This window comes from Clostridia bacterium (genome assembly GCA_035628995.1).
In the GTDB taxonomy this organism is placed as follows: domain Bacteria; phylum Bacillota; class Clostridia; order Lutisporales; family Lutisporaceae; genus BRH-c25.
Genome location: DASPIR010000033.1, coordinates 1 through 57,671 on the forward strand (window position 1 = coordinate 1; position 57,671 = coordinate 57,671).

The 57,671-nt window shown below is 38.5% G+C and carries 62 protein-coding genes and 1 riboswitch (1 of these 63 running past the window's edge); of the genes, 16 read left to right on the forward strand and 46 right to left on the reverse strand.

The features are described 5' to 3' along the window. The 10 genes from VEB00_14300 to VEB00_14345 all read right to left on the reverse strand — a co-directional run. Positions 1 to 2,914 (reverse strand): S-layer homology domain-containing protein (locus tag VEB00_14300; GenBank protein HYF84187.1); only part of this gene is annotated, 2,914 nt, incomplete at its 3' end. Positions 2,915 to 3,222: 308 nt separating this feature from the next. After that, positions 3,223 to 4,041, reverse strand: a complete 819-nt coding sequence (gene nudC / locus VEB00_14305; protein ID HYF84188.1) for an NAD(+) diphosphatase — start codon at positions 4,039 to 4,041, stop codon at positions 3,223 to 3,225. 131 nt (positions 4,042 to 4,172) lie between these two features. Next, positions 4,173 to 5,264: a hypothetical protein gene (locus VEB00_14310; protein HYF84189.1), complete on the reverse strand. Its 1,092-nt coding sequence runs from the start codon at positions 5,262 to 5,264 to the stop codon at positions 4,173 to 4,175. Positions 5,265 to 5,567: 303 nt separating this feature from the next. After that, positions 5,568 to 6,521, reverse strand: a complete 954-nt coding sequence (locus VEB00_14315; protein HYF84190.1) for a dipeptidase — start codon at positions 6,519 to 6,521, stop codon at positions 5,568 to 5,570. Positions 6,522 to 6,673: 152 nt separating this feature from the next. Next, positions 6,674 to 8,032 (reverse strand): amidohydrolase family protein, encoded by a 1,359-nt coding sequence (locus VEB00_14320; GenBank protein ID HYF84191.1) that lies wholly within the window; start codon positions 8,030 to 8,032, stop codon positions 6,674 to 6,676. 57 nt (positions 8,033 to 8,089) lie between these two features. Further along, entirely contained in the window at positions 8,090 to 9,085 is a 996-nt protein-coding gene (locus VEB00_14325) for an ABC transporter ATP-binding protein (GenBank protein HYF84192.1), read from the reverse strand. Further along, positions 9,086 to 10,048: an ABC transporter ATP-binding protein gene (locus VEB00_14330; protein HYF84193.1), complete on the reverse strand. Its 963-nt coding sequence runs from the start codon at positions 10,046 to 10,048 to the stop codon at positions 9,086 to 9,088. Between the two features lie 11 nt (positions 10,049 to 10,059). Continuing rightward, complete coding sequence (locus tag VEB00_14335; GenBank protein HYF84194.1) at positions 10,060 to 10,893, reverse strand: ABC transporter permease; 834 nt, start codon at positions 10,891 to 10,893, stop codon at positions 10,060 to 10,062. A 2-nt stretch (positions 10,894 to 10,895) separates the two neighbouring features. After that, positions 10,896 to 11,828 (reverse strand): ABC transporter permease, encoded by a 933-nt coding sequence (locus VEB00_14340; protein ID HYF84195.1) that lies wholly within the window; start codon positions 11,826 to 11,828, stop codon positions 10,896 to 10,898. Positions 11,829 to 12,012: 184 nt separating this feature from the next. After that, positions 12,013 to 13,617: an ABC transporter substrate-binding protein gene (locus VEB00_14345; GenBank protein HYF84196.1), complete on the reverse strand. Its 1,605-nt coding sequence runs from the start codon at positions 13,615 to 13,617 to the stop codon at positions 12,013 to 12,015. Between the two features lie 863 nt (positions 13,618 to 14,480). On the opposite strand from VEB00_14345, the gene VEB00_14350 reads away from it, so the two are divergent. Together VEB00_14350 and VEB00_14355 are read left to right on the forward strand one after the other, a co-directional pair. Continuing rightward, on the forward strand, positions 14,481 to 16,097 hold the full coding sequence (locus tag VEB00_14350) for a D-aminoacylase (protein ID HYF84197.1): 1,617 nt from the start codon (positions 14,481 to 14,483) through the stop codon (positions 16,095 to 16,097). A gap of 44 nt (positions 16,098 to 16,141) precedes the next feature. Beyond that, a complete protein-coding gene (locus tag VEB00_14355) occupies positions 16,142 to 17,506 on the forward strand; it encodes a sigma-54 dependent transcriptional regulator (protein ID HYF84198.1) in 1,365 nt (454 codons plus the stop codon). 133 nt (positions 17,507 to 17,639) lie between these two features. Here VEB00_14355 and VEB00_14360 read toward each other — a convergent pair whose 3' ends face one another. Beyond that, positions 17,640 to 17,789 carry a hypothetical protein gene (locus VEB00_14360; GenBank protein ID HYF84199.1) on the reverse strand — a complete coding sequence of 50 codons (150 nt, stop codon included), beginning with the start codon at positions 17,787 to 17,789 and terminating at the stop codon, positions 17,640 to 17,642. Positions 17,790 to 17,959: 170 nt separating this feature from the next. Between VEB00_14360 and VEB00_14365 the strand changes: the two genes are divergently transcribed. From VEB00_14365 to VEB00_14375, 3 genes are all read left to right on the forward strand, one after another. After that, positions 17,960 to 18,580 (forward strand): LysE family transporter, encoded by a 621-nt coding sequence (locus VEB00_14365; protein HYF84200.1) that lies wholly within the window; start codon positions 17,960 to 17,962, stop codon positions 18,578 to 18,580. A 135-nt stretch (positions 18,581 to 18,715) separates the two neighbouring features. After that, positions 18,716 to 19,306, forward strand: coding sequence for an ECF transporter S component (locus tag VEB00_14370; protein HYF84201.1), 591 nt, complete (start codon positions 18,716 to 18,718; stop codon positions 19,304 to 19,306). A gap of 124 nt (positions 19,307 to 19,430) precedes the next feature. Next, complete coding sequence (locus VEB00_14375) at positions 19,431 to 19,940, forward strand: hypothetical protein (protein ID HYF84202.1); 510 nt, start codon at positions 19,431 to 19,433, stop codon at positions 19,938 to 19,940. Here the strand turns inward: VEB00_14375 and VEB00_14380 are convergent. The 6 genes from VEB00_14380 to VEB00_14405 form a co-directional block, all read right to left on the reverse strand. Further along, the gene (locus tag VEB00_14380; protein HYF84203.1) at positions 19,937 to 20,899 is read right to left on the reverse strand and encodes a M23 family metallopeptidase; all 963 of its coding nucleotides are present in this window, start codon (positions 20,897 to 20,899) and stop codon (positions 19,937 to 19,939) included. The two genes, VEB00_14375 and VEB00_14380, sit on opposite strands and share 4 nt — an antisense overlap. Before the next feature lie 128 nt (positions 20,900 to 21,027). Further along, entirely contained in the window at positions 21,028 to 21,456 is a 429-nt protein-coding gene (locus VEB00_14385; protein HYF84204.1) for a chemotaxis protein CheW, read from the reverse strand. A 210-nt stretch (positions 21,457 to 21,666) separates the two neighbouring features. Then, the gene (locus VEB00_14390; GenBank protein ID HYF84205.1) at positions 21,667 to 22,029 is read right to left on the reverse strand and encodes a response regulator; all 363 of its coding nucleotides are present in this window, start codon (positions 22,027 to 22,029) and stop codon (positions 21,667 to 21,669) included. Positions 22,030 to 22,159: 130 nt separating this feature from the next. Then, complete coding sequence (locus VEB00_14395; protein HYF84206.1) at positions 22,160 to 22,339, reverse strand: DUF1540 domain-containing protein; 180 nt, start codon at positions 22,337 to 22,339, stop codon at positions 22,160 to 22,162. A gap of 86 nt (positions 22,340 to 22,425) precedes the next feature. Continuing rightward, complete coding sequence (thiI, locus tag VEB00_14400; GenBank protein HYF84207.1) at positions 22,426 to 23,577, reverse strand: tRNA uracil 4-sulfurtransferase ThiI; 1,152 nt, start codon at positions 23,575 to 23,577, stop codon at positions 22,426 to 22,428. Beyond that, complete coding sequence (locus VEB00_14405) at positions 23,574 to 24,719, reverse strand: cysteine desulfurase family protein (GenBank protein ID HYF84208.1); 1,146 nt, start codon at positions 24,717 to 24,719, stop codon at positions 23,574 to 23,576. Before VEB00_14405 ends, thiI begins: the two co-directional genes overlap by 4 nt. 254 nt (positions 24,720 to 24,973) lie before the next feature. On the opposite strand from VEB00_14405, the gene VEB00_14410 reads away from it, so the two are divergent. Beyond that, a complete protein-coding gene (locus VEB00_14410; GenBank protein HYF84209.1) occupies positions 24,974 to 25,216 on the forward strand; it encodes a DUF2933 domain-containing protein in 243 nt (80 codons plus the stop codon). Between the two features lie 37 nt (positions 25,217 to 25,253). Here the strand turns inward: VEB00_14410 and VEB00_14415 are convergent, their stop codons facing one another. The 6 genes from VEB00_14415 to VEB00_14440 all read right to left on the reverse strand — a co-directional run bounded on the left by VEB00_14415 (position 25,254) and on the right by VEB00_14440 (position 30,426). Further along, complete coding sequence (locus VEB00_14415) at positions 25,254 to 26,642, reverse strand: ATP-binding protein (GenBank protein HYF84210.1); 1,389 nt, start codon at positions 26,640 to 26,642, stop codon at positions 25,254 to 25,256. A 3-nt stretch (positions 26,643 to 26,645) separates the two neighbouring features. Then, positions 26,646 to 27,347: a response regulator transcription factor gene (locus VEB00_14420; GenBank protein HYF84211.1), complete on the reverse strand. Its 702-nt coding sequence runs from the start codon at positions 27,345 to 27,347 to the stop codon at positions 26,646 to 26,648. A gap of 67 nt (positions 27,348 to 27,414) precedes the next feature. Continuing rightward, a complete protein-coding gene (locus VEB00_14425) occupies positions 27,415 to 28,839 on the reverse strand; it encodes a sulfite exporter TauE/SafE family protein (GenBank protein HYF84212.1) in 1,425 nt (474 codons plus the stop codon). A gap of 124 nt (positions 28,840 to 28,963) precedes the next feature. Continuing rightward, positions 28,964 to 29,185 (reverse strand): DUF1450 domain-containing protein, encoded by a 222-nt coding sequence (locus VEB00_14430; protein ID HYF84213.1) that lies wholly within the window; start codon positions 29,183 to 29,185, stop codon positions 28,964 to 28,966. Between the two features lie 81 nt (positions 29,186 to 29,266). Beyond that, a complete protein-coding gene (locus VEB00_14435) occupies positions 29,267 to 29,878 on the reverse strand; it encodes a manganese efflux pump MntP family protein (protein ID HYF84214.1) in 612 nt (203 codons plus the stop codon). A gap of 317 nt (positions 29,879 to 30,195) precedes the next feature. Next, complete coding sequence (locus VEB00_14440) at positions 30,196 to 30,426, reverse strand: hypothetical protein (GenBank protein HYF84215.1); 231 nt, start codon at positions 30,424 to 30,426, stop codon at positions 30,196 to 30,198. 159 nt (positions 30,427 to 30,585) lie between these two features. Between VEB00_14440 and VEB00_14445 the strand changes: the two genes are divergently transcribed. From VEB00_14445 to VEB00_14455, 3 genes are all read left to right on the forward strand, one after another. Next, positions 30,586 to 30,834 (forward strand): hypothetical protein, encoded by a 249-nt coding sequence (locus VEB00_14445; GenBank protein ID HYF84216.1) that lies wholly within the window; start codon positions 30,586 to 30,588, stop codon positions 30,832 to 30,834. A 46-nt stretch (positions 30,835 to 30,880) separates the two neighbouring features. Further along, positions 30,881 to 31,018 carry a hypothetical protein gene (locus tag VEB00_14450; protein ID HYF84217.1) on the forward strand — a complete coding sequence of 46 codons (138 nt, stop codon included), beginning with the start codon at positions 30,881 to 30,883 and terminating at the stop codon, positions 31,016 to 31,018. A 130-nt stretch (positions 31,019 to 31,148) separates the two neighbouring features. Further along, complete coding sequence (locus tag VEB00_14455; GenBank protein HYF84218.1) at positions 31,149 to 31,400, forward strand: hypothetical protein; 252 nt, start codon at positions 31,149 to 31,151, stop codon at positions 31,398 to 31,400. Between the two features lie 192 nt (positions 31,401 to 31,592). On the opposite strand, the gene VEB00_14460 is transcribed toward VEB00_14455, so the two are convergent. From VEB00_14460 to VEB00_14475, 4 genes are all read right to left on the reverse strand, one after another. After that, positions 31,593 to 31,976, reverse strand: coding sequence for a hypothetical protein (locus tag VEB00_14460; protein ID HYF84219.1), 384 nt, complete (start codon positions 31,974 to 31,976; stop codon positions 31,593 to 31,595). 117 nt (positions 31,977 to 32,093) lie between these two features. Further along, positions 32,094 to 34,160: a heavy metal translocating P-type ATPase gene (locus VEB00_14465; GenBank protein HYF84220.1), complete on the reverse strand. Its 2,067-nt coding sequence runs from the start codon at positions 34,158 to 34,160 to the stop codon at positions 32,094 to 32,096. 131 nt (positions 34,161 to 34,291) lie between these two features. Next, positions 34,292 to 34,660: a metalloregulator ArsR/SmtB family transcription factor gene (locus tag VEB00_14470; GenBank protein HYF84221.1), complete on the reverse strand. Its 369-nt coding sequence runs from the start codon at positions 34,658 to 34,660 to the stop codon at positions 34,292 to 34,294. Positions 34,661 to 34,814: 154 nt separating this feature from the next. Continuing rightward, entirely contained in the window at positions 34,815 to 35,894 is a 1,080-nt protein-coding gene (locus VEB00_14475; protein HYF84222.1) for a Gfo/Idh/MocA family oxidoreductase, read from the reverse strand. 153 nt (positions 35,895 to 36,047) lie between these two features. On the opposite strand from VEB00_14475, the gene VEB00_14480 reads away from it, so the two are divergent. Next, complete coding sequence (locus VEB00_14480) at positions 36,048 to 36,269, forward strand: hypothetical protein (GenBank protein HYF84223.1); 222 nt, start codon at positions 36,048 to 36,050, stop codon at positions 36,267 to 36,269. Between the two features lie 44 nt (positions 36,270 to 36,313). On the opposite strand, the gene VEB00_14485 is transcribed toward VEB00_14480, so the two are convergent. From VEB00_14485 to VEB00_14495, 3 genes are all read right to left on the reverse strand, one after another. Continuing rightward, complete coding sequence (locus VEB00_14485; protein ID HYF84224.1) at positions 36,314 to 36,982, reverse strand: VOC family protein; 669 nt, start codon at positions 36,980 to 36,982, stop codon at positions 36,314 to 36,316. Between the two features lie 198 nt (positions 36,983 to 37,180). Beyond that, positions 37,181 to 39,094 carry an anaerobic carbon-monoxide dehydrogenase catalytic subunit gene (gene cooS / locus VEB00_14490; GenBank protein HYF84225.1) on the reverse strand — a complete coding sequence of 638 codons (1,914 nt, stop codon included), beginning with the start codon at positions 39,092 to 39,094 and terminating at the stop codon, positions 37,181 to 37,183. A gap of 137 nt (positions 39,095 to 39,231) precedes the next feature. Next, a complete protein-coding gene (locus VEB00_14495; GenBank protein HYF84226.1) occupies positions 39,232 to 39,810 on the reverse strand; it encodes an HDIG domain-containing protein in 579 nt (192 codons plus the stop codon). Between the two features lie 210 nt (positions 39,811 to 40,020). Here VEB00_14495 and VEB00_14500 point away from each other — a divergent pair, with 210 nt between their 5' ends. Further along, positions 40,021 to 40,167 (forward strand): hypothetical protein, encoded by a 147-nt coding sequence (locus VEB00_14500; GenBank protein ID HYF84227.1) that lies wholly within the window; start codon positions 40,021 to 40,023, stop codon positions 40,165 to 40,167. Positions 40,168 to 40,211: 44 nt separating this feature from the next. On the opposite strand, the gene VEB00_14505 is transcribed toward VEB00_14500, so the two are convergent. Further along, a complete protein-coding gene (locus VEB00_14505) occupies positions 40,212 to 40,811 on the reverse strand; it encodes a nitroreductase family protein (GenBank protein HYF84228.1) in 600 nt (199 codons plus the stop codon). Between the two features lie 159 nt (positions 40,812 to 40,970). On the opposite strand from VEB00_14505, the gene VEB00_14510 reads away from it, so the two are divergent. Beyond that, positions 40,971 to 41,471 (forward strand): peroxiredoxin, encoded by a 501-nt coding sequence (locus VEB00_14510; protein ID HYF84229.1) that lies wholly within the window; start codon positions 40,971 to 40,973, stop codon positions 41,469 to 41,471. Here VEB00_14510 and VEB00_14515 read toward each other — a convergent pair. The 5 genes from VEB00_14515 to VEB00_14535 form a co-directional block, all read right to left on the reverse strand. After that, entirely contained in the window at positions 41,468 to 41,953 is a 486-nt protein-coding gene (locus tag VEB00_14515; GenBank protein ID HYF84230.1) for a nucleoside recognition domain-containing protein, read from the reverse strand. The two genes, VEB00_14510 and VEB00_14515, sit on opposite strands and share 4 nt — an antisense overlap. Positions 41,954 to 41,956: 3 nt before the next feature. Then, entirely contained in the window at positions 41,957 to 42,382 is a 426-nt protein-coding gene (locus VEB00_14520) for a nucleoside recognition domain-containing protein (GenBank protein ID HYF84231.1), read from the reverse strand. A 20-nt stretch (positions 42,383 to 42,402) separates the two neighbouring features. After that, positions 42,403 to 43,779, reverse strand: coding sequence for an MATE family efflux transporter (locus VEB00_14525; GenBank protein HYF84232.1), 1,377 nt, complete (start codon positions 43,777 to 43,779; stop codon positions 42,403 to 42,405). Positions 43,780 to 43,856: 77 nt separating this feature from the next. Next, complete coding sequence (locus tag VEB00_14530) at positions 43,857 to 44,393, reverse strand: GNAT family protein (GenBank protein ID HYF84233.1); 537 nt, start codon at positions 44,391 to 44,393, stop codon at positions 43,857 to 43,859. Between the two features lie 231 nt (positions 44,394 to 44,624). Then, on the reverse strand, positions 44,625 to 45,707 hold the full coding sequence (locus VEB00_14535) for an HD-GYP domain-containing protein (protein ID HYF84234.1): 1,083 nt from the start codon (positions 45,705 to 45,707) through the stop codon (positions 44,625 to 44,627). A 106-nt stretch (positions 45,708 to 45,813) separates the two neighbouring features. Continuing rightward, positions 45,814 to 45,897: riboswitch (cyclic di-GMP riboswitch) on the reverse strand. 265 nt (positions 45,898 to 46,162) lie between these two features. Here VEB00_14535 and VEB00_14540 point away from each other — a divergent pair. After that, on the forward strand, positions 46,163 to 47,833 hold the full coding sequence (locus VEB00_14540) for a M20/M25/M40 family metallo-hydrolase (protein ID HYF84235.1): 1,671 nt from the start codon (positions 46,163 to 46,165) through the stop codon (positions 47,831 to 47,833). Here the strand turns inward: VEB00_14540 and VEB00_14545 are convergent. Together VEB00_14545 and VEB00_14550 are read right to left on the reverse strand one after the other, a co-directional pair. Then, positions 47,802 to 48,596 carry an NAD(P)H-dependent oxidoreductase gene (locus VEB00_14545; GenBank protein ID HYF84236.1) on the reverse strand — a complete coding sequence of 265 codons (795 nt, stop codon included), beginning with the start codon at positions 48,594 to 48,596 and terminating at the stop codon, positions 47,802 to 47,804. The genes VEB00_14540 and VEB00_14545 overlap by 32 nt on opposite strands. Positions 48,597 to 48,653: 57 nt before the next feature. Beyond that, the gene (locus tag VEB00_14550; GenBank protein HYF84237.1) at positions 48,654 to 49,436 is read right to left on the reverse strand and encodes an NAD(P)H-dependent oxidoreductase; all 783 of its coding nucleotides are present in this window, start codon (positions 49,434 to 49,436) and stop codon (positions 48,654 to 48,656) included. Positions 49,437 to 49,611: 175 nt separating this feature from the next. Between VEB00_14550 and VEB00_14555 the strand changes: the two genes are divergently transcribed. Beyond that, positions 49,612 to 50,256 carry a TetR/AcrR family transcriptional regulator gene (locus VEB00_14555; protein HYF84238.1) on the forward strand — a complete coding sequence of 215 codons (645 nt, stop codon included), beginning with the start codon at positions 49,612 to 49,614 and terminating at the stop codon, positions 50,254 to 50,256. A gap of 38 nt (positions 50,257 to 50,294) precedes the next feature. Here the strand turns inward: VEB00_14555 and VEB00_14560 are convergent, their stop codons facing one another. The 4 genes from VEB00_14560 to VEB00_14575 form a co-directional block, all read right to left on the reverse strand. Next, positions 50,295 to 50,903, reverse strand: a complete 609-nt coding sequence (locus VEB00_14560; protein ID HYF84239.1) for an MBL fold metallo-hydrolase — start codon at positions 50,901 to 50,903, stop codon at positions 50,295 to 50,297. A gap of 74 nt (positions 50,904 to 50,977) precedes the next feature. Beyond that, positions 50,978 to 51,223, reverse strand: coding sequence for a hypothetical protein (locus VEB00_14565; protein ID HYF84240.1), 246 nt, complete (start codon positions 51,221 to 51,223; stop codon positions 50,978 to 50,980). Next, positions 51,193 to 51,546: a class I SAM-dependent methyltransferase gene (locus VEB00_14570; protein ID HYF84241.1), complete on the reverse strand. Its 354-nt coding sequence runs from the start codon at positions 51,544 to 51,546 to the stop codon at positions 51,193 to 51,195. The genes VEB00_14565 and VEB00_14570 overlap by 31 nt, the downstream gene beginning before the upstream one ends. A 181-nt stretch (positions 51,547 to 51,727) precedes the next feature. Next, on the reverse strand, positions 51,728 to 52,471 hold the full coding sequence (locus VEB00_14575) for an EFR1 family ferrodoxin (protein HYF84242.1): 744 nt from the start codon (positions 52,469 to 52,471) through the stop codon (positions 51,728 to 51,730). A 147-nt stretch (positions 52,472 to 52,618) separates the two neighbouring features. Here VEB00_14575 and VEB00_14580 point away from each other — a divergent pair, with 147 nt between their 5' ends. Next, the gene (locus VEB00_14580; GenBank protein HYF84243.1) at positions 52,619 to 53,212 is read left to right on the forward strand and encodes a TetR/AcrR family transcriptional regulator; all 594 of its coding nucleotides are present in this window, start codon (positions 52,619 to 52,621) and stop codon (positions 53,210 to 53,212) included. Positions 53,213 to 53,392: 180 nt separating this feature from the next. After that, entirely contained in the window at positions 53,393 to 53,587 is a 195-nt protein-coding gene (locus tag VEB00_14585) for a hypothetical protein (GenBank protein HYF84244.1), read from the forward strand. Positions 53,588 to 53,684: 97 nt separating this feature from the next. Here VEB00_14585 and VEB00_14590 read toward each other — a convergent pair whose 3' ends face one another. The 4 genes from VEB00_14590 to VEB00_14605 form a co-directional block, all read right to left on the reverse strand. Continuing rightward, on the reverse strand, positions 53,685 to 54,098 hold the full coding sequence (locus VEB00_14590; GenBank protein ID HYF84245.1) for a CBS domain-containing protein: 414 nt from the start codon (positions 54,096 to 54,098) through the stop codon (positions 53,685 to 53,687). 81 nt (positions 54,099 to 54,179) lie between these two features. Continuing rightward, complete coding sequence (locus VEB00_14595; GenBank protein ID HYF84246.1) at positions 54,180 to 55,115, reverse strand: M15 family metallopeptidase; 936 nt, start codon at positions 55,113 to 55,115, stop codon at positions 54,180 to 54,182. A gap of 70 nt (positions 55,116 to 55,185) precedes the next feature. After that, a complete protein-coding gene (locus VEB00_14600; GenBank protein HYF84247.1) occupies positions 55,186 to 56,256 on the reverse strand; it encodes a hypothetical protein in 1,071 nt (356 codons plus the stop codon). A gap of 125 nt (positions 56,257 to 56,381) precedes the next feature. Then, positions 56,382 to 57,671, reverse strand: partial view of a glycoside hydrolase family 30 protein gene (locus tag VEB00_14605; GenBank protein HYF84248.1) — the 3' portion only. 54 nt of this gene lie beyond the right edge of the window; the window shows 1,290 of its 1,344 coding nt (coding positions 55-1,344); its start codon lies off the right edge, out of view; it ends in the stop codon at positions 56,382 to 56,384.

The following is a 57,671-nucleotide window of genomic DNA, read 5'->3' on the forward strand; positions in this document are numbered from 1 at the left end:
AAGCATTTACTAATGTTTGTGCTTTTGTCAAAGCCGTAACTGCATCTGCTGCCTCCACCTGTGTTGCAGTGTAAGTTGCAGCTTCAATATTAGTTTTTGCTGTTGCAATATCTGCATTGTCTTGTGCTGTTGAGTCTTCTGTTTGCGCTACATTTACATTAACTGTTAGTTCTACACTAATTGGGGCTGTTACATCAGCATAACCTGCTGGCACCGTCCATACTGCTGTTAATGTTTTTGCTCCTGTTGCTATTCCGTCAAATGTTCCTGTCCAATCAGTAATAGTTGCAACAGTAGGAGTTGTTCCGTCTGTTACTGTTACTGTGGTAGGAAGTTTTGAAGCTCCTTTTAATGCTGCTAAGTCTACCAGGTTCTCATCAGCAGATAAAGTTACATCTGTTAAAGATGTAAAGCCTGTGATCTCTTTTAGAGCTGCTGCTGTAGCTGGGAATATTGCTGTTACAGCTCCTGAACCAGCGGTATTCGTTGCTGCTGCTCCAGCCACTGTAAAGAAGTTCTCAGCCACACCTGTTAATGTATAACCTGCTTTTGGTGTAATTGTAATTGTTGCTGTATATACTGTATTTCCAGCAAATGCTGCTGGACTTCCGTTCCATGCTACTGTTCCTGTGTATTGCGTTGTTTCTGTTATCGTTGTTACAGGGGTTGCACCTGTTGCCGGTGCTGTTACTCCAGTGATTGCTGCTGTTGATATTGTTGCTGCTGCTACCGCCGCAGTCGCCACACTTGTTACTGTTCCAGTGTAGTTGCCTATACCAGTTGCTATCACTTTAATGTACTTGCCTGCATCGCTTGCTACTGGTGTGTATTTGTTTGCTGTTGCTCCAACAATGTTTGTATACGTACCATCTATTGTGTCACATTTTTTCCACTGATAAGTTACCGTTGCATCTGCTGGTATAAGTGTTCCTGCTGTTAATTCAACACCAACTTTTGGTGTTCCACTTATTGCGTTAATAGCACTTATGGGAACTTTTACTGTCACTGTAAAGCTTGTTGTCCCATTGTTATATCCAGATTTTGTGGCCGTTACAGCTATAGTTGCTGTACCAGGCGTACTACCTGCTGTTATATTGATCGTATGCCCAGTAGTAACACTCACCGCTGCAACTGCCGTATTATTAGAAGTAGCTGCTAAAGCTGCATCTGCAGGTGTTGTTGTTGCTGTCATGGTTGTTGTTCCGCCTGTTGTCAGTGTCGTATTAGTGATTGTACTTATTGTGACTCTTGGTGTACTCGATCCTCCGCCGCCACCACCGCCACCGCCACCGCCGCCGCCTGAACTTCCGCCACCACTTTTAGGTGCAGTAGTCGGTGCTGGTGTCGGTACTGGCGTTGGTGCCGGAGTCGGTGCTGGTATTGGCACTGGAGCTGTGAGTGCTGTAGTTATTGTCGTACCGGTATCTGTTGCAGTTATACCCGCAGAGGTTGTAACAGTTGTGCTGGGTACCCCTAGGACTACATTCACCGCTTTTATTTCAGCCGTCCCTACTGTACCTGCCCCAGTTATAACAGCCTTTGCTTCCACCACTAGTTGTGCCACTTTAACACCGGCTCCCAGACTGACTTGAGCATTTTCCCCTGTCACATTCAGCCTGCCGATTTGGGAATTTCCGGTTACAGAAAAGGTTGTGCTTCCTGCACTTACTGTTGCAGTATCTATTTTCCCTGCTCCGGATATCGTTATAGGAGCCGCTGCAGCAAGGTTTCCTACCTTGACTGCTGTTGCTATATTGATGCTTGAATTAGCTGCAGAGCTTGCCACATCGATCTTCCCTACACTGCCAGTACTAATATCAAGCTTTACCTTATCTGCTTGAACTTGAACTGATTCAAAATTGCCCTTTAAGGATACAGACACATTGGGATTAACTCTTTCAGCTACTGTAACTAACCCAAAGCCATTACCTGCCGTACCCTGCTCCTCAAGTTTTCCTCCAGATAGCATGTCCACTTTGTCAACAACTGTAGTTCCTGTGGAAAGCACTCTTACCTGGTTATCTGCTTTAAAAACTACGATTCTTGCAAACCTTGAGTTTTCTATAACTACTGTGTTCAGGCCTCCGCCTCTGATAACGGTATTCCCTGTGACGGTGACATTTTTCAGCTTTACATTTCCATTTCCCACTGCCTCGCCGATTATTAGGTTACCATTAATTATTGTATTCTCAAGAGTAACATTCGGGACTTCAATGGCCACATTGCCATTTATGATTTTTGCAACATATGTACCTGCCTTTTTATAAGCTACCTTCACATTCCCATACGCTGTAATAATGTTATCCTCCAGGCAGATTTCAAGCACCGCTACTGCTTGCGCTCTTGTGATTAGTCCTGCTGGATTAAAGGTTCCGTCTGTATTGCCGCTCATATATCCGCGCTGCACTATTGCATCTATTGAATTTCGGCTCCAAACCGCTATTTTATCATTATCTTTAAAAATCACTTTATTAGGTATTGCTTTTTTTATATCGATTTTTAATAATCTAGCAAGTACAACCGCAAATTCCTGACGGCTCATATTAGTGTTCGGCTGAATATAACCTCCAGGGAGAGGCGAAAAATAGCCCGCCTTTCTTGCAATTGACATATCCTTATAAAAAGAATCCTTCGGCTTCACATCCTTGAAGTTGACCTTATCCACTAAGGTCAATCCAAAAACCTTGTTTGCAACTGCCGCAAACTCTGCTCTTGTAATTGGATTATTAGGCTTAAAGCTTCCATCCTTATTAACGCTGACAAACCCCTTCTCCAAAAAACCCTTAATTTGCTTCCCTGCCCAATGATTACTGTAGTCATCGATGGTTGGCTGAGCGAAAGCTGACATTGGTAAAATAAGAATAAAACATATTACTAAGCTAATGATTCTTGTAAAACTCCTTCTCATGTACATAATCCCCTCCTTGTTATAGTGATTTATAATTAATTTAAAAATAAATGTATCCCTCCATTTCAAACATACTATTAATCAACTAATATCAATTCTTACATCAATAATGAATTATTTCGACATAGTGCACCAAATTCCTCCATTTTTTCCATCCATTCTTCCTATCGACATAATATAAGCAACTATTTATAAAAAACTATTGTTAAAACCTTAGTTTAATTGTTTGTTTTTGGGAATTTACAACGAAAAAATGAGCTGGCAATAATACTTTATAGCCAGCTCGTTTATATAAATGTCATGGGACTTCATACTTATTTCTGATACTTTTCTAAAAACCAATCTATCAATTTTCTTGAGATGCTAAGCTTTCCAGGAATATTCGGAATTTCATCCGCACTGAACCATCTTGCATCTACAATTTCATCTTCACCTATCTGTATCTCGCCGCTTTCATGCTCCGCTGTAAATCCAAGCATATATGAATTAGGAAAGGGCCAAGACTGGCTGCCAAAATATTTTATATTTTTTACCTCTATGCCTGCCTCTTCTCTTATTTCTCGCTTTACACACTCCTCCAAAGTTTCTCCGGCTTCAACAAAGCCTGCCAGTACGCTGTAAAGTCCCGAGACAAAGTTCTTATTTCTTGCAAGAAGCAGCCTATCACCTTTTGTAACAGCTACGATAACCGCAGGGGATAAACGAGGATAGGAAATATGTCCACATTTCGGGCATACCTTTGCATGCTCATCAGCCTTCTTTATTGTAGCTTCACCGCATGCGCCGCAGAATCTATGTGTCTCGTCCCACGCTACTATCTGAACAGCACGAAATGCCGCCTGCAGCATGCTATTATCGATTTGTTCATGGAGCTGCCTAAGTCCCAAGAATTCCAGTCCATCAGGCAGTACCATACCCTCCGGATACCTCGCTGTATAACAGGAATGGTCATCTAAGCTCCCAATATATAGTTTGTTCACATTCTTATATTCCAAATATGATAAATCATCAGCTGTAGGTATTGTATATACCTTCTCCAGCTTTTTCACAAGCAGATTGCTTTGCTGAAAAAGAAATTGAAATGATATTTTGTCTTCCCTTTCAGTAGGAATGCTTCCAAGCATAAAACTCATAATTAGCACCTTAGCTTTCTATATATGATTGCAAATATTATTGCTTCATATATTATACAATAAAGAAGGTTTAGGCGCCAGATGCATAAGACCTCCGAATTATTACATCGGAGGTCCTATATTCAAATGCTCTATTTGTTTTTCAACAGAACCTTTATCCTCTCAATTGTCTTGCTTCTAAGCTCAGTAACTGCAGCAAAATCCATACTGCCCACATAGCTTTTCTCCATATCGTCATGGAGCAGCTTCGCCAGCTTTATCCTCTTGACCCCTTCCTCCATCATCTTGCCGTATACTTCCCTATCCTTTACAAGGAGCTCTGCCTTATCCCCATACTTACTTGCATCAATGACAGTATCAAGGTCTATTATCTTATATGCCCTGGACTCCATCTTAGGATTTACAGTTACTGCTATCTTCAAGCCTTCAATCACCAAAGTCTGCAGTCTATCGGGATTTAATGGCTGATGATACAGTTCAGCAGCATAGCCCTTCATATTATATTCCTTTGCGAGATAAGATAATATCTCTGTGGAAATTGTGCCAACCCCGGCCTTCAGATAGTAGCATATATAGTTGCCTAAGATGATGGTATCGATGTAATCCACCAAACCATCAGGAGTTATTGCGCTGTCAAAAAGGTGTCTCGTGCCGGCATTCTTATCGACTGTATCGACGCCATCAACCAGCTCATTTCTAAGTGATATCTTAAGCTTATTCAGCTTTTCCCCGACAACTCCCTCACCGATGATAACTTCAATATCATCCTGCATTTCCTTTGCAGACATCAAATACCTGTATGCACTGAAAAACCTCATTCTTACCTGCTTATTGTAATTGATGATGTCATATTTATCCTTTACAAGCCCTGATTCGCTCCAATACTCTCCAAGATTCAGTATCTCATCAACTGCACCGGGATTTTTGGGGTCAACTACATGAGGCGCTGTTCCATCTATAAGAGCCACATTTGCCTTTTTTATCACCAGTCCGTCCAATGATCTGTTGTCTGAGGAGCAGTAATGGAGTTCAATATCATACCCCTGGTTTACAAACTCCTCTCCTATAGTCCTCATGAAGCTTGACTTTCCTACCCCAGGCCCACCTTTAAGAACAAATATCCTTTCTGCGTCCTCAGGTATGATTTGGTCATAGAATGAGTGGAACCCTTTGCTAGTATTGCCTCCTGGAAAAACCTTTTTGACGTTGCCCTTCTGAGTCATGCTAATACCTCCAAAATAAAAATCAAATTACTACATGATATGCAAAACCCCGCTTTAATGCCATACTCATTAATATATAAAAACCAGTAGGCATTAATCCTTCAGGTTTGTGAAACTTTATTTTTCTACTATCACTTTACAAAATCACCACAACATTATTAAAGCAAATATAATCGTATCTCATGTTTCAATTTTATATTGTTAGCCAACTATTTTGTAGATAAATGGAGAAATAAAAGCTTTCCGATATTTTACCGGAAAGCTAATGCTGTATAGTATTATAATTCATTATTTAAGCATAATTTAATTTAGTACTGTATTTAAAACTCTCAGAAAATTTCCGCCAAGTATTTTATAGATAGTCTCTTCTTTATATCCCCTTTTACAAAGTTCATCTGTAATTGAAGGAATTTTACTTGCGTCTTCAATACCGGGAACATTAATATCTCCAAGATAGCCATTAAAATCTAGACCAAGTCCAACATGATCCTCTCCTGCAATTTTTATCATATACTCTAAGTGCTTCATATAACTTTCAAGCGACATTTTTTTGTCATCTTCGGTAAAATAGCAGTTCAACCCAATAACTCCGCCTGTTTTCGCAATAGCTTTTATTTGCTCATCTGTGAGATTTCTATCACATTTATATAAATCCCTCGAATTAGAATGTGATGCTATAATCGGTTTAGTAGCAATACTTATAATATCCCAAAAACCTTCATCATTAATATGTGAAACATCTACTAATATTCCGAGCTCTTCCATCTTTTCCACTGCTTTTATTCCTAATTTACTAAGTCCCCCTACTTCGTTAACTCCAGATGCAAAATAATTACGATTATTCCATGTAAGAGATGCACTCCTGAGTCCAAGTTTATAAAACACATTTAATAATGTTAGATCACATCCAAGAGGTTCAAATCCTTCCATAGAAAGTACCATATTCAGTGACTTATCTGATGATATCTTTTTAAAATCGTTTTTTGTACATATTAATTTTAAATTTTCATTTTCTCTTATTTCTTCATATAAATCACCAACTTCTAACAAAGCCTGTTTCAATGAACCTTCTGGATGCAATCTAGCATAAATTTCCACAAAAATAACATTAACCCCACCAGCCTGCAGGACAGGAAGATGTTTTTTGGTCAAATCACTACTATGTTCTCCATTTTTTCTGGAATACAAAAGATCCGAAGGGATATCACTATGAGCATCAACAACAATTGCATTATCATGTATTTTAATATAATTCATAATATTCCACCTTTTCTATAATAATTTTTCTGGTTCTAGTGCAAAAAAATAAAGTAGGTAGGGTAATCTTTGATTTTATAATATTTTCGCATAAGAACATTTTTAGGAGTCCTTCAATAACTCCATTGATTTCACTATATTTTAAGTATAACTTAACAATTTTTTATATATTTACCAAGCCTTTTACTTATAATCTTATTATTATTTACTGCAATTTCACCATTAAGGATAACATATTCAATGCCTACGGGGGGTAGAGTTGGATTTTCAAAACTAGCTTTATCTTTTATAGTATCCTTATCAAAAATCACTATATCTGCATCGGCTCCTTCAAATATATCCCCCTTATTTTTTAACTTTAATCTTTTTGCGGGACCAATGGTCATTTTGCGCAAAGCGTCTATCAGTGTCAATTCTTTATGCTCTTTTACATAATACGAAAGTACTCTGGGATAGCATCCAGCACCTCTGGGATGTCCCATATCCTTTCTAAATGAAGAATCGCTGCCAATGAGTACATATGGGGATTTTATGGGGTCTACTATCTCTTTTTCATTCATAACAAAAGCAGCTGCCCACATCTCAGGGTATTGTTTTCTCACTTTATAAAATAGTTCTTCGCTACATCTCGCATTTCTATATGGGTTTTCCAACAACAGTATATCACTGTAAGTTTTATTCCATCTTTCAAAGCAGCCTTCATCAAACACTGCAGATCCAATAGCAGTTGCAAAGGCAGAATATGGATAGCAATCAGCCATAACATCAATGCTATGCTCTATCGCGTTTTCAATAACCTCAAGAGCTTCTGCCATATACCCGAATGCGCAGCAGCTGCCGATATGCGATATCTGCATTGGCAGTTTAGAAGTTTTTGATAACTCTATCAATTCCTTAATAGCTTCAATGCTATTTTCTCCATCTTCTCTATAATGTGCTGCCAATAAGTATTTATCTTCTTCAAGGGCAGAAATGATCCCTATCATTTCATCAAAGCTTGTTCCTGGTGAATATTCTATGCCAAAGGACAAACCAATATAATTGTACTTTTTGTTTTCTCTAATTATTTCTTTCATTTTATTAATTTCAGATTTATTTGCACATCTGTATCTATCATTTATTCCTACCATACTTCTGAGAGAATTGTGTCCAAGAAAAATCATGTAATTAGTAGGTGCACCATTTTTATTAATATAGTCACTAAAGCAAGCTAAACTTTGTCTGTTGCTTCCACAGTTACCTCCAACGTTTGTTGTAACTCCCATTAAAAGTGCGTAATATGAAGTGCAATAAGGGTCATCTAGTCTCATATCTAGTTCTTCTTCATGCATATGTATATCTATAAAACCAGGGGATGCAATATTACCTTCTGCATCAATTTCCATCTTACAATATTCATTTGTAGTTCCAATCTTCTCAATCTTCCCTTTATTAATTACAATATCTGATAAATAAAATGAATTACTGCTAAAATCCGGGATTTTTGCATTGGTTATCTTTAAATCATGCATAATTGAGTCTCCTTTAATCATACATTTACTTTATATAACCTATCATCATGATGAGAATCATGTTCTATATATACTTAAGTCAATTTCATTTACAAAATGACATGCAACCAAATGGTCCTTTGCTACTTCTATCATTTTCGGATTTTCTGATTTGCATATTTCTTTTGCAAATGGACACCTTCTGCTTAGCCTGCAACCATTTGGTGGATTTATCATACTCTCAATTTCGCCATTCAATTCAAATTTTTTCCTGTTTCTGAAACTGCGTGAAATTGTTGGTGATGAATCCATCAATCCTTGAGTATAAGGGTGTTTAGGCCTATTGTACACTTCTTCGGTAGGTCCGATTTCAACTAATTTTCCTAAATACATTACTCCTATGCGATCGCTAATATATCTTACTACATTTAAATTATGCGTAATGAAAAGATACGTCAAATTTTCCTTTTCTTGTAAATCTAATAGCAAATTTAATATTTGTGCTTGAACTGAGATATCAAGGGCAGATGTAGGTTCATCCAGTATAATAAATTTAGGTTTTAATATGATTGCTCTTGCAATGGCAACTCTTTGTTGTTGCCCCCCGCTTAATTGATTAGGGTATCTATCCCCAAAATCTAATCCTAGTTCTACTTTGTAAAGCATTTCATTTATAAATTCATCCATATTATCCTTTGGATATTTATGAACTTCCAATGATCTTTTTAATATTTGTCTAATTGTTTTTCTTGGATTAAGACTTGATGCAGGATCTTGAAATACCATATTTGTATTTTTTTTAAAATATTTTAAATCATTGCCTTTTAATTTTGTAATATCCTTACCTTCGAATAATACACTATTCTCTACAGCATCTGAAAGTTTAAGTATTACTCTTGCTAATGTACTCTTACCGCTTCCGGATTCACCAACTAGTCCTACCGTTTCTTTTTCTCTAATATTAAAACTTACATCATCAACAGCCTTTATATGTTGAATGCTTTTCCTAACCAGCCCTTTTTTTATACTAAAGTACTTTTTCATATTTTTTATTTCAATTATATTTTGTATCATTTACTGTACCTCCAAGTGACATGAACAATAATGTTCTTGAGGATATTCTTTAAAATCAGGTTTAATTTTTGTACAAATATCTTTTTTTTGTGGACATCTATTTGAAAACCTACAACCGTCAGGTGGATTTATAAGATTTGGCACCATTCCTGGGATGGTTACCAATCTGCCTTCTTTTTTGCTTATTGTTGGCAAAGCCTGCATCAGTAATTTCGTATATGGATGTAATGGATTTTCAAATACCTCAAACACTTCACCCATTTCCACGAGATTACCAGCATACATAACTCCTATTCTATCTGCTGTTTCGGCCACTACACCAAAATCATGAGTTATTAATAGTACTGACGTATTAAACTCATCTTTTAACCTCTTTATTACTTTAAGTATTTGAGCCTGTATTGTAACATCAAGAGCTGTTGTTGGTTCATCTGCAATTAATAATAGTGGCTTTCTTGATATCATCATACTAATCATAGCTCTTTGTCTCATGCCGCCACTTAGTTCAAACGGATAGCTTTTTATCCTTTCTTTTGAATCAGGTATTCTGACATCTTCAAATACTTCTATTACTTTTTGCCATGCCTTTTCCCTGGTAATATTGTCTAATAATAAAGATTCTAATACTTGTCCTCCTACTGTCATAACTGGGTTCAAGGAATCTAATGGATTTTGAAATATCATGCCAATTTCTTTTCCTCTGAAGGAAAACATCTCTTTTTCAGTCAATTTTAGTACATCTTTGCCTTTAAAATAAATATTACCATCTGCAATCATTCCATTTTTAGCTAATAATCTCATCAGCGAGAAAGCAATGGTACTTTTTCCACACCCTGATTCTCCAACTAAAGCAAATATTTCTTTCTCGTTTATTTTGAAATTCACATCTTCCACTGCTTTAACAATTCCATTGCTTGTTTTAAAATCTATTGATAGTTTTTTTACATCTAGTAGTGTATTCATTTTATTCCTCCTTAGCTTCCATATTTAGGGTCTAGTATCTCTTTAAGCCCTTCACCTAGTATGTTAAATCCCAACACGACAAATAAAAGAGAAAGTCCTGGTGCTATTGATATCCAAGGTGCCGGCCTTAAGAATTTTATTCCCTCGGCTAAAATTACTCCCCAATCTGGAGCTGGAGGTTGGGCCCCTAACCCTAAAAAGCCTAATGATGATGTTGATAGCACTGCAGTTGGTAATGTTAATGTCACGAGTATTATTATTTGGTTTATTGTGTTTGGTAAAATATATTTTGTAATTATATTAAAATCTGATTCTCCTAGCACTCTTGCTGCGTCAATAAATGGCAAATTTTTAAGTGTTTGTGCTTTTGCACTTATTATTTTTGTATATTGTGCCCAACCAACAAGTGCGATGGCAATTACTACATTTGTTAAGCTAGGACCTAATATAGTTACAATAGCTAATGACATTACAATAGAAGGCATTGACCATGTTATATCGGTTATAAATGATATTATCCTTCTTACGCTGCCGCCATAATATCCCGATAATAATCCTAATGTTACACCAATCAATAATTGTATTGCGGTAACGATAAATCCTACTTGCAACACTATCCTTGTACCATAAATTACTCTGCTAAAAACGCAACGTCCGTACATATCAGTACCAAAATAATAAGTCATACTGGGTTTTTGCAGCTTATTAATTAGGTTTATTTCATCATAGGGATGAAGGGCTATAACATCAGCAAATATCGCACAAATGATTATACTTAAAGAAATTAGTAATCCGACAACAAAATATTTGTTGCTAAAGACTTTTTTCATCCTACTTTTTTTCATTGTTATACTCCTTCCATGTCTTTTCTCACTCTGGGATCAAGATAAGCTACAATTACATCTCCTATAGTATTTGATATTACTGTCAGTAAAGCAATAATCATAACGATTCCCTGAACTACTGGGTAGTCTTGTTTTGTTATTGATGTCCAAAGTAAATAACCCATTCCAGGCCAAGCAAATATTCTTTCTACAATTACCGATCCACCAATGATCCATGGAATTGATAAAAAAAACATTACTGTTGTAGGTATAAGCGCATTTCTTAATACGTGCTTTATTAAAATAGTCTTTTCATTTAACCCTTTAGCATAGGCTGTAATAACATACTTCTCATTTAAAATATCAACTATTTCTGATCTTGTTACTCTAATTCCAGATGCCATATTTGTTAATGTAATTGTTGCAACTGGTAAAACTAATGAAAGAAATCCACTATAACCGGATATCGGGAATATTGGGATTTTAATAGCGAACAGTAGTATTAATAGTATCCCAAGCCAAAACTGTGGTGTTGACCAAAGTATTATTGTTGAATAGACTGTAACCTTATCAAAAAATGAATCCTTTTTAAATGCTGCAAATAATGCTATTGGTATAGCCAGCAAGTATTGCAAAAGAACAGAAACTCCTGACAACATCATAGTATATTTAAATCTACTCATTATTAATTCGCTAACTGGCTGGCTGGCTAGAATTGATAGACCGAAATCTCCCTTTAAAGCATTTATGAGCCACTTAAAATATTGTATGTATAATGGCTTATCCAACCCGAATTTTGTTCTTAATTCTATAATCTTTTGCGGATCCGTTCTATCACCTGCTATTAGCTGAATTGGGTCTCCTGGCATGCTATGCATTATTGCAAACAATAACATGCTTAATGACAGCAATATAAGAACACCTAGTAGTAATCTCTTTATCACATATTCAAGCATAAACCTACCTCCCCCATCTCATTATTTAATATACTGCTGATTAACGTACATTGGAATGTATTATTATATTTTTAATTTAATAATACATTCCATTATAACTACTCACTGTCTTATATTCACTATTACATCATAAATTACCTGTAACCCCGAAATTTACAAGGATTATAACCCCATTAATCAACCCTTATTTAGTGATAAGCTTTTTTACGTCCATGAATCTGGCATTTCCTTGAGCATCTACATAAAAACCTTCAATATTAGCTCTGCTAGCCTTATACCACTTTTCATAGAATAAGCTAATCGCAGGCATCTGATCATACATCATATCTGTTACTTCTTCGAACTTTTTCTTTCTTTCATCCAAATTCGGAATATACATTGCGTCATTAATCAACTTATCTAAGTCTGCGTTGGCGTAATATTTCGAATCAGTAGTAAAGCTAAATACATGCATTGGGTCTGCCCACTGAACTGATCTTGTTGATAATTGGAACTTACCTTCTTTTGTATTATCCTTTACATATGAATGTTCAAGTTCTCTTATTTGTAAATCAATCCCTATTTCTTTTAACTGCTTTTGGATAACAGGGGCAGCTGATTTTATAGCAAAAACATCCATTGCAGTCAATAATTCTATTGTCATTTTCTTTCCATCTTTTTCTCTAATACCATCTGCATTTTTATCAACCCATCCTGTTTCTTCTAAAAGTGCTTTCGCTTTTTCTTTATTAGTGCCCCATTTAGTTATCATTTCTTTTTCTTTTTCTGGACTATAACTGGTTACTGAGGGTGACATGTATGTGTAGCTGGGAGTAACAAAGTTATCCAGGGCTAATGCTATTTCATCTCTATCAATACCAAGTGTTATAGCTTGTCTTACTTTAATATCACTCAGTATTGGATCTTTAGTATTCATATATATCAAAGATCCACCTGGCTGCATAGCTTCATAAAGCTTAATATCGGGGTTTGCTTTTAAGGATTCAATGTTTTCTAAAGGTACGAAGTCAATAATATCTACCTTGCCTTGCTCTAATTCACTAACAAGAGTAAACGTGTCAGGAATAAACCTTACTGTAATTTTATCAAACTGCAAAGGCCCTCTGTTTTTGGTTTCTGGGCTAAAGTTTAAATATGTCGGGTTTGGCTTTAGTGTTATATGGGATCCTTGTACCCACTCTTCAACATACGCTGGTCCGTAAGTAACTGCCTTTGTTTTAAACGCATCATTACCAATTTCTTTTGCTACTTTAGCATCTACAATACCTGATTGAATTGATGATATTACAGTAAACAAAACGGGGTCAGGCTGGCTAAGCTTAAAAACAATAGTCCTATCATCTACTACATTATATTCTTTAATATTTACATAGTCAGAAGCATATGCTCCAGTTTCTACATTCCTTTCATAAGAAGCTTTTATGGCCTCTGCATTTAACGGATCGCCGTTTGAAAACTTTGCTCCTTCAGGAAGTTTGAATGTCCAAGTCAATCCATCGTCTGAAACGTTGTAGGATTCAACTACGTCCGACACATATGATTTACCATCTATAGTGACATCAAGCAGCAACCCATATAATAAAACATGTGCTAAGTTACTTTTAGATATAGTTTGTGTATCTGTTCCCTCTATTTCATCTGATACTGCAACAACAAGATCCCTTGAGTATTTATCTTCTCCTACGCTGGAGACTTCCTTAGAAATTTCCTTTTGACCGCACCCTGCAAATATAAGAAGTAACGCAATCGCCAAAGCTAATATACTTATAAACCTTTTAGTTCTTTTCATCTTCTCTCCTCATTTCTAACTAAATTATTTTCTGTTTTTTTGATAATCACATTATGAAGTCAAGATTCCATTTTACTTCTTTGTTAAGTTAAGATTCCCCCTTCTAAAATTGGTTTCGTATATTCCATATGTCGGTATTTTTTGTTCTTATAAACCAATACCTCCTTTAAAATAAATTTTCCAATAGACTTTTTATTGAAGTAATATAATGCACTGTTAGTTTTAACAAGATATAGTCATACAACAAACTTTAAAATTAATTGCAAAGAATGTCAAAGAATTTGTTTAAATCGAAACATTTGGAGTACAAATTTATAATGAAATATGTTAGTTGGTATCTGTAGTATCCGTTAAATTATAGAATTTTCAAAGTGAAAAGCTTCATTTCATCCTGAACCTAGGGTACAACATAATTGGCATACTTATAGTCTGCCAGTGATTCCGCCTCCTTGAATGGATTTTATTGTTGAAATAACTCCCTATCCAATGTACTTTGCAAAAACCAAGCCAATAAAGACCAGTTAGTATATAGTCAAGAAATATGCGGATAAATATCTGCGGGAAAGCATTGATTGTATTCAAATAGAAGTTATTTGAATTTTCTTTTATTTCAGCCCATAAGAAAATTAATAATCTTTTTAAAAACAGAACATCAAAAGTAAATGTAAAATTAATTGACACAAAAATCCTATGTTATTCGTATAATTGTCCAAATATTATACACTTTTTTTCTTTCAAAAAGCATAACTATTTTGGATAATTGCATGGATAAGATGCATGTGGTAGAATATAGCAAAATAGTAGAAAGTACTTCATTCTGTTGAAATATTTTAAATGCAAATTCAAAGGATAGGAGAAAAATTATGTATGATTTAGTTATTAAAAACGGCGAAATTATGGATGGCTCTGGAGCAAGTTCTTATATTGCCGACATAGGAATTAAAAATGGCTATATAAAAAAAATATCTCCAGGTATAGAAGATTTAAGTACAGAAGTGATTGATGCAAATGGGTATATAGTATGTCCTGGCTTTATTGATATAGACTCCCATTCCGATTTTTCCTTTTTTACAAACCCCAAAGCAGAAAGTAAAATTAGACAAGGAATAACAACAGAGGTTGTAGGTCAAGGAGGTCATACATTAGGTCCTATTAATATGAGGTACCTAATGGATCTGAAACAGTATACAAACTCTTATGTGCAGAATAAAAATGAAGCAAATTACTGGAATTGGAAAAGCCAATCCGAGTTCATTGACATATTAGGGAAAAAAAGGACATCTGTTAACATCGCATCTTTAGTAGGATATGGAACCATTAGAGTTGCAGTTATGGGTTTTGAAAAAAGAAAGCCTTCATTTCATGAAATGGAAAAAATGAAATTTATTCTTGAGGAGGAGTTAGCAAATGGAATTCATGGATTGTCTTTAGGACTAGACAATAGTCCTGATTCACTTGCCACAATGGAAGAATTGATAGAAATGGCTACAATTATTAAAAAATATAATGGCCTATGTGCGATACACATGAGGGATGAAGGGAATTATCTAGTAAAATCAATTAACGAGGTTATTGAGATCGGCCAGAGATCCGGTGTTAAATTACAAATATCCCATTTAAAGGCGGCCCACCCGCAAAACTGGGGGAAGATTAAAGAAGTTATTAGCATAATAAATAAAGCAAAACAGGCAGGATTAGATGTTGATTATGACGTTTATCCATACATTTCATATGAAAGTGTTTTGAGCGATGTACTTCCCACGTGGATTAGAGAGCTAAGCCCTGAAAAAATAGCAGAATCCTTAAAAAAAGAAGATACCAAAGATAAAGTAGTAAAAGATATGCTAGATACAAAAAGTACTTGGGGAAACCCTATATTAGGCTCATCTTGGGATAGAATCAGAATCATATCAATGAAAAAGCCGGAAAATAAACGGTTTGAAGGAATGAATATTGAACAAATCTCTGAATATTTGAATTTGAAACCACATGAAGTTGTGATTAAATTACTCATCGAAGAAAGTGGTGTAATTAAGATTATTTTTTCTGCAATGATTGAAACGGATTTGATTGAAGTAATGAAACAGTCAATGGCAATATTTTGCACAGATGGGTTAGCAGTATCACCTTATGGTGACTATAAAGAAATTAAAGTACATCCAAGGTATTATGGGACATATCCAAGAATACTGGGTAGGTATGTAAGACAGAAAAAGATTATGTCTTTAGAAGATGCTATTCATAAGATGACATTATTACCAGCTATGAAAATGAACATACGCGATAGGGGATTCTTGGCAGCTGGGTACAAAGCGGATATTGCAATTTTCGACAAAGGAAAAATAATTGATGAAGCTACTTTTGATAAACCACATCAATATCCAGTAGGAATTATAGATGTTATCGTTAATGGTATACCCGTTGTAAAAAATGAGGAGCATACAGGAGAGTTACCCGGAGAAATATTGAAAAGAAAATAATATTAGTGATTTATTTAGTTATCAATGAAGAGGAGATCTTATTGGTGAAAACATTGAATCGAACAATATTAATCATAGATAATGAAATTTGTAGAATGCGAAATTTAAAAACCTCATTACAATCTTCTGGATATAAAGTTAAAACAGTAGAAAATGGACAACAAGCCATTCATTATTTAAAAACCGATACAGTTCATGTACTTATTTCAGATTTTGACACGGGTCAAATATCTGGTATAGGGTTAATAGAAGAGACTTTAAATATTGATTCATCAATAGGTATAATATTCATAGCTACTAATTCAGATATAAAAAATGTAGTGAAAGTAATGAAATCGGGAGCCTTCGATTATTTTGACAAATCATTTTTGATGGAAGAGTTACTTTTTGCCATTGAGAAAGCAATAGAAAGAAAAGAATTAATTGAAGAGAATAATTGCTTAAGAAATAAGTTTCAAGAGAGCTGTCAATATGATGGCATAGTATATGAAAGTGAAAAAATGAAAGCAATCATTTCAATGATTGATAGAATAGCGCAGAGCAATGCCACAGTATTATTGATGGGAGAAAGTGGCGTAGGAAAAGAAGTTTTTGCAAAAATGATTCACAATAAAAGCATGCGAAAAGATAAGCGATTTATCGTCATAAATTGTGCAGCTATACCTGAAAATCTCATTGAAAGTGAACTTTTCGGACATGAAAAGGGATCTTTTACTGGTGCAAGCTATAGGAAAATAGGGAAATTTGAACAAGCAGAAGGTGGAACGGTATTTTTAGATGAGATGGCTGAATTATCTTTAGACATGCAAGTTAAATTCTTAAGAGTTTTGCAAGAAAGACAATTAGAAAGAGTGGGGTCTTCAAATAGTATCAATGTTGATGTAAGAATCATTGCAGCTACGAATAAAGATTTATCAAAAGAACTGGAAAAAGGAAATTTCAGAGAAGACCTTTATTATAGATTAAATGTCGTAAAAATAGACATACCCCCATTAAGAGAAAGAAAAGAAGACATTGGCGCTTTGGCAAAAACTTTCTTGTATGAATTTTCTAGAGACTACGAAAAAAATCTTAAACTTCTAGATATAGAAGCTATGCTTATATTGTTAAATCATACCTGGAAAGGGAATGTAAGAGAATTAAAAAATGTAATAGAAAGATCTGTAGTTATTGCAAAAAAAAATGAAGAAATACTACTAAAAAAGCATTTACCAATAGAAATCAGTAATAATAAAAACTTTATAGAAGGCAGAGGAAGAACAGAAATGACGTTAAAAGAATATGAAAAACTGATCATAATCGATACGTTAAATAAAGTAGATGGGAGTAAATCCAAAGCCGCTGAGATTTTAGATATAAGAAGACAAACCTTATATAATAAAATCAAAGAATATAATATCTCTTTATGAGAAAGAAATAATAACAAGGAACAAGTAAAAATAGCAAGCCCTGCAGAAATGCAGGGCTTATGCTTTGGAGATAGTTGTATATATGAAAAAGTAAAGTAGGTAGTTACTCAATATAATTGTACTTGAAAGTCAACTACGAGGCGCTATTCCATCTATAAGTGCCCCATTCGCCTTTTTTATCACTAGTTACGTCCTCAAGTATGATTTGGTCATAGAATGAGTGAAACCCTTTGCTAGTATTGCCTCCTGGAAAAACCTTTTTGACGTTGCCCTTCTGAGTCATGCTAATACCTCCAAAATAAAAATCAAATTACTACATGATATGCAAAACCTCGCTTTAATGTCATCACAAAACATTAGACTTTTGAGTCTTCCTCGTATATCATATTATTTGGATTAAAAATTGGATATTATTCAGTTCTGTTTTACCGAATTGAGAAAGGGTTGAAAACTATGCACAAATATTTCATTGAGGGGCTTCTACTGGGCTTGGCCTATGTAGCTCCAATAGGCATGCAGAATCTTTATGTAATAAACACGGCAATAAGATCAAGCAGGTTGAGAGCTTATCAGGTAGCATTCATTACAGTGTTTTTTGATATCACCCTGGCTCTGGCATGTTTTTTCGGCATCGGTATTGTATTGGAGAATGTTCCGATATTGAGAAATGCAGTACTTGCAATAGGCAGCATCATGGTTGTATATATAGGCGTAGGACTAATACGCTCCGCCCCCGATGTTTCAAGAGAAATCAATGTGGGGGAACCACTCTTAAGAGTCGCTTTAATATGCTTCACAGTCACTTGGCTTAATCCTCAGGCAATTATTGACGGAACTTTGCTTCTTGGCAGCTTCAAAGCCACATTGCCTGCCGCTTATTCAAATCTTTTCATTCTTGGTGTGGCAGCTGCATCCTTTTGCTGGTTCACAGGCCTGGCAACTATTGTATCAATCTTCAAAGGTATGATAGGTCCAAAAATTCTAAAGACAATAAATGTACTTTGCGGCAGCATTATTGTTTATTACGGGATTAAGCTTGCATATACTTTTATTAAAATAAAATTAGCTTCATAGCAAGCCCATGTATGGAAAAATTTCAAATGCTATGCTACAATATTTTTGTCGGTATTCGAAAGAAACTGAACTTTAATTTTTCTTGTAAGGATTTTTCGACTTATATCCTTATGGAATAAGAACGGAGGTAATTTCATGGAATTGGGAAAGAAGCCCGCATTTTCTTATCACCTTAACACCAGGCAGATTGCCGTTATAGGCATGCTGTCCTCCATCTCTATTGTGCTCGGTATTACAGGCTATGGTTTTATACCTCTGCCAATCGCCCGCGCAACAATAATGCACATTCCTGTTATTATAGGAGCGATTCTGGAAGGACCAATTGTAGGCATGCTGATAGGTCTGATTTTCGGGGTATTCAGTATTTTTCAGAACCTGGCAAACCCGAACCTGTTATCCTTTGCCTTTATCAATCCATTGGTTTCGGTACTTCCGAGAGTACTTATCGGCCTCACTTCCTATTATTGCTACAGACTCGTGGCAGGTAAGGCAAAAATGCTGGGAATAGGCTTGGGAGCAGCTATTGGCTCACTTACAAATACCTTTGGAGTATTGGGCATGATTTACTTATTATATGCGGCCCGTTATGCCGAAGTAAAAGGAATAAGTGCAGCTACGTCAGCAAAGGTGATATTCGGTATAGCACTTACAAATGGTCTGCCGGAAGCAATGATCGCAGTAATTATTACAGTTCCTGTGGTTATTGCAGTTATGAATAGAAAATAATTTCTTCAAAAACTCAAAAACCCGGAGATATTAATTATCTCCGGGTTTTATTTTACATCCTCCCATCATATCAATACTAGTAAGACTTTGTCTGCTTCTTTGATGTTTCAGGGGGGATGTTCCTATGCTGAATAAAAGAAAGTTGGTCTTTTGCATCATGCTTGCCGTCCTGGCGGCGGCACTTCAGGCTGTACCCCGTATATTGGGGACTGCATTTGCATTTGCTGCAATACTAGGCGGTTTTCCCGTATATATTGCCGCAGGGCTCAATTGGGCTTTGGGAATTGCAGTATATCTGACAGCCGCATACATTACATCAATCATAAATATAAGTGAGGCATTATTCTTTGTTTGCACAAATGGCATTATCGGACTCTCCTTAGGCATATTAAAGAATCGTTTCGGAAGTATATACTTTGCACCCGCCCCATCCGCGCTAATAGTTATTTCTATGCTTTTTGCAGTCAATTACCTTTTCGAAATAAGCATTTTCGGCTATTCAGCCCTCAAGACCCCCATAGTGCAAGCGTTTACGCTTTTTTTGCCTCTCTATATATATTGTCTAATATATTTGAAGCTGGCTATGTTTGCAGACACCCTGCTTTATAAGTATATTGACCTGGATGCACATTAATTAATTTGGCTTCCTGTGTTTAAAAATTCCAGCGGATCCTTTTCCATCAGCGTTTCGGGATTGATATAAAGAGTTCCGATAGTTGTTGTCCAATGCAAGTGAGGCCCTGTAGAGAAGCCTGTTGTTCCAACCTCTCCAATAATATCACCCTTCTTGACCTCGCTACCTTCCTCAACCAACAGTTTGTCAAGGTGAGCATATGAGCTGTAAATATTGCAGCCATGATCAATAATGATTGTATTGCCTGTAACCTTCAACATCATGGATAATCTCACAATTCCATTATTGGCTGCTTTTATTGGAGTGCCTTTAGCCGCCGATATATCAAGACCTGAGTGTCTTTCGGACTCATCATTGTTAATATATCTTATCATTCCGAACTCAGTGGAAGTCCTTCCTTCCACTGGCTTTACAAATGTACCCTCCCACAGGGGTTTTTCCGAAGTGACAGCTTTTGCCCTGCCAGTGTGCACCTTATCCTCATCAAAGTTTTTATCGCTTCTCTGGCTTTTTTGAGCAGTAGAAACCTTAAGATACTGCTTTTCAAACTCCTTTGGCAGCACTTTAAGAATCCCTTCATTTTCAGCTGCTATTTCGCCATCTCTTCGCACCTGGACCTTATACTTATAATCTCCTTGCTTGGTTCTGCAGCTTAAGCCCACTATTGCCAGTTTGCCCTCCAAGTGGTTGAAAAACCTCGGCTGCTCCTGTGACAGCATCGTAGATACCTGTATCTCATCCCTGTCTGTCATGCCTTTGAGATATATACCAAAACAACCTCCGGGAAACACTTCCATATTCGAGAATACTATTTCCGGAACAGGCTCTGGTGGCTGCTCTACCTTTTCAGCTATTTCTGCCTTTTCAGGACTTACAAATTCCTTCTGCAATCCAATAAGACCGCAAGCTGAAATAAACACCACACAGAATATAAGCGCCCTCATTATATATTTACCCATACTCTACCTACCTTTCACAGTAAGTGTTTACCTATATTATATTAGTATTCTAGCATATTATTAACAAAAGGGCAGCTAAGCTTTTCACCTAACTGCCTGTTTTCTTATGTAACATATGCCTCTATTTATTATTCTTCTGTATACAGCTCATCGAAATTGAGCAGTATATACATTCTTCCATTGTCCAGCTTGCCTACTCCGCTAATATATTTTCTGCTGATGTTTGATACTATTTCCGAAACTGGCTCTATACTCTCTTTTTCAACCGTAAGCACCTCTGAAGCCTCATCAACTACAAACCCGGCCACATTGCTTCCTGCATTGGCTACTATTATCCTTGTCCTGTCATCCGTTCCTACATTATCAAGATTGAATTTCTTTTTCAGACTTATTACCGGAATCACATGTCCCCTAAGATTCAGCACTCCCTCGATATAGTCCGGAGAATTGGGTATCTTGGTAGGCTTGCTGTAGGGTACTATTTCATTCACCCTAAATATATCTATCCCATACTCCTGTCCGTTAAGCCTGAATATTACCAACTGCATTGTATCCATTATAGTTCCCCCCTATTATTTAAGATACAGACAGCCTTCCAATTCCTTTAAAAGAGTATGCGACTAAAAGGCTTGTCCCTTTTTATTGAATACTATGGCATTAGATTATGAATTCACTGAATATTTTATCAATATTTATTTCGACATGTTTTGCCAAATTCCTTCCTATATACCAGAATAATGAACAATAATTCAGCTTCACTCATAACCTTATCCAATAATTCTTTTAACCGCTTCTATAACTCTTTCTGTCTGGAAAGGCTTCACTATAAAATCCTTTGCCCCCGCCATTATCGCCTCTACAACTATGGCCTGCTGCCCCATCGCAGAACACATTACAACATTGGCCTTACTATCCCTGCTTAAAATTTCTTTTGCAGCAGTGATTCCATCCATTTCCGGCATCGTTATATCAAGAGTGATGAGATCAGGCTTAAGCTCAAAATACTTTGCAATTGCCTTCTGTCCATTCTCAGCCTCCCCTACCACTTCGTAACCCCCCTGGACCAATATGTTCTTCAACATCATCCTCATAAATGCTGCGTCATCTGCTATAACTATCTTCCCGCTCAAGCTTACTACCTTCCTTTTTTCCTAATTATAAAATAATATCTCAACTTCACCCAAAGCGCAAACCGTTTATATCCAATTGAATAATTCGCCCTTTATAGAAATCTATAAAGGGCGAATTATTCATCTTATACTATGCTTGATTTGGCGCAAAGGTCGCACAATCTGTTTCCTGAGTATTTGTTGCATCATTAGGCTGTATTTCAATTTTTGCAGCATTGCAATAATTACCTTGTGAGTAATAATAGCAAGTGTTTACAACACATTTCACACCTGATAGATGGTCGTTTTTCTTTTCAACTCTGCCCTGCATAATAAAACCTCCTTATTTTTTAATACAGTTTTATTATTAGTTTTAAAGAACTTTTTATTCTACAAACTGCAAATCAAAGTCTTTATTTAGCTTTCTTGCGCAACAGTGAGAATCTCTGCATTTTCTAGTGCTTCCTCCATTAATCCGACCATATCAAGCTTTTCTTCAGACCTTTTTATCTCTGCCAGCCTGGGCTTGGTCTTGGGGTGCTTGGGAACAAAAATTGTGCAGCAGTCCTCATAAGGAAGTATTGATGTATCATAGGTACCGATTTTCCTTGAAATATCCATTATATCTACTTTATCCATACCGATAAGTGGTCTGAAAACAGGGATCTCAAGCTCACTATTAGTCACAACTATGCTTTCCAAAGTCTGGCTTGCCACCTGTCCCAAGCTCTCTCCCGTAACCAATGCTCTTGCTCCCTCTTTCGCCGCTGCCAGCTCCGCCAGCTTCATCATGAATCTTCGCATTATTATGGTCAACTCATCTTCCCTGCACTTCTCAATTATATCCATCTGAATATGTGTAAACGGAACAACATAAAGCCTTATAGGGCCTGTATACTCTGACAGCTTCCTGGCAAGCTCCACGACCTTATCCTTTGCTCTCTCACTGGTGTAAGGATGACTGTGATAATACACGCACGACAGCTCCAAGCCTCTCTTAGCCATCATAAATCCAGCCACCGGACTGTCAATACCGCCGGAAAGCAGCAGCATCCCCTTTCCTGCACTCTTGTATGGCATGCCGCCAACACCTTTATACTCTTTGGAATATATGTATGCCTTGTCTCTCACTTCTACATTTAATACTACATCGGGGTTATGTACATCCACTTTTATATCTGCTATTGCTTTTAGTACATTTCCTCCTACCACCCTGGAAATTTCCATTGAATTCAAGGGAAATCTCTTATCTGCTCTTTTGCTTTCAACCTTGAAGGTTCCCGCTCCGCCTATGGTGCTGATTTGCTCTACAGCAGCCCTGCTTATAGCCTCTATATCCTTCTCGACAATGTCGGCTACTGCCACCCTGAGTATTCCAAACACCTTCTGCAGCTCTTTAATCATTTCATCTGAATATGCGTGTATAAAAAACCTTCCTGACTCTCTATCAATTCTATGTTCCGTTCCAATCCTTCTTCTTATCTCCCTAAGCAAACTGTTCTCAAATTCTCTTCTGTTCAAGCCTTTGAGGGTAATCTCACTTGAGGATTTTACAAGCAAACACTTCATCTTTTCAACCTCCTTAAAAAGGGCAGTATCTTCTTCAGAGCTTCAATAGTATAGTCAACCTCTTCCAATGTGTTGAAATAAGAAAAGCTGAACCTGACTGCGCCCTCTATGTCACATTCTCTTAGTCCCAAAGCAGGAAGCACATGGTTCCTGTGCCCCGATTGCTTGGAAGCACAGGCGGAACCCGTAGAAACATAAATCTTATAGTCTTCCAACGCATGCAGTAGCACTTCTCCACGGACTCCCCCGAAGGAAACATTCAATATATTGTCAATATGGCAGTTATCCAACGGACTGTTTATCACAATATCATTAACCTCTGAAAGTCTTCTGATAAAATGTTTTTTAGTATTATAAACTTGTTCCGCTTTTTTCTGTCTGTCCACAATAGCTTCAGATGCAGCTATACCAAAGCCCGATATTCCCGGAAGGTTTTCTGTACCCGATCTGATGCCGCCCTCCTGTCCACCTCCAAAAATGAGCGGTTTCAGCCTCAGCCCGCTTTTTATGTACAACGTCCCTGCGCCTTTGGGTCCATGGATTTTATGAGCACTTAGGGAAAGCATATCAATATCCAGACTCTTCACATCCAATTGGAGCTTGCCTGCTGACTGCACCGCATCAATGTGAATACGGGCTTTTTTGCTGTTTGCTCTGACAATCCTAACTATCTCCGAAATTGGCTGGATTGACCCCACTTCATTATTCACATGCATTATCGTTACCAACCTTGTATTATCCTTTATTGCCGCTTCAAGCCGGTCTAATTTCACCAATCCCCCGCTGTCAACCTCAAGATAAGTAACTTCATGCCCCAATTCCTCCATGCTCTCCAAAAGCCGCAAAATACTTGGATGTTCAATTTTCGAGGTAATGATATGCTCACCCTTTAAGACCATGCCAAGAATGGCGGTATTGTTGGCCTCACTGCCCCCTGAGGTAAAAACTATCTCCTTAGACAATGCACCTATAAGTTTGGCTATTTCAGTTCTTGCAGCAATTGCCTTCTTCTCTGCCTCAATACCCAGCTTGTGGGCGGAGGATGGATTGGCGAAGAACTTTTCCATGCACTCTGCTACCTCATCAATTACCTGCCTATGGGGCTTTGTTGTTGCACTATTATCAAAATATACAAATTCCATGGTTTCCCCCTCGTTTTGATCAATTCTCAACTTTCTATAATATATTTTCATTATTCCCAAAATGAAATATTACTCTCTTCGGTAATGTAAATATTATATAAAAGCACAAAATGAAAAAGCAAGTACAAAAAATACTTGGCCTGCAAAATTTCCTTCTTCACAAATAAATAATTTTAGAGTATTATATAAAATGAGGATAAATTTTTTTTAGTTCCCATACATACCTTATCAATCTCTTGAAAGGTGGAAGAGCTATGAACAATGCACATCATATTAATAACGGGCAAGTATCCGCTTACTTTAAACTGCTTGCCGGATGTCTGATACCAATTGTTTCGATTTTTGTTTTTATTGAAGCCGGAGTTGAATATTACAGTATAGGTGGTTTCATACCTTACCTGATGCTCCTCTTCTGTCCGATTGCATATTTGATGATGGCATACTCTAAAGTGTCAAAAGAAAGAATGATAAATAAATTAAAAGATAAGCTCAGGTAAAGAACCTGAGCTCTTTTCATGAATTATATTTCGCATATTATACCTTGGGAATAGTCACTACAAACCTTGTACCTTTCCCGATTTCACTCTCAGCAGCTATTGTTCCCTTATGGGCTGTTATTATAGCTTTTGCAATAGTCAAGCCAATGCCCGAACCTCCTGTATGCCTGCTTCTGGAGGCATCAGCCCTATAGAACCTTTCAAATATATGCCGCAGGTCCTCTGCAGCTATACCTATGCCTGTATCACTTATTGATACCATTGCATTATCTGCATCATCCCAAATCGTTAAGCGGATATGCCCACCTACACCTGTGAATTTTAAAGCATTAGCCATCAGATTAATAATCACCTGGCTTATTTTATCCCTATCTGCAGAAACATTAATACTCTTAATTTCTAAAGATACCTTTATGTTTTTATCTGAGTACTCCTTTTCAAAGTTCACCATAATGCTTCTTATCAATTCAGAAATATCAAACTCTGTCTTTTCAAGAGTCATTCTCTCACTTTCAAACCTTGTGAGCTTTTCCAGGTCTCCGACCATCCTGCCGAGGCGCATTATCTCCTCATGCACGCTCTTAAGCCTTTTGGGTTCAGCTTCCCATATGCCATCAATCATTGCCTCTATATGGCTTTGCAGCGTGGCCAATGGTGTTCTTAGTTCATGTGCTACATCAGCTGTAAGCCTTTTTCTAAGCTTTTCCTGCTTCTCAAGTGTCTCAGCAAGATTGTTGACAGATCCTGTAAGCTGAGCTATCTCCTTAATATTTGAGATTTCGCTGCTTCTGTCATCGTAGCAGCCTCTCGAAATCATTTCCGCGGTATTTATTACCCTGGAAATCGGTGTGCTTATACTCCTTGCCATTATATATCCAAACGCAAGTGATAATACCAGCGATAAACCGCCGACTGCTATGAACACTATATTCAAAGCGTTGATAAATGCCAAATCAGCATCTGTGAAATAAAAAGGTCCGTAGTATGCTATTTCCACACTACCTGCCTCTTTAGTGTCACCTCTTACGGGATAAGTATTAGTAGTAAGCTTTCCTTTCCAATTGGGATATCTGCTGGACATATTGCTACTCATGTGAATTATCATCTGCTCGCACATTCCATTATTGTACTCGGTTGCATCCCATATCATGCTGCCTTCAGTGTCTATTACGCTTATAATCATTCCGTCTTCCAAAGCATTTATTCCGATATCCTGAATGACCTCCTGGTTCCATCCTTCCCCTTCATGGTATTGCTGGTTTATCAGACTTACTATGTTCTCATTCCTTTTTTCCTGGTTGTTCTTTACATATTCTCTGAACTGGCTTTCAAGTGATATGTTCGCAATAATGCTTATGAGCATAACGCATATCATTGCTATTACTATATAGGAAAGGGACAGCCTGTTTCTTAGACTATACTTCATGCTCTATTCACCACCAAACTTATAGCCCACACCATAGACGGTCAATATATATCCCGGTGACTTTACATCCTGCTCAATCTTCTGTCGGAGGTTTTTTATATGAGTATCTATAGTCCTGTCGTAGCCTTCATAGTCTTCTCCCAGTACGAGGAATACAAGCTCATCACGGGTAAAAGCCTTCTGTGGATATTTCACGAGTGTCATCAAAATCTTGAATTCATTGGGAGTAAGACTTACTACCTGCCCGTCCTTTTTCACCTCGTGCTTGATGCTGTCGATTGTAAGTTCTCCATCATTAAAGGATAGAGAGTTGGACAGAGGCATGGTTTCATCCTCTGAACGTCTCAATAAAGCAATAACCCTTGCCACCAATTGTCTGGGGCTGAAGGGTTTGGTTACATAGTCATCAGCTCCTATGCCCAGGCCGTTCAATATACTTTCCTCTTCCACCTTTGCAGTAAGCATGATTATCGGCACTCTTGACTTCTTCCTTATGCTTCTGCAAATATCCTCTCCGGACATGTCAGGAAGCATCAGATCCAACACTATAAGCTTGGGATTAACCCTTTCGAAAAGCTCTAATGCTTCGTTTCCATTGTATGCGCAATAAACCTTGAAACCGCTTTTCTCAAGATACGACTTGACGACTTCTGTTATCTTCTCTTCATCATCAACTACCAGCACCTTTATATTGTTTTCATTCACGGTATCGCCCCCCGCTCTTTATCATTTTTGCTGTTTGGCTTACCAAACGATTTTTCATTCTCCTTGGCTATTGACCACAGCAGCTTCCGCCTGTGAAAACCCCTGGCTCTGCAGCTTGAATACTATCACTCGTAACCTGAGTTAATTCATCAACCACCGTAATTTTGCTCCTAATCATTCCCATCCAGCAGGAGTAAGGAATTGCACCTGTTTCCTCCGGTGTAAACTCTATTATATTCTCACCAGGCTCCAGTGCTTTCTCTTTATTGTATTTCGGTATTATTATCGTATTATTGCACCCATTTATATCTTTATCTTCAGCATTTATTATGAATTTTACAGGAATACCCTTCTGTACAACTATCGGTTCGTAACTGTTCGATTTTAGGTCAATAGATACGACCTGAACCCCATTTTCCACTATTGCCACATTTCCTTTTACTGGGCTATTCCCAATGCCCGAAGCTGCATTTACGCCGGAAAGCATCAAGCCCCTGCTCATCATTATAAACCCAAGCACCATAACAAGCATAGCACTGACCTTCATCATCTTTCCTGTAAACCTTTTGCCAAGCAATGAGCTTATTGCTCCAAAACCAAACATCAAAGGTACCGTACCCAAACTGAACAGAAACATGGAAAGCGCACCCGCAGCAATGCTTCCGGTGCCAAGAGCATACAGCTGCATAGCTTGCAATGGTCCACAGGGCATAAGTCCATTTAGAAGCCCTATATAGAAGGGACCATTCTTGCCATTGTTGTTATATATCTTATTTCCGAATATTTTTGGCATTCTTGGGTTGAATCTTTTAAGCCACGGGAAAATATTGAGCATATTGATTCCCATTATGACCATGAAAAGACCTGCAATTATTGCCACGATACCCTTTGCACCGCCTGAGAAGCTTACAACTGAACCGATACCGCCGACAATACCGCCGATTACTGTATATGATATAACTCTGCCGGAGTTGTATAAAAAGCTTGGTTTCAGATTCCCTGTACCAGCAGCAGAATGCTTGTATGAAACGCATTGTGACAGGTTGATACCTCCGCACATTGCAATGCAGTGGAGTGATGTAAGCAGTCCGACCACAAATAGAATTCCATAGCCCATAGATTGGTTTACTTCAGGTATGAAGTTGAAACCAATGGTGTGCTTTATTATAACATACAAAGCTAATAATATTATTCCGATACCCACCAGCTGGTTGATATCCTCTTTGGAATTAGTGGCCTCCGGTTTTTTTTCTGCTTGTGCATTTATGCTTTTGCTTTGCTCTAAAGCCTTGTATCCAGCCCTCGCAACTGCATCAATTATTTCCTGAAGACCCACAACATCAGCGTCGTAAGTAACATTTGCCCTTGACCTTGAATATTCAGCCTTTACCTCTGCTATGCCTTCCAGCTTTTTCAGGGCGTTTTCTATTCTGATTTCGCAGTTACTGCAGGTCATACCTTCGATTTTTAAATCTATTTTTATCATTTTCATATGCTATATCCCTCCATGTCCTGTATTTCAAAAAACTATTTCTCAATTTTATTTTACTAAAACTCTATGAAGAAATTATGAAGGGAAAAAAACAGGTCCGCTCGCAGCAGACCTGTTTTTTTAACTATTCCAATCTTTCAACTATTTTTTCGTAAAGCTCATCTGCGGTATCTGCCTGGATGAACTTATCATTAACCAAGGCAAACGGTCCTACCGCACACTCCTCGCAGTGTCCAAGGCACGGTTCAATGAGCACTGCTACATCATCAAGCTCATTTTCAATTCTTTCCGCTATTTCATCGGTACCTTGAGAAAGGTTGTTTTCACAGAATTTTACTTCGGACATTTTAAGCACTCCCATTCAAAATTGTTTAGTCAGACTATGTATTATATTCTCAATAAGCAATTATATTATTCCTTTACAATTCTATCCAATTATACCCATATGTTCTATAAGAATCTTTAATCCAATGCATATCAGTATCAAACCCCCTGCTATCTCTGCTTTCTTTTTCAACAAGCCTCCAAACTTATTCCCTATAAATACACCGGCAAAGCATATTACAAAGGTAATAAGTCCAATTATCATTGACGACCAAACTATAGAAACCCTCAAGAAGGCAAAGCTGATGCCAACCGCAAGAGCATCTATACTCGTTGCCACAGCAAGTACAAACAGTCTGCCCATTCTCAACGGGTTTTCACATGCTGTTCCCTGAGTGGATATGGCCACCTCGCACATACCTTCCACTCCTTCTTCCTCCACCTCGTTGAAAGCCTCTCTTATCATCTTGCCTCCTATAAAGGCCAATAAACCAAAGGCTATCCAATGATCAATACTGGTTATATAATCCTTGAACTGAGATCCCGCAAGCCAGCCTGCCAGGGGCATCAAAGCCTGGAACACCCCAAAATACAGCGCAATTTTCAATGCATGACTCATTTTAAGATTTTTAATAATGATTCCATTTGTTACCGACACTGCAAAGGCATCCATTGAAAGCCCAATCGCAATTAATACTATTGATAATATATCCATTTCTTTTCCTCCGTTCTTCCTATGTGCCCTGTAATTGAATCCGTTTCTGGCAGCAGGGCACAACATCAAGGAAGTGCATTTAAAGTATGTGCAAACAAAAAAGAGACTATGTATAACGATAACGCTATACATGAGTCTCATTAATTAAGGCAAGCCAGATGATCCCATCAGTATGTTGACATTGCCGCACAAATGTGCCAATTACTCCCTCATGTAGATATTAAACTTCTACAACAATTATAGACAAGTCTTAAATATTTTACAATAGCCTTCTAATATATAAACAAAGAATCATGAGATAATCATGATTCTCTAACCTATCTTTTGAAGAAATTACCCATCATACCCCTTACAAGCATTTGGGTGAGATAATTGCCTGCCATTCCGCCGTTCTCCATCAATACTCTACCAATGATTGAGGGTATCATGGCATTGAGGTTGCTAAATTGAAACCCTGATTTTGAAAACTCCTCATATACAATCTTAGCCATCTGCTCCTTTGATAAACCCATGAAAGCAGCCTGTGCAGGATTTTGCCCGTTTCCCATACACACCCCTCCTTCTAGTATCATAATACGTAATACCTGCTTGTAAGTTGACAGGCTTTACAAGTTTTCTATAATGCAGTTGCTTATTAAGGTAACCAAACAGGAGTATGTACATAGTATATAACTGAGGAGAGCATACAATCTATAGGAGGTGAAAGTATGGCGCACAAGTTCAACAGAGGACTTTATTGTACTCCTAAAGTCGCTCCCGTTGAAGCCCCCCCAGAGAAGCCTTACAAAAACAATGAATTATTGATTCTTATTATTTTATTTGTTTTACTTGCCGCAAGTCCTTCCTTGGGTTTAGACAGCAGCTATTTCTTTATTATCATAATGGCTGTTATTGGTATTGGCGGAGTGGAGAAAGCCTTTGGATTAAACATTCAGACACAAGAAGTAACCAAATGAGAAATATTACATAGTATGGAGTAGGACATGTAAGGTTTATCCCTTATTGTTCAGAGAGGAGGTGAGACCATGCCTTTCGGTTATGGCTATGGTTATGGATATGGATATCCAGCTTATGGATATGGCTATCCAGGTTATGGATATGGATACGGATTTGGTTATCCATATTATCGAAGCACTCTAGATTTTTTGGCACTGTCAGCGTTCTTCTTACTTGTCTAGTTGTTTAAATCGCAGCTGTCAAAGGCAATTCAACCATATTATTAGGAACATTTAGAACAGTATCGAAAGCATATTTGAAAGGAGGGTTAAATATGGCAAACGGTTATGGAGGAATCAATCCCGGTGTTGCAGCAGCTGGCTGCCTGCCAGGAACAGCAGTGTCTCCTCTTGCTGATATCAGCAAATGCAGCAGCAACGGCTTCCTGCTTCTGCTCCTTCTGTTCATACTGTTGGCAGCAGGTCCGTCCTGGGGTATTGACAACAAATTCTTCTTCATCATCATACTTGCAATAATCGCCTTTGGCGGTTTTGGAAGAACCTTTGGCTTCAATGGCACATACTAGAAGTTGTGCCCGAGCTGTAAAAGACCTGGCCTTCACGGTTAGGTCTTTTATATGTTTACTATTTGCTTTTAGCTGTCGTTTTTGAGTACCCATGTATTGTCCCCCGTTCCCCCGAGGGATTCAGCCAACAGTACAGCTTGTCTTTATTTTATGCAATTTTTATTACCAATTCAATGGTAATAAAATACCGTATTATACCAGGAATGCACCTGTAGATCCTGCTAATGTAGGCTCTGCAGCTACTGGCTCTACCTGTTTTAATGATATTTCTATCAATAAAGCCCAGAAAAGAATAATAGAAACAAATACACCGGTATGACTGCCAATAAGCTTAAGCCCGTTTGCAAAGGTTGTCACCCCAGGGGCTATTTGCTGCTCAACTGCCTCCAGCTTGGCAGCCTTTACCGTAAGAAAGTTGGCGGTAATACCCAATACTGATGCTAATATAAGAAAGGTATCTCCACCAATAACATTTACAATAATCGAAGCTGTCAGCAGCAGTCTGCCGGCCAGCTTTGCTTCTGCTGTACCGGCTCTCTCCCGCTGCGCGGGTCTCGTTGTAATGTCTGTATTCATAGTAAACCGCCTCCTTTGTATTATTATATTTATGCTCATATAAACAAGTTCTCCCAATTTCACAGGTTAAAAGATAAAACTCCCGTAAGCATTAGCCTACGTGAGTTTTAAATGTTATTATATATTCTTCAAGTTCAGTACTCTTATTGAGTTAAGCACTGCAATCAGAGCAACACCTACATCGGCGAAAACCGCTTCCCACATGGTAGCTAGACCCCCTGCACCAAGAAGCAGCACGACAACCTTTATACCCATAGCGAATATTATATTCTGCCATACAATCCTTCTGGTCTTTTTTGCAATCCTAATTGCGCTGACTATTTTTGAGGGCTCATCTGTCATTATAACTATATCCGCAGCTTCAATAGCTGCATCAGAACCCAGCCCTCCCATTGCTATTCCTATGTCAGCCCTTGCTAGAACAGGTGCATCATTTATCCCATCTCCCACAAAAGCCACCTTGCCTTTGTAATTTCTATCCTTTACTATTGCCTCCAGCTTTTCAACCTTTTGATCCGGTAATAGCTCGGAATATACCTCATCCAGTCCCAGCTTCTCAGCCACCTTTTCCCCTACTGTCCTAACATCTCCTGTAAGCATCACCGTTTTTCTGATGCCTATATCTTTAAGCAGGCGGATTGCTTCCTTTGCATCCTCCTTTATCTCATCAGAAATAACCATGTATCCTGTATAAGCTCCATCCAATACAACATGTACAACCGTTCCTATGGTGTCAGGGCTTTCCCATTCCAACCCTTCCTTCTCCATCATTCTTGCATTTCCTGCAATTATATTCTTTCCGTAAGCATAAGCCTTAACTCCATATCCAGAAAGCTCTGTATAGTCTGCAATTTCATTTCTGTCAACATCCTTGCCGTAAGCCTTCATAATGGAAGCGGCGATAGGATGATTGGAATAGCTTTCAACATATGCCGCATATTTCAACAGTTCAGCTTCGCTTATTCCTGCCAGGGCTTTTACTTCTGTTACTTTAAAGACTCCTTTTGTAAGAGTACCTGTCTTATCAAAAACAATAGTATCTACCTGGTTTAAAGCTTCAAGATAATTACTGCCCTTTATGAGTACGCCATTTCTCGAAGCACTCCCAATTCCCCCAAAGAATCCAAGTGGTATGGATATTACCAAAGCGCATGGACATGAAACCACGAGGAATATCAGCGCTCTGTACAGCCAGTCAGAGAATACTTCTCCCGGTATCACCATTGGGGGAATAAATGCAAGTGCCAGTGCAGAAAATACAACTATTGGAGTATAATACCTTGCAAACTTGGTGATGAAGTTCTCTGTGTGTGATTTCTTGCTGCTTGCGTTCTGAACCATGTCTAGAATCTTTGCTACGGTGGATTCACCATATTCCTTGCTTACCTCCACTGTAAGAACACCATTTTTGTTTATGAAGCCTGACAATATTTCATCCCCTGCACCAATCTCCCTGGGTATGGACTCTCCAGTAAGAGCAGAGGTATCTACCATTGAACTCCCCTCTATAATTCTGCCGTCCAGGGGAACTCTTTCACCTGGCTTTACAATTACTTTGGATCCTACTGTCACTGCTTCAGGGGATACCTGCACCAGCTGTCCCTCTGAGATAAGATTCGCATAATCCGGGCGTATGTCCATCAAAGCTTTTATTGAACTTCTAGATCGATTTACTGCTATATTCTGGAATAGCTCTCCTACCTGATAGAAAAGCATTACCGCAACCCCTTCTGAATATTCTCCAATCGCAAAGGCACCAATAGTTGCCAGGCTCATAAGGAAGTTCTCGTCAAAAACCTGCCCTCTCGCAATATTCCTTATTGATTTGAGAAGTACTTCTCCTCCAACAAGGAAGTAAGCTGCCAAATACATACCTAGTTCCACATTTGGAGAAAGCTTGAGCAAAACTGCTGCAGCAAATAGTGCAGTACCAATACCTATCCTGACAAGCTCCATCTTATTGCCGTTAACTCTGTCCTCTTTGTCTGAATCTACTTCCCCGATCTTTTTATTAGTTACATCTTTAAGCTTCACATCTGCCTCTATTTTTTCTATAATTGCCGCTATTTCTTTTATCATATTTTCATGATCAGCCTTTGAAGATATTTCAAACCTCAACTTTTTTGTTACAAAATCGATAGATGCATTCCTAATCCCATCCAGGGATTTAATGCCAAGCTCCATCTTGGCAGCACAGTTGGCTCAGCCAAGCCCATCAAGTATGAATTCCTTTTTAACGTAATTATCTTCTATATTAAACTCATCCAATACATTTTTTCCCATATCATTACCCCCAATATATGCTGTGAATGGAACTACCTTTCGTTGACATGCACCAAACCGTGGTCAAATATCTGTTTTACATGCTCATCATCCAAGGAATAATATACGACCTTTCCATCCTTTCTGTATTTCACCAGGCGTGCCTGTTTAAGCACTCTCAGCTGGTGGGATATTGCAGATTGATTCATGCAAAGCAAAGCTGCTATATCACATACACACATCTCAGATTCAAACAATGCGCATAATATCTTTATCCTCGTGGTATCACCAAAAACCTTAAACAATTCAGCCAAATCATAGAGAGTCTCCTCTACCGGCATACTTTCTCTGACCCTTGCCACGACTTCCTCGTGTATGATAGAACAGCTGCAGCTTTCTATGCCAGTTTTATTCTCAAACATATCGTACCTCCGTTACATTCATATATGAACATATGTATACATATTCATATGTTATATTGTTATAATATGCCTTCTACTTAAAAAAGTCAACAAAAAACCGTATTGTTTTTTTCAATACGGTAAGATAATTCAAATTAGCAGCGTTTCCTATGCATTATTGTATTGAACCATCCAGAGCTTTGATGTCTATTGTGCGCTTGCTTTTACTGCTTTCATTGGCTAACTCCAGAAGTCTTATTACATTTCTTGCATCAACTGGGCTTACAGCGGCAGTCTCCTTCTGCATTATCGACCTGTATATGTCAATGTAATACTCCCTGTAATCCCCGATTTCGCTTTCGACTTTTCCAGTGATGCTCAAGCCATTAATCGCTGTATTTATTGTGCCGTAGAGCTCCTCCGGCTCTTTCCCCCAAAAATGCTTGGCAGCCGGTGTGATTCCCGCAGCCAAATCAGCTTCCTGTACATCTATGCCATACTTTATGTAGGAACCCATGTCGCCTAGCAGTATATACCTTGGGAGCTCGCCTTTCACAAGCGTTCCGGCCTTCAGTGTAACTTTGAGTCCCTTATAATCCATTACTATTTCAAAGCTGTCATCCACTTTCCCTTCAGCCCTTTGTGTCCTTATGTCGGCGGTAATACTCTCCGGCAGTCCAAACAATACCATGGCCTGATCTACAAGATGCGAGCCCAGATCATACAATACTCCGGATCCAGGAACGCATTCCTCCCTCCAGGCATTTTCCTTTATGCAGTTTCTAAAGCGGTCAAAATGTATTTCGCACTCCACCAGGTTGCCCAAAAGCTTGCTTTCAACAACCTTTTTTACTGTCTTGAAATCGCTGTCCCATCTTCTGTTATGATAGACAGAAAGAGTTCTGCCGTATTTCTTCGATAAAGCTATAAGGTTGTCTGCTTCCTTAGAGTTCACAGTAAAAGGCTTTTCCACTATAACATGCTTCTCGGATATTATTGCTTCCTTCGCTGTAGCGAAGTGGCTGGTATTAGGTGAAGCAACTACGACCAGTTGTATGTCTTCATCCTTCATAATTTCTCCCACATCCGACACTATGGTGGTTTTGGGGTACAGCCCTTTTATAGTCTTGATACTCTCCGGATTAGTGGTATATATCTTCGACAGGTTAAATTCCGGCATACCCGCAATTATAGGCGCATGGAACACCCTTCCCGATAACCCGAATCCAATCAGCGCAACTTTTATCTTTTCCAAAACAAATCGCCCCCTAAACTAAGACTACCATTAATCTGCTTGTGATTCAACGCAAACATAAAGTGCTTTAATATTTGTAACGAATTCGTGAGACATACATACTATGGTATTGAAAAAGGGGAAAACCCTATATAAATGAAAGGGTGTGTAAATATGGCATATGGAGGTATTATGGGGGCAGGCTGCGGCGGGCCAATTGCTCCAATAATGAATGCTTGCTCAAGCAATGGATTCCTTCTCTTACTGCTGCTGTTCGTACTGCTTGCATCTTGCACAACTAGAGGAGTCGAGAAAAATTTCATCTTCATTATTATACTTGCGATTATCGCTTTCGGCGGAGTTGGAAGAACCTTTGGATTTGGCGGAGATCACTAATTAGTAAGGCATGTGAGTATGCACCTCACATGCCTTTTGGTTTATCACACCTCATAACTGCATACTTCAAGTCTATTTCCATCAGGATCCACGAACCAAAACCACTTTACCTCATATAGCTTATCAATCTCGCTTACTTCGACTCCTTTATCCTTCAAACGCTTGTGAGCTTCCTCCACATTCTGTACGAAAAAGTTGCAAGGTGCTTTGATAAAAGGTATAAACTCCTTATCCTGTGATATCTGTGCCAGTGTTATAGGTAATAGTCCTCCATCAATACATGCATACCCGCCTTCATCATTTCTCCAGTTCAGACCGAATTCCAGAGTCTGTGTATACCACTCTACTGACTTTCCCAGATCTTTTACCGGGATAAATAGTGTGTCAACCCGTAAGAAAGGGCTTGGCATAGAAAAATCATCTCCTTTCCTGATTACACTATATAATATATGATGAAAAAATATTGATGTGCCTTTAATATAATGCATTTCACCAGTAACCAAAAACGAAGTGCTACATACAATGAGAATAGGATGATGAACAACCTCTTCTGTGTAAGGAGGTGTGATTATGGCGAGAGGTTTTATGCCTAATCCCGGCTGAGCGCCGGAAAAAGCACCGGAAGATGTTTCGGCAATATTTCGATCAAAATCAAGAAATCTACCACCACCTGCCCCAATGCCCCCGCCCGTTCCAGCGCCTGTGCCGCCCACAGCAGCTCCACCACTGGCAGTCCCGTCTGCTCAAGAATTGGGTGGGATGTTGAATGGGCTTGTTGGAAATGTTTTTGAGAATAATAATTGGTGGCTATGGGCTGCTGCACTGTTTATCTTCTTCAATCCTGATCTAAGAAAAAAATTCCTTGGTAAAACAAAAGCGGCTGACTAGAATGTTTAGTCAGCCGCTTTTGTTTAATTCAGTCCCAAGCCTTTTCGCTTGGAAATAATATGAGCTTCAATATTATTTGCAACCTCCACCGGATCATCGCCCAATGCTATTTTCCCACCCGTCAGCTCTTCAACCTTATCTGTCAGCAGTTCTACCAACTGCTGTGCTCCAGTAATGAAAGGCGTGGGTGACAGATGTGTATATGCTCCATAAGCTACTGCAAAGAAGCCGTCAATAGTAGCCTTCTGCTCCATCCACTCAGGTGCAGTAACTGCTATTGGAAGCTGGGGAATGTCCACATCAAGATGGTCAGCCAGAGCTGTAACCAGCATAGACATCCTTCCAGTATCGGTGCAGGTTCCAAAACTCAATACAGGTGGAATCTTGAGCATTCCGCAAACTTCCTTAAGCCCGGCCCCTGCCATATTTAGTGCATCCAGGTTGCAGAGTCCCGCTACTTCCAGGGCATGGTTCCCACAGCCTCCGGATACAACAAGTATATCCTTCTTAATCAGCTCTTTTACCAGGTTTACGGTCATCCAGTCCTGTGGTCCGTTTCTCAGGGTTGAACAGTTGGCAAGAGCTACTACACCTTTAATCTTACCTGCAGCTATTACATCTACCAACGGATCCAGCTTATTGCCCAAAGCCTCCAGAACTGCTTCAGTTGAAAAACCTGCTATCGCCTTTGTAATATGCTTAGGTACTTGGGGAGTAATGTTATTGTGCCGTTTTGTAAAGTTTTCTAATGCAAGCTCAATAAGTCTGTCAGCCATTTCATCTACCTTTTCAGGATCATAGGGAATCTTATGCTTCAGTCCCGGCATATCAATTATAGTGCTCACTGCCACAAGAGTAGCCTGATATTTTTCCGCATACATATCAATTGCCGGTGGTGAGCAATTCTCTTCCATAGCTAATACATCAACGGCGCCAGTGGCAAGCATTGGTTCAATAGTCAGCCAGTTACCCATCAAGCCTACAAACACATCGTCAATCGGAAACCTTTGAAGCATTTCTTGGCCAGTTTCTATTGAACCTACGATGTGAAGGCCTTTCGCTCCAATTTTCCTTGCCCGCTCCTGCACCTCAGGGGTTTTGGCCTTTTGCAGTGTTGCAACACCGGCCCAAGGCTGGTGGCCGTTGAATACTATATTTACATAGTCAGGGTCAAAGATACCCAAATCCACATTTACTTCATGGGGTTTTGGAGTTCCAAACAGTATATCCTGGGTCATTTCAAGGCCGATTTGAGTATTATATATTGTGGCCACTCCTAAGCGAAGAGCCTTCAATGCCAACGATACGTGGCTGCCGTCAACATTAGTGAGACAGCTTGCTACGCAGTTCTGTTCCTCATGTACACTTCCAGCCGGGTATAAACCCAGCTTCTTCCATACTTCCTTCCTCTTCTTGGGGGCGAATACCTCCACCATGATATTTGTCTCTTCTGAACCTACATACATTTGTGATTCCAGGAAGTTCGCCAGTTCCTCCGCCATCTTGTTTATATCCTGTTTACTGTCAATACCTACCTTGTCGCACATCCATTTAAGCTTATTCACGTCGGTGATCCTAAATGGAGTTTTCCCCTGCGCAGTCTCTCTCAGGGTGCGGTAGGCTTCGTATGCATGATGGCTGTACGTACCTGCTCCCATTATATTCCTAAGCAGCATATTTCTCATTGCCATTGCATCCTCTGCTATTCCACAGGCGCCTTTGTCCGGTTCACCTTTTAGATTGATTCTGCAGGGGCCGTTTGTACACAGCTGACAACTTAAACCTTGAAGGCAGAATTTGCAGCGTATTTTCTCCTGCTGCGCATATCGATCCCATACGTTGGACATTCCATCTTTCCTGATTCTTGGTATCATTTCTTCTACCGAATCATGGTAGCTTAAGCGGCCTTCAGTCTTTTCCAGTATTGTTTCTCCCATTGATATTACTCCTTCCAATGTGCTATTTTCACAGTAAGTTTTCTCACAAAGCTATGCAAATATGCGTCCAAGTAATATTACATCGCAATAGAAAAGAGCATGATGCTGAATTCAACATCATGCTCTTTTCTATTCATTTATATATTTCCTTTTAAACCGATTTCCTCTGCTGCTTCCTTCATTCCTTCAATTGTTTCTTTGATCACCTCATCCAATTCCATTCCAAGCATCCCTGCTCCTTCTTCGATAACCTCCCTGTTTACGCCTGCGGCAAAGCCCTTTTGCTTCCATTTCTTTTTTACTGATTTCACTTCCATATCCAATATGCTTTTACTCGGTCTCATTAAGGCATTAGCCGCAATAAGTCCAGTTAATTCATCAATAGTATAGAGTACCTTTTCCATTTTCTCTATCGGTTCAACGCTGCAGCAAAGCTTCCAACCGTGGCTTTCCACAGCATGAATATACGCTTCAGGCCACTCTCTCGACCCAAGTATCTCTCTTGCTTTTATGCAGTGCTGTTCAGGATACATTTCATAATCGACATCATGAAGCAGTCCAATAACTCCCCATTTTTCTTCATCTTCACTAAGCAGCTTCGCAAAGTGGCGCATAACAGCTTCAACTGTCAATGCATGCTTTATAAGACTTTCATTCTTATTAAACTCCCTTAAGAGTTCATAAGCTTCAGCTCTGTTTGGAACCTCTTTACCCATAGAAAAATCCTTCTTTCGTGTTGTTTTATTTGTTGTTTTGCAAAATATGCCAAGCAACAAAGCTTATATAGAGAATTATACTACAGACTTTCAAAAAATACTCTTTATCGCCATATAATCCTATGCACCCTTAATATTTGAGATGCTTAATGAACATAATATCAATATCAAATACTGGTTGCTGCATGACAAACAAGGAGGATAAATACTATGAGCGAGGACAAAGTTAATGAAACCAAATTTATCTGCAAATTTTGCAATACCAGCGAAAATGACCGGCCTATATTTAAAACAAGGTTTAAAGGTGACAAGCTTTATGTGTGTGCCAAGTGTCTGCCTGGGTTGATTCATGGGTAGCAAAAAGCGCTAAGTTATTCTTAGCGCTTTTATTAGTTCACCAATTATTTGAATATCTTCACCCTTTCCTCCAAGGGTTTGAATTCCTTTTCACCTGCAGGGGCTGTTGGTTTGCCGAATACCATTTGCCCCATCAGCCTCCAACTTGCCGGTATGCTCCATTCTTTCTTAACCTCATTGTCTATCAGAGGATTATAATGCTGCAGCGATACACCAAAGCCCTCCAACTCCAAGGATATCCAAACAACATATTGAAGCATACCCGAAGACTGTTGAGACCACAGCGGGAAATTATCCTTATATGTTGGGAATTGTGCCTGCAGCCCTTCAACTATGCTCTGATCCTCAAAGAATAAAACTGAACCATAGCCGTTTCTGAATGAATTTAACTTTTCTTCTGTAGGAGCAAACTTCCCTTCAGGTACTATTTTACGCAGAGCTTCTTCAGTAATATCCCACAGCTTGTTGTGATGTTTGCCTAATAACAGTACTGCCATTCCGCTTTGAGAGTTAAATGCAGTAGGAGAATACTTTACCGCATAATTGACTATCTCAACTATTCTTTCATCCGGAACTGCTGCCTCTTTACTTATTCCATAAATAGTACGCCTGTCTTGTACTGCTGAATAAAAGTCCTTGTTCATTTTAAATCCTCCATTTTATTTTCTCTTTTTAATTATCATTATTTCTAATTCAAAGTGTATTATTATAATGCTAATAATAGGCAATAATAATACCACAAATATATGAAGACGTTCTTATTTAATAAAAGAATGACCTTACATATAACAAGGAGGTATTTTATGCTGAGGATTGACAATCCCGCTCCCCAATTCACCCTTATGAGCACTAAGGGTGAGATTTCCCTCGAAAGCTGCAAGGGAAAATATGTAGTACTGTTCTTCTACCCTTTGGATTTTACCCCTGTTTGAAGTACTGAGGTACCTGAATTCAACCGTAGGTTGAAGGATTTCGAGAAATTTAACGCTATAGTCCTTGGGGTATGCACCGACAGTGTGCCATCCCACGAAGCATGGTCCAAATCTTTGGGAGGTGTCGACTACCCGCTCCTGTCCGACTACAACAAGGAAGTATCGAGGGATTATGGTGTCTTAATGGAAAAGGAGGGCATAGCATTGCGCGGCACCTTCATCATTTGTCCTCAAGGGATATTGAAGCATATATCAATAAACGATGCTGCTACAGGCAGAAATGTAAATGAATTCATAAGACTTCTGGCAGCAATGCAGACAAAAAAGGCCTGCCCCGTGAACTGGCAGCAGGGGGACGCTACAATTTCCTAGTCCCCTTCTTTTGCTGAAAACCCTCGATCTCGCTTAATTCCGGTTGTCCATGTTGTTATCCATATAAACATGAAGCCGAATAACAATGATGAGAGTATACGACTTAGCAATATAATAGCTCCATTTGCTCCGATAGCAGTAAAGAGAATCGTCTCCTCTATTACTGCATGGCAAATACCTACGAATGCGAATAAAATGTTCATTTGAGTTCTAGTCATTTTTACTTCTTCGTTTATTTGCATTATGACTCCCGAGCCAAAAAGCAAGCCGACAAAAAGCGCTACTATGAGTCCAAGGGCAGCTTCACCCGGTAATCTCAAAAGCTTAGTTACTCCCCGGAACCTGGCAGATATCTTCTCCAACCAGCCCATATCCTTCAGACATTCAATAGCTATAAGCAAAGGAATTATAATAAATGTCATCTTTAGAATTGTTGAATAACTTACACTTAAGGTTTCTAACAGTACTTTAGTCCAATCCATAATTTACACCCCCGGGATTATCAGATTCAATGCCAGGCATGCCAAGACAGCAGCAATAAACCTTAATCCAGCATTTAATAGTCCGTTCCCGCCACTCTTGCCTATGACCACTGTCTCTATTGCAAGTGCATGGCATATGGAAACAAAAGTACTCATAATAGTGATCTGTCTTGCTGTCAGACCTAATGTCACCATAGCAGCAATTGCACTGTAAAGTGAAACCTGTCCCATCATTATAACCAGGGCTCCCTCTCCCGGCAAACCCATATAAGCCATATAAGGAGAGAAAAAATCTGCAATTCTAATCAGCCAGCCTGAGTGTTCAAGTATCTTAAGCACAAAGATTGCCGGTATAATGTATTTTGTAAGATTTATTATCACCTTTACAGCATTCTTGCCCCCGCGGAAAATAGTCTGTTTTGTAACCATAATACACTTCCTTCACAGCTTCACACATTCTCGGCTTCACCTAGTTTATATACATTTTTTACCCACTTTTGCCCATTCAATCTATGAATGCACCAGAAGGATTTAATAATAAAATCCATACGCAGGCAGAAATATACTGCATACGGCGGCCAATTCCATACCAACCCCGCGAAATAGCCAAGAGGTATGGAGGCTATCCATAGGAAAAGTACATCTGCCAGCATAAGGAATTTCGTATCACCGCCGCCTCTCAGGACACCCTTTGTCATGACAGATTGTATAGACTGGAAAACTACAATAAATGCAACAGCAAACATAAGCTGCTTAGCAATTTCTTTTGTCTCAGGTGCAATATTGTAGAAGTTAATAACAAACGGATTAATTAGTGTAATTATTAACCCAGCAAGAACTCCGATTATTGCACTGAGTACCAGGAAAGTAACACCCTGGGCATGAGCTTTTTCGTATTCACCCTTGCCGATAGTGTTGCCGGTTATAACTCCGCTGGCATTTGCTATTCCCATGATAAATACAGTGCTTATCTGCACTGTTACCGTAGTTATTGCATTGGCAGCTACCATCTGCGCTCCCATTCTGCCCATGATCATGGCCAGTGCACTATTGCCGAAGGTAAGAAAAGCATCACTGACTATTACCGGAGCCCCAACATGCAAGTATTCTTTGACAATCGAAGCATTCAATTTCTGAAATAAGAATTTAAGCTTATATTGAATCTTCTTGTCAAAGAAAAGGAGATATCCAAAAGTAACACCAAATTCAAACAGTCTTGCCAGAAGTGTACCTATTGCTGCCCCAGCAATTTCAAGTCTTGGTGCACCAAGCTTTCCGAATATGAAAATCCAGTTAAAAAACACATTTATAAAGAAGGTGCAGCAAGTTGTATAAAACGCTAATCTTACAACCCCCACTGTCCTCAAAACGATAGTTGTTGTAAGACTCAGACCATGGAACAGGTAGACAAAGGCAATTATCTGCAGATATCTGGCACCATTTTCAATAACCGCTGCATCATTGGTATAAAAAGCCATAATTTGATATGGGAACAGTAAGGTCAGTATAGAAAACATAATTGCAATTGCTGCGCATATCCTATACATCAAAGCTAATGTCTTGCTTATTGAGTCTCTATCCTTTGCACCCCAGTATTGAGCGGTCATAACCGCCGCACCACCGCCAATGCCCAGACATAGAATATTGAATATAAAATAATATTGGTTGGCAAGTGATGAAGCTGAAAGCTGTATCTCGCCAAAGGAACCAAGCATTATAGTATCCATGAGATTTACGCCTATGTTTATTACCTGCTGTGCCGCTATCGGCAGTGCAATAAATAAAGCAGTTTTATAGAAGTTCTTGTCTCTAACGAATAACTGCAAGTTATCCACCCCATTACTCAAATAAAAAATAAATATATTTAATATATTCTATACTGTCATCTGTGTATACTTTATTTCTATGTCTGCCTCTTTTCAAATTCCGGTCTATTTATGGACAGCATGAGAATATCCTTGTACTTCCCGCGGCTGAATACTGCCATTCTAGCAGTGCCTTCATATATGTATCCGCACTTTTCTGCTGCCCTGCGGCTCCCGATGTTATCTACATCTATGGTAACCTGCAGGCGCATTATCTGCTTGCTTAGGAACAGCCATTTCGTCATCAGGGCAAGAGCTTCCGTACAATAGCCCTTTCCACGGTCCTCAGGGTTGAAGATGACGTATCCTACCTCTAGTCCTACCAAATAATGAGCAGTTTTGAAATACACAATATATCCAAGCATGCGGTCAGTTTCATTTTCACATATCAGCAGACGGCCGTAATCTTCCGCCAGCAAGCCGTTTTCACTGAACTTCTTATTCATTTCGACCTGACTGGTGATATTCAGGGGGAGGTAATCCCCCTTGTATTCAAAATTATTTACATGCTCCACCCAATCCTCTATGTCTTGTTGTTTAAAAGGTCTAAGATAAAGCCTTTCACCTTTTATCATTGTGCATCCATCCCTTCTTAATTCAAACACCTACAGTTTCCATAAATTCAATCCGGAAGGCTCATCAAACGCCCTGTTGATTTCTCCATCCGACACATCTATGGCTAGCTCAGGATAAGCTGGTTAAAAAATATCCTGATATGTCAATAATAACATATCAGGATATTAAAGTAAGTCAATTTCAGAAAGTTTGTATATGAATGTGTCCAAACCACCAGAACAGCAGCACTATCAGTATTGAATTCCCGCGATTGCAATGGTTTGATTTTCCATAAGATTTACATCCTCGTATTCAAAACCGTCACTTTTCTTCTTTATGATGCTTATAAGCGGCCTAAAGGGCATTTCCGCAGGTACCTTTCGTACTACCGCTGTCTGTCCGTCTTTTAGCTTCACAAGGCTCCCTACAGGGTATGGGTTCACCTTTCTGATAAATGCTTTTGTTATTTCCACACTGTAATGCTTATCAGCAACAGACATGATATATTCAAGAGCTTCATTGGCAGGCATTGCTTGACGATATGGCCTGTCAGAGGTCATTGCATCATACATGTCAGCAATCCCGACTATCTGCGTCAAAAGGTGAATCTCTCCACCGCTCTTTCTGTTGGGATAGCCGGAGCCGTCCGCATGCTCATGGTGTCCTAATGTCACAGCCCTTACATAAGAGCTTAAAAATACTTTATCCTTTAGATAGTCATAGCCCTTTGACGGATGGTATAGTAACTGACGTTTGTCTTCCATCGTAAGTGGCTCTTTTTTGTAAAGTACTTCCTTGGGCAGCATGGCCATGCCGATATCATGAAATATGCCCCCCATGAAGAGCTGGTATATCATATCGTTATTCAAACCCATTTCCCAGCCAATCAGCACCGATAGCAGTGCAACATTTATCGCTGAACTGTACAAATAGCTGTTTACATTTTTTATATCAATATACTCCAGCTGTTTTTCCTTAAATCCAGTCATCTCATATATTATATCATCCATAAGGGCTGAAAGCTCAGGCATCATAGCTAATATCGGTATAGGCGCCGGAGTACCATCTGGTTTCACATTACTGGCTGCATCAAAGATTTTTTTTACAAGGTTGTGACCCTTCTGTCTGAGCAAAGGATCAACCAAACGATCAATCTCGCCTGTACTGTGCTGGTCTTTGATGTATACAGAATAAATATGATTCTGGTTTATTCTTTCCACCAGATTGGATGTCAGTTGGGCCCCTGCATTAACAAGTATCCGACCATCTTCATTATAAAGTGCCTCGGATAAAACTGCATCTTCAGGAACACATTTAGTTGGAACAAGTCTCATGTAAATCACCTATTTCTTATTATTTAGTTTGTTATATATATAACATAGATAAGGACTATCTTGGCAAATGCCGAAATAATCCTTTAAAGCAATTTTAAAATTCATTTTCGGCAACCCGGCTGCCATAGCTTGAAGCTTTAGGCCCGCGGCTTTGCGTCTCAATCTTTCGATAGATTTGCTATTTTCGATTGGTTTTTGTGGTTCTATTTCCACGCTTTACATTATACAATAACAGTTCCTAAAATGATATAAACGCAAGCATAAGTAGGGCTTTCGTACCATGCAATTAGGTCTTAGGTCTTAGGTTATAGTCATTGCGGTCTTTCTTATGAGAACTGGACATTCAATTAATATCTATATATAATACGATATATCATATATACTATATTGTTATATGATATATGAGCAATTTTAAAGATGACTCTAATTATTAATAAAGAATGGAGGTTTATGAAATGGAAGATATAGTACTGGACGGGATAAGTAAAGACATAGCAGACATTTTCTACCCTTACATCAAGGTCAGAAGTGATACCTTCTCTGCCCTCGAAAATGACATAGAACCGTTTTTAATGAACTTCTTCAACAGCATAAATTACTTCAAGAACAACCCTGGACACTTTGGTACATATAAAATCAAAAATGATATTTTTAACCGGTCAGTATCCTGGGGATTGGTCAAAGGAAAAGGAAATGATACTGTCGTTTTGATTCATCATAACGATGTAGTTGATATTGAAGATTTTAAAACACTTAAGCCTTATGCCTACTCACCCAGTGAGCTTGAAATAGAGCTCCTGAAGATAAAGGAAGATTTGCTGACGGAGGCAAGGGAAGATCTTGAAAGCGGAGATTACATCTTCGGCAGGGGAACAGCGGATATGAAGGGCGGTGGAGCTATACAGCTTGCATTGCTGAAAAGATATTCAGAGCTTGAGAAGCTTCATGGCAATATTCTACTAATTTCTGTGCCTGATGAAGAAAATCTTTCTGCCGGTATGTTAAGCGCAGTTTTATTGTTGAAAGAATTAAAAGAAAAATACCAGCTCAATTATCTGATGATGATAAATTCGGAGCCCCATCAAAGAGTAAATAAAGATGTTGGAGTGCTTTCAGAAGGCTCAGTTGGAAAAATGATGCCCTTCTTTTATGTCAGAGGTTTTTTGTCTCATGTCGGAAAAGTTTTTGAAGGTTTTAACCCGGTAAGCTTACTGGCTGAAATTGTGAACAAGACAGAGCTTAATCTGGAGCTCTCCGACTTTATTGGAAATGAGGCCTCCCCCCCGCCTACCTGGTTATACTTCAAAGAAAGAAAATATAACTATGATGTATCATTACCACCAAGTGCAGGTGGATGCTTGAGCGTTCTTACCCTGAATCGAGAGCCCGCTTCCATGTTGGAATCCATACGGGGAATTTGTACCGATGCCTTCACAGAATTAATCGACAATATGAATGAGAAGTATAGAATTTTAATGGGAAGAATGCGCAAACCCTTTGAGCCTTTGCCGTGGAATGCGAAGGTAGTAACCTTCAAGGAGCTTTATGATGAAGCTTACGAAGCACACGGTGAAGTCTTCAAGCTTCAGTATGATAAGGCTTTGGAAGAGGTAAAAGAGAAGGTACAAGCCGGTGCTGTTTCAATGATTGAAAGTAATTTTTATCTCGTTGAAGCTATTTACGATTTTATCAATGACATATCTCCAAGAGTTGTTATAGGCTTGGCACCTCCCTACTACCCTAATGTATCAAATATCTATATTAAGGATATTAGTGATAAAGCCAAATATTTATCCAATAGCATTATGGATTATTCTTTAAAGCATTTTAATCAAGCATACACTAGAGAATACTTTTTTACAGGTATCTCTGATTTAAGCTACACGTCAATCAGTAACTCAAAGGTTATAGCTGAAGCCCTGGTCGGAAGTATGCCGCTGTTTGGATTGCTATACTCCATTCCCATTGAGGAGATTGAGAGTCTGTCAATGCCTTGCATAAACATAGGCCCATGGGGCAAGGACTTCCACAAGCTCACAGAAAGAGTTTTAAAGGAGGACTTGTTTCATAGAAGCCCGGAGCTTCTTCATTATGCTATTTCGACATTATTGGATTGGGATGCTTGATAACTATCCCAAATAACTTTCCAAACGCCTTTTTAAATATACTTACATTAGCATCAGTAAAATAGTACTTATTCTTTTTAAGCCAACCTCGTTCAGTCCAGTAATTATAATCAGCAGGAAAATATTCTTTCCCCAAGGATGGAAAACCAGTGTACATAGCTTTAAAAGAATGAAAATGTATTATATCAATATATCTTGGAGTCGGGCGTTTTTTGTTCTTCATAGCACTATAAAATTTCGTGGCGGTATCAGTAATTTGCTTCTCAATTTTTTGTTCTCGAATAGAACTAACCGGAAATGGTGGTACCATGATGCCTAATTTTTTCACATAATGAAAACCGCCCCCGCCAAAGTATGAAAGATCAAAAAGCGTCTCTTTCAAACCAATGGGACCTGCACTAGTAGCAATCGCTAATGCAAATTGATTAAAAAAACGTGGGCGATGGCCAATATAGCATAAACGTTCAATAAAGTTCTTCATTATTGAAGTTGCTCCATTGCAATAATTAGGCGAAACAAATATTACACCGTTGGAATTCTGCATTTGTTCTTCAATTTTCACCCTGTCATCTTTTAACGGACAAAAATTCTCACCTTTTGAAATACATGCAAAGCAACCACGACAAGTTTCTAAATGTATTTCATTTAGGAAAATATAATTAAACTCTATATCTCCTAGCCCTTTTAGTTTTTCCTCTATCCGTTGAGTAATTTTATAACTATTTCCTTTTCTTGGGCTACCTATAATCGCAAGCACTTTCATTCCTTATTCACCTTCACATTTACTAAATTAATAAACTCTCCTCTGCAGTCTAATATTTTATGTTGCAAAAATTCTGCAACGTATTAGTATTTTTACTATAACTCCAGCTAATAGATTTTTTAATATCGGAATTTGTACGTCGTAGAAATATGTTGATTTAGGATCAGTCCATCCTGCATTTTTCCAATAGTCCTTATCATACTTGCAATCTTTTGTATCGGCAGTAAAAATTATTTTTTGATAATTGTATGCCAGCAGCTCAAAAAATTTAGGTTTTATAGGAGCTTTTTGACTAGCATATTCAATTAGTTTAATTGCTTCAGCCTTTAACCTTTTTTCAATTCCTAGTACATATTTTGAATCTCTGGCATACCGCCCATTTTGGATACCGATTATTCCGGTAATTCTATAGCCGATAACACTAACAATCATTCTAAGTGTATCTAATGCTTGTTTTTCTCCAAACGCACCAACTGTGGTCATTATAAGCGCATATTTCCCCTTGAACAACGGCCTATGGCATATATATGAGCTCCTGTCAAAGAAATTCTTCATAATTCCTGAAATTGAAATTGTATAGGTAGGAGAGTAAAATATAACAGCATCAGCTTCGTGCAATTTTTTAATCACTCTCAGATAATCATCTTTCAGAGGACATGCTTCCTCGCCTTTCTCATAACAAACCATGCAGCCTTTACACATCTTTATATCATAATCAGAAAGAAAAACGTATTCAAAATCAACCTCAGTCATCTCTTTTATTGCTTTTTCTATTTTTGACACATAATTATATCCTGTTCCGTTTTTCCTTTGGCTGCCCATCAATGCTAAAATTTTCATATTATTTTACCTCCTTTCTTCATAATGGCAAATAATAAAAATGTTTAGTTAATCATCAATATTGTATATAATATACTAGACAGTACAATATGACGTGTAGTATACTTACAGTATACTAATATACCCCGAGTATACTACGTATATACTAAAAAATCAATAGAAAGGGATGAAAAATTTGGAAAATATTTTACCTAGACGCGAAAGGGAACGGCAAGTAAGAAAATCAGAAATGATCGAAGTTGCAGAGAAACTATTTATACAGAATGGTTATGAAGGTACTTCGATGGATGATATTGCAAAAGAAGCTCAGTTCACAAAACGTACAATATATCAATACTTTATAAATAAAGATGATTTATTTTATGCAGTAGCTCTCAAATTTGCGAGACAATTAAATTCAAACTTTAAAGAAGCTTTTATTAGCAAGAAAACCGCCCTTGAGAAAATCCACTATGCAAATCTGCAATATTTCCAATTTTTTAAGGAACATCCTGAGGTTTTCCAGTTGATTAACCATGTACCACAAGGTAAACCTGGGAAAGAAGTCAGCCCTAACTATATAGAAATGCTGAAGTTTCAGAGTGAATCATTTCAGATGTATACAGAAATTATTGAAAAAGGCAAAAAAGATGGAAGCATGTCCCCTGATTTGGATGCCAAAAAAGCTGCTCACTTTGGTGTGCTCACAGTCATGGCATATATGAATACTATGTCCAAGGCCAGCAATAGATACTTTGAAACTTATGGATTCGCTAAAGATGATTTTATTCTTTTCGGGCTCAAAATGATAACCGAAACATTAGCACCTAAAAGTATATAACTCCGTTGTCAGGCACTTCCTCTCCCCTGGCTTGCTTGCTAATATCTTTGTATGGGTTTCCCATGGGCGGGGCATACCAATTTATAAGGAGTTTGAGATATTTTAGTAATTGACTCAAGCATCATTGAATCATCCCAATTCCATGGTGGGGGATATGGTATCAGCTTACCTTTCTTGTTTTCCAGCAAATCCCCTGCAAACAGGATGTCATCATAAAGCAGGCATACATGCCCCGGGGTGTGCCCTGGAGTCGGTATGACATCAATACCGTTAATTTTCTGTTCTGGTTTATAGGGATTTATATCCTTTGGCTTTTTTACCTTGAAAAAGTACTTTAAATACTTCTTAAAACCATAACGGTCAAGCTCACCGGTAATATACGGGATGTCCTCTTTGGAAGCCCAAACCTGAGCCCCTGTCAGCTGCTGAAGCATGAATACATTCCCTATATGGTCTATGTCATGATGTGTCAATAATATATGTTTTATATTCCCAAGCTGTATCCCCATAGACCCTAATTCTTTCATTATACTTTTGCCCTTCCATGGGAGTCCCGTATCAATCAGAGCAGTTTCACTGCCCACGACAACATATACATAGCTCCCTGCGGTTGAATCCAACAAATAGACACTTTCAGATATTTTCATTTCTTTTCACCTCTAGATCAATTAGTTTAAGTTAGAGCCGCAAAAGATTCTTAATGTCAATATGAGATTGAAACTTACTTTTCCAGAACATAAATCATAAAAGGACTTTTACTCTCATCATATGGATTCTTCTGATAGTCTCCATAGAACTCTTTTATAGTAAAGCCTGCTCCTAAAACCATTTTTTCAATTGCTTCCTGGGAAATGAGCTTGAACTTCAGTTTCAACAGCTTTTTGCCTGTCTGGTTACCTTCCCGATCATAGAACTCGTATAACTGGGTAATATCAACTATTGCGTCCTGGTTTTCCTTTGATGCCATAAAGAATTGAAGCCGACGACGACCAACTCATACTTACTCTTTAAATTCATATATCGGATATCAGCTTGAATGATATCCGCCGCCAGCCCTGCTTTATCCAATTTTCCTTGCAGCTGTTCCAATAACCCCTTGGAAATGTCAACACAGTCCAGGTCCATGCCTGACCTTAAAAGTGGCAGCGAGAGCCTTCCCGTACCGGCCATCAGCTCAACTGCCTTACCTTTAAAGCCCTTGCATCTGTCCACAAAGAAACCGATGTCATAATCAGCCTGATTATATATATCATATATGTCTGCAACATTATCATAGTTATTTATGTGCATTTATACTCACTTCCTCTTCTTATACAAAATGACTTCTAGATTATTCGACATAACTGCTTCTAGTCATACAATAAAAGTACAGTGCACTTATAAGTACACTGTACTCTAATTATATGAATTTCTACCATGTTTGTAAATATTCTCAATTTTTTCCCAAGACTTAAACCCAGGGTTGGTATTATCAATCGATAATAAAATCCTTTAATTCAACGTAAGGATTCAAATGATAGGTCCGTGCAGCGAGGTTTTTTCCATGCAAGGCCTTTTTAGGACACAAATTGAAGCATGCTCCGCACTGCTGGCATTTGTGCAGCCAAACCGGCTCTCCGTTCTTAATATCAATATTCTTTACCGGACATACCTTTTGGCAAATACCGCAGCCATCACAATTGCCATCTACATTGAATTTTTTGTCCTCATACGGTATTATCAGCCTTGCAAGCTTGTTTGCAAGACCTGTAAGGATTACGCTGTCGATGAACTTTACCTTGTCAGGATTATGTTCGCCTTTAGCTTTGATGATTGATACGATCTCGTCGGTCTTTGCGTCCCATGCGTCGAGTGATTCCTGTGTTCCGTTTGCCACAAGGTAAAAGCCTGCCGAAAGCTTTAAGCCTCTTGACTTCAACCGGTTTCCCACCTGCAGCATTGTACCTGCGGGCATCCCGCCTGTCGTTACCACAGCAAAGAAATATTTATTTTTGTCTCTGATATCCAGCTTCCGAATCAGCTTTGATACAACTGCAGGCATTCCCAGGTCTATTACCGGGAATGCGAACCCGATCCGATCCGCAGAAAGATCTATGCTTTCGTTCAGAGCCCTATAAATCGGCACAAGCTCTGTATCCCCCAATTTCCCTGCGATAATCCGTGCTGCGCTCAGAGCATTGCCTCTGCCTGAGAAGTAGAATATGATCGTACTCATATATTTTCCCCCTATATCAGGTAAGCATTCTAATTAATGTTTACACTGTCAACTTTATCTAGATTATACATCTTAATGTTTACACTGTCAACATATTGTGATATGCTTTTATTATTAATTATTCGATGAGTTAAAGAGGTGTTGTTATTGGCTAAGGAAAAATACCACCACGGTGATTTGAAAAAGGAATTACTGAAAAAGGGATTGCAGCTACTCAACAAAGACGGCTATGAGGATTTTTCATTAAGGAAAGTGGCGGTTATGTGCGGTGTAAGCCATGCAGCTCCCTATAAGCACTTCAAGAGCAAGGAGGAGCTGATAAGCGCTATTGCTTCAGATGTATCAAAGAGTTTTACATCTGTGCTTGAAGGTGTCATGCAAAGTTTTTCGGATGATCCTAAAGCCAGGACGATAGAAATGGGAAAGCAATATGTAAAATTCATGGTGGAAAATCCGGATTATTTCAAGTTCATATTTTTGACCGATCATCATAACCCTATTCTTATCAAAGATGATGTATTTGTGATTAGAGAAGGGCATCCCTTCGAAATGGCGAGAAAATGCGCTGCAGATTATTATGCATCGATTAACCTTGACGAGAAGGATTGGGCAGTAGAAACGCTGGCTTTATGGGGTTTGATACATGGCTTTGCCGTACTTATGGTACACAACACCATTTCATATTCAGGTGATTATTTGACTTTGATAGAAAGAATGTTGAAAGAAAAGCTTAAGCTCTAGGTGCTCGGAGTATATTAAATGTTTCACGATTTCTCCATTTCCATCCAGTTTTTCTTAGATACCACATACCCGTCAGCTCGAAGCTCTAAAAGAAAACTCTCAGAACTTTATTTTCTATCTGCAAAAATCGACATTTTTAGTGTATACTAATTAAGTGATTTAAATTATTTGGAGGATACTATGATAAAAGTAGATAAAGATGCAGTAAAATTTGAGGGCTATGAATTGGAAAACTTGATTGTATTACTAGAGCAAGTAGTGAAAAATTCAATCATAGATACTAGCAGCCGGGAATTCGCAATCTCCTTTCTGAAAGCTTTCACAACATGCTTCGGGGATAATATAGGCAAGGGTTCTATAACAGATAAAAAATAGATTATCAAGCATAAAGCTCCAACAGATATGTTGGAGCTTTCAGTCTGGGACATCATATTTATATGATGTCTTTATTTTGCTTATTTGTGGAGAACCATCACTTCTGTTTTGTAAAAACCAATGTATAGAAATAATTAATGATATCACTTCTCCTGATGATACCGATAAATATATCATTATCATCAACTACAGGGATAAAGTTCTGATTAACCGAAAGAAGTATCAGGTCTTCTATATGTGCATCAATAGAAACCGGTTTGTTATGCTGGTATTTCGGAATGTCTCTGACTAATATCTTATTGGTGTCTTTAAAGTTCAAATCCGGTGCATGCTTCAAACACCAGAGTATATCCCCTTCCGTTATTGTGCCTGCATATTTCCCATCGTTATCAATTAAGGGCAATGCAGAATACCTGTGAAACTCCATCTTTTCTATCACTTGCCTCATTGTCGAGTCCGCTGATATCCAGATAACTTCTACTTTTGGTGTAAGAAAAAAAGCTATATTCATTTGTTTCCTCCTGGTTCATTTGGCAAATCGGTAGCAGCCGACTCTATTATAGCTGTTTTTCCCACATAAATAAACAACATTTTACTTTATCTTTTCATCTATTTTTTTAATGCAGTTCCTTATATATTCATCTTCCAAAGGCACTCCCTGATACCACACCTGCTGAAAGTCCTGATTGCTTCCAAAGCAGCGGGCTTTGATTATAATCTCCGGGCGATATTCAAAATGCAGTATGTCAAAGTGCCCCCATTTGCCTCCCCAAATGAAGTTGTGCTTTTCAAATAACGCAGCAATTTCAACAGGATAGGAGGATAATCTTTTTTGCCCTTCTTCTCTGGATGCCCACTGCCAATAATCCCTCTTATCCCGTGCAAGGTCCACTGCTATACCATAAGAATGAGGACTCAAGCGATTCGTACCCGCAATAACACGATAATTATAGGTACCATTGCAAGGATATATACATGATCTAATATCACTCCTATTTTCAGCTGCCACAGAAAGCTCTCTCATAACATTTTTTAGTGCTTCTGCAGCTTGATTTTTTTCATTAAACTGAAACGTTCCATATCCTACCTTAACATTTGCCAGGTTATTTTCAATTTGCTTCTGTGATGCTCCATAAACCTCATTCAATAGACTGTATACCCTGGCCCGCCCCGGATCATGGTTTTTATCCATAAGCTTTTTTATCGGTACAACAGGATAGGCTTGCTCCATCATATCCTGCAAATCGGGATAAGCAATTTTAGTTTCGACGCTCTTGACTTTTTTATCATCGTATAGAATCTTCTTTCCGGATTTTATTACAATATATACTTGCCCATCCGATTGCTCCACATTTGAGATATTCTCAGGATAAGCCATCATCAAGCTTAGAAGATCCTGTTTCATAGTAATGTCATAGGAAGATACAGTTGTTTTAATAAAAGCTGCGCCCCGCTGCGGGCTGGTTATTAGATATGCAGATGCAATTATTAAGTAAAGTATCAAAATGAAAGCTTTGACTTTTTTCATAAATCATTCACTCCCTCATTTTATATACTCCCCAATAATTTTGCATACTAAATTAGAAATGTTTTCCCAATTATCGCAAACTTTTTTGATTCAAATTGCCTAATCCATATGAAGTATATAGCAGCCTCAAGATTATAAACATCGAAAATGCCCCGAATACAGGGTAGAAGAAGCTGATAAGGCTTTTGAACTCCAAGAAAGACAAGGGTAAGCAGCAGAAAATAGTGATGAAACAGGTTAGCACATATGACATATGTCTGCTTCCACTCAGCCTTTTGGCTATACTGAAGGCATTTGATACAGCAGTTGAAAATATTTCGCACCATATGCAGAAGGTCACGATATTCCTGATTATTTTTCCAAAACCCGAGGTTATGTAGCTCATTGGAATCGAGTATTCAAATACTTGTGGGCTTTTAAGAGTAAGACTTATGTTCAGCATCAACGATAGAAGCATAAGCCCAAAAGCCCCCAAAAGAACTCCCATCCTTAAGACATAAGGGTCTTTTATTCTCTCTGGTATTGCGGCTAACACGCCAAGGGAAAGAAAAGTATTATAGCAGCAATAGAAGAGGAAAAAGAATAAAGGCTTGATAATGCCGCCTTGATAGTTCTCTAAAAGCTTTGAGCTGATGCTCCCCATATCACTGTTCATTATAGTCACTGCAAGCACTGCAACAATGACAGAAAAAAGCATAGGTACGATGATAGAATTGATTCTTAGTATTCCGGAAAGGGCTTGAAGTATCACGACCAGTGTAAGCAATGCCATAAGGGCTATCCCCCAAGCTCGGGAGAGGCCCATGCTTTCCTGGAATAGGGCGCCACTGCCTGCAAACATAATGGAGGTACCTATAAGAAGAAAAGCAGTCACAAGGATATCAAAAACAAATCCCACCTTCTTCCCTGCTATACGATATATAAGCTCCTTATAGTTGTAAGTATTGTAACAAGCCGCAGCCTTCATGACCGCAGCGGCTATGATGTAGAAAAGTCCACCTGACAGTAGGAGGGTCAACATTCCGATTCGTCCGAAGCAAGTGAAGAACTGCATGATTTCCTGACCTGAGGCAAAACCGGCACCGACCACTGTGCCTATAAACACTGCACCAATCTGGAGTGAAAGCTTAATATTCTTCATTATAGAATTCTCCTTTATACGGATAATTATATCTATACTTATTTAAGCTTTTGTTGTCCTATGAAAGAAAAGTAAAAGCCGTTTACTGACAATCAGTAAACAGCTTTTACATAAGTTCTTGGAATCTATTTTATCAATGTTACAATCGAGTGAGCCAAAGCTTTAATACTGGTTCCTCTATCTCCAATTTTGATACAATAATCTACTTCATAATCATTTGAATTCATAACTACGATAACTAAAGTACCATCAGAATTCTTAAAGGCAGTCGTTTCAAGCTTGTCACAACCGCTGCAGCTGCAGCCTATTCTAGTCGCTCCCGGTTCTATATACTTACTAAAATGGCCGATGTAATAATAGGAATTTTCGTAATGTATTTCATCAGTATTAGTATTTGCTATTATAGGAGCGTCGCAATAATTACCTACATGGTTAGGCCCTCCGGTTTCGTTCAACACCATGTTCCAATCAATCCATCCCACTGTCCAATTGTTGAAATCGTTTATCATGTTATGCCCGTATCTTTCACCTACACTCCACGAATCCAGATGTACCCCGCCCTCTTGGCAGCCTTCGGTAAATAGGAGCTTTTTGTCAGGAAAAGCTGCATGAGTCTTAGCCAGGTTTTCAAATTGGTCTCCCGAGTACCAGTGAAAGCCTACTCCCCAAACATACTTTGCACATTCCTCATCCTCAAGAATAACCTTAGCCCTTTCAAATACCTGATCTGTATTATGGTCCCATACTATTATATTTATGTTTCCCAGAGCTTCTTCTGCAAATATCGGTCCGAGATAATCCCTGACAAAATCTCTTTCTTCTTCATGGCTGTATATGCAGGAATCCCATGTCTGGACAGCATCCGGCTCGTTTTGCACCGAGACGCCCCATATGTCTATTCCTTCCCTTCTGTATGCCTTTATATATTTTACAAAATATCTTGCCCAGCTTTCCCTGTACTTTTCTTTCAACTTGCCTCCGTGATTCATTTCTCCATTCGTCTTCATCCAATAGGGAGGACTCCATGGGGATGCAAGAAATTTAATTTTAGAGCCATTCACACCCATTGCTTCCTTTATCATAGGAATAAGGAGATTATAATCTCTTCCAATATTGAAAAACTTAAGGTCTGCATCACCTTCTATTTCAGCATATGAGTAATTCCCAAGAGAAAAATCACAGCTGTTGATGTGGGTGCGGCAAAGTGAATAGTTAATACCTTTTTGGGGGTCAAAATATGCCTCAAGTATCTCTTCTCTTTTCTGGCTGCTCATTTTATAAAAGGTATCTGCAGCTGCCTCTGTAAAAGCCCCGCCAAAGCCTTCTATAACCTGATATTCCTGGCTTTCATCTATCGCAATAATAGTTTGGTTCAGGTTCTCAAAAGATGATAAATACAATCCTTCTTTTTCACT

Coding starts and splice junctions, on each gene's coding strand:
- VEB00_14335 (HYF84194.1), bottom strand. CDS start 10,893: ATGAAAAAAAGTAGGATGAAAAAAGTCTTTAGCAACAAATATTTTGTT.
- VEB00_14425 (HYF84212.1), bottom strand. CDS start 28,839: ATGAAAATGATAAAAATAGATTTAAAAATCGAAGGTATGACCTGCAGT.
- VEB00_14560 (HYF84239.1), bottom strand. CDS start 50,903: ATGAAAATATCTGAAAGTGTCTATTTGTTGGATTCAACCGCAGGGAGC.
- nudC (HYF84188.1), bottom strand. CDS start 4,041: ATGAGTTTTATGCTTGGAAGCATTCCTACTGAAAGGGAAGACAAAATA.
- VEB00_14380 (HYF84203.1), bottom strand. CDS start 20,899: ATGGGTAAATATATAATGAGGGCGCTTATATTCTGTGTGGTGTTTATT.
- VEB00_14570 (HYF84241.1), bottom strand. CDS start 51,546: ATGCACATAAATAACTATGATAATGTTGCAGACATATATGATATATAT.
- VEB00_14515 (HYF84230.1), bottom strand. CDS start 41,953: ATGGATTGGACTAAAGTACTGTTAGAAACCTTAAGTGTAAGTTATTCA.
- VEB00_14535 (HYF84234.1), bottom strand. CDS start 45,707: ATGAGACTTGTTCCAACTAAATGTGTTCCTGAAGATGCAGTTTTATCC.
- cooS (HYF84225.1), bottom strand. CDS start 39,094: ATGGGAGAAACAATACTGGAAAAGACTGAAGGCCGCTTAAGCTACCAT.
- VEB00_14500 (HYF84227.1), top strand. CDS start 40,021: ATGAGCGAGGACAAAGTTAATGAAACCAAATTTATCTGCAAATTTTGC.
- VEB00_14585 (HYF84244.1), top strand. CDS start 53,393: ATGATAAAAGTAGATAAAGATGCAGTAAAATTTGAGGGCTATGAATTG.
- VEB00_14505 (HYF84228.1), bottom strand. CDS start 40,811: ATGAACAAGGACTTTTATTCAGCAGTACAAGACAGGCGTACTATTTAT.
- VEB00_14540 (HYF84235.1), top strand. CDS start 46,163: ATGGAAGATATAGTACTGGACGGGATAAGTAAAGACATAGCAGACATT.
- VEB00_14340 (HYF84195.1), bottom strand. CDS start 11,828: ATGCTTGAATATGTGATAAAGAGATTACTACTAGGTGTTCTTATATTG.
- VEB00_14320 (HYF84191.1), bottom strand. CDS start 8,032: ATGCATGATTTAAAGATAACCAATGCAAAAATCCCGGATTTTAGCAGT.
- VEB00_14410 (HYF84209.1), top strand. CDS start 24,974: ATGAACAATGCACATCATATTAATAACGGGCAAGTATCCGCTTACTTT.
- VEB00_14550 (HYF84237.1), bottom strand. CDS start 49,436: ATGAAAATTTTAGCATTGATGGGCAGCCAAAGGAAAAACGGAACAGGA.
- VEB00_14565 (HYF84240.1), bottom strand. CDS start 51,223: ATGGCATCAAAGGAAAACCAGGACGCAATAGTTGATATTACCCAGTTA.
- VEB00_14495 (HYF84226.1), bottom strand. CDS start 39,810: ATGGGTAAAGAGGTTCCAAACAGAGCTGAAGCTTATGAACTCTTAAGG.
- VEB00_14445 (HYF84216.1), top strand. CDS start 30,586: ATGGCGCACAAGTTCAACAGAGGACTTTATTGTACTCCTAAAGTCGCT.
- VEB00_14545 (HYF84236.1), bottom strand. CDS start 48,596: ATGAAAGTGCTTGCGATTATAGGTAGCCCAAGAAAAGGAAATAGTTAT.
- VEB00_14350 (HYF84197.1), top strand. CDS start 14,481: ATGTATGATTTAGTTATTAAAAACGGCGAAATTATGGATGGCTCTGGA.
- VEB00_14460 (HYF84219.1), bottom strand. CDS start 31,976: ATGAATACAGACATTACAACGAGACCCGCGCAGCGGGAGAGAGCCGGT.
- VEB00_14435 (HYF84214.1), bottom strand. CDS start 29,878: ATGGATATATTATCAATAGTATTAATTGCGATTGGGCTTTCAATGGAT.
- VEB00_14365 (HYF84200.1), top strand. CDS start 17,960: ATGCACAAATATTTCATTGAGGGGCTTCTACTGGGCTTGGCCTATGTA.
- VEB00_14405 (HYF84208.1), bottom strand. CDS start 24,719: ATGGAATTTGTATATTTTGATAATAGTGCAACAACAAAGCCCCATAGG.
- VEB00_14430 (HYF84213.1), bottom strand. CDS start 29,185: ATGTCCGAAGTAAAATTCTGTGAAAACAACCTTTCTCAAGGTACCGAT.
- VEB00_14315 (HYF84190.1), bottom strand. CDS start 6,521: ATGAATTATATTAAAATACATGATAATGCAATTGTTGTTGATGCTCAT.
- VEB00_14455 (HYF84218.1), top strand. CDS start 31,149: ATGGCAAACGGTTATGGAGGAATCAATCCCGGTGTTGCAGCAGCTGGC.
- VEB00_14360 (HYF84199.1), bottom strand. CDS start 17,789: ATGACTCAGAAGGGCAACGTCAAAAAGGTTTTTCCAGGAGGCAATACT.
- VEB00_14310 (HYF84189.1), bottom strand. CDS start 5,264: ATGACTCAGAAGGGCAACGTCAAAAAGGTTTTTCCAGGAGGCAATACT.
- VEB00_14375 (HYF84202.1), top strand. CDS start 19,431: ATGCTGAATAAAAGAAAGTTGGTCTTTTGCATCATGCTTGCCGTCCTG.
- VEB00_14480 (HYF84223.1), top strand. CDS start 36,048: ATGGCATATGGAGGTATTATGGGGGCAGGCTGCGGCGGGCCAATTGCT.
- VEB00_14600 (HYF84247.1), bottom strand. CDS start 56,256: ATGAAGAATATTAAGCTTTCACTCCAGATTGGTGCAGTGTTTATAGGC.
- VEB00_14440 (HYF84215.1), bottom strand. CDS start 30,426: ATGGGAAACGGGCAAAATCCTGCACAGGCTGCTTTCATGGGTTTATCA.
- thiI (HYF84207.1), bottom strand. CDS start 23,577: ATGAAGTGTTTGCTTGTAAAATCCTCAAGTGAGATTACCCTCAAAGGC.
- VEB00_14325 (HYF84192.1), bottom strand. CDS start 9,085: ATGATACAAAATATAATTGAAATAAAAAATATGAAAAAGTACTTTAGT.
- VEB00_14370 (HYF84201.1), top strand. CDS start 18,716: ATGGAATTGGGAAAGAAGCCCGCATTTTCTTATCACCTTAACACCAGG.
- VEB00_14385 (HYF84204.1), bottom strand. CDS start 21,456: ATGGATACAATGCAGTTGGTAATATTCAGGCTTAACGGACAGGAGTAT.
- VEB00_14330 (HYF84193.1), bottom strand. CDS start 10,048: ATGAATACACTACTAGATGTAAAAAAACTATCAATAGATTTTAAAACA.
- VEB00_14415 (HYF84210.1), bottom strand. CDS start 26,642: ATGAAGTATAGTCTAAGAAACAGGCTGTCCCTTTCCTATATAGTAATA.
- VEB00_14520 (HYF84231.1), bottom strand. CDS start 42,382: ATGGTTACAAAACAGACTATTTTCCGCGGGGGCAAGAATGCTGTAAAG.
- VEB00_14395 (HYF84206.1), bottom strand. CDS start 22,339: ATGCAGGGCAGAGTTGAAAAGAAAAACGACCATCTATCAGGTGTGAAA.
- VEB00_14530 (HYF84233.1), bottom strand. CDS start 44,393: ATGATAAAAGGTGAAAGGCTTTATCTTAGACCTTTTAAACAACAAGAC.
- VEB00_14590 (HYF84245.1), bottom strand. CDS start 54,098: ATGAATATAGCTTTTTTTCTTACACCAAAAGTAGAAGTTATCTGGATA.
- VEB00_14575 (HYF84242.1), bottom strand. CDS start 52,471: ATGAGTACGATCATATTCTACTTCTCAGGCAGAGGCAATGCTCTGAGC.
- VEB00_14470 (HYF84221.1), bottom strand. CDS start 34,660: ATGTTTGAGAATAAAACTGGCATAGAAAGCTGCAGCTGTTCTATCATA.
- VEB00_14595 (HYF84246.1), bottom strand. CDS start 55,115: ATGAAAAAAGTCAAAGCTTTCATTTTGATACTTTACTTAATAATTGCA.
- VEB00_14465 (HYF84220.1), bottom strand. CDS start 34,160: ATGGAGCTTGGCATTAAATCCCTGGATGGGATTAGGAATGCATCTATC.
- VEB00_14345 (HYF84196.1), bottom strand. CDS start 13,617: ATGAAAAGAACTAAAAGGTTTATAAGTATATTAGCTTTGGCGATTGCG.